This is a genomic window from Gemmobacter sp. LW-1 (genome assembly GCF_001303875.1).
GTDB classification, from domain to species: domain Bacteria; phylum Pseudomonadota; class Alphaproteobacteria; order Rhodobacterales; family Rhodobacteraceae; genus Gemmobacter; species Gemmobacter caeni.
Genome location: NZ_LJSC01000045.1, coordinates 1 through 54,846, shown reverse-complemented (window position 1 = coordinate 54,846; position 54,846 = coordinate 1). Strand labels below are relative to the sequence as shown.

Annotated in this window: 59 protein-coding genes, 1 tRNA gene and 1 pseudogene (1 of these 61 only partly in view); 41 read left to right on the top strand and 20 right to left on the bottom strand. The window is 63.7% G+C overall.

The features are described from left to right. The 6 genes from AO684_RS12725 to AO684_RS12700 form a co-directional block, all read left to right on the top strand. Window positions 1-236: the 3' portion of a rod-binding protein gene (locus AO684_RS12725; protein WP_229825564.1), read on the top strand. Its footprint begins 79 nt before the window's first position; only the last 236 of its 315 coding nucleotides appear in the window; its start codon lies off the left edge, out of view; the stop codon is at window positions 234-236. Then, window positions 226-564 (top strand): hypothetical protein, encoded by a 339-nt coding sequence (locus tag AO684_RS12720; protein ID WP_054303119.1) that lies wholly within the window; start codon window positions 226-228, stop codon window positions 562-564. The genes AO684_RS12725 and AO684_RS12720 overlap by 11 nt, the downstream gene beginning before the upstream one ends. A gap of 202 nt (window positions 565-766) precedes the next feature. Next, window positions 767-1,972, top strand: coding sequence for a flagellin (locus tag AO684_RS12715; RefSeq protein WP_054303118.1), 1,206 nt, complete (start codon window positions 767-769; stop codon window positions 1,970-1,972). 70 nt (window positions 1,973-2,042) lie between these two features. Beyond that, window positions 2,043-2,420, top strand: coding sequence for a flagellar biosynthesis regulator FlaF (flaF, locus tag AO684_RS12710; RefSeq protein WP_054303117.1), 378 nt, complete (start codon window positions 2,043-2,045; stop codon window positions 2,418-2,420). After that, window positions 2,417-2,821, top strand: coding sequence for a flagellar biosynthesis repressor FlbT (gene flbT, locus AO684_RS12705; protein ID WP_054303116.1), 405 nt, complete (start codon window positions 2,417-2,419; stop codon window positions 2,819-2,821). The genes flaF and flbT overlap by 4 nt, the downstream gene beginning before the upstream one ends. After that, the gene (locus AO684_RS12700) at window positions 2,818-3,558 is read left to right on the top strand and encodes a DUF1217 domain-containing protein (protein WP_054303115.1); all 741 of its coding nucleotides are present in this window, start codon (window positions 2,818-2,820) and stop codon (window positions 3,556-3,558) included. Before flbT ends, AO684_RS12700 begins: the two co-directional genes overlap by 4 nt. An 87-nt stretch (window positions 3,559-3,645) precedes the next feature. On the opposite strand, the pseudogene AO684_RS21320 reads toward AO684_RS12700, so the two are convergent. After that, window positions 3,646-3,813: pseudogene (locus tag AO684_RS21320) on the bottom strand (IS5/IS1182 family transposase); the annotation flags it as partial. A 312-nt stretch (window positions 3,814-4,125) separates the two neighbouring features. Here AO684_RS21320 and AO684_RS12695 point away from each other — a divergent pair. Then, window positions 4,126-4,335 carry a DUF1153 domain-containing protein gene (locus tag AO684_RS12695; RefSeq protein WP_235451283.1) on the top strand — a complete coding sequence of 70 codons (210 nt, stop codon included), beginning with the start codon at window positions 4,126-4,128 and terminating at the stop codon, window positions 4,333-4,335. Window positions 4,336-5,391: 1,056 nt separating this feature from the next. Beyond that, window positions 5,392-5,481: transfer RNA gene (locus AO684_RS12685), tRNA-Ser, on the top strand. A 297-nt stretch (window positions 5,482-5,778) separates the two neighbouring features. Here AO684_RS12685 and AO684_RS12680 read toward each other — a convergent pair. Beyond that, window positions 5,779-6,312 (bottom strand): hypothetical protein, encoded by a 534-nt coding sequence (locus tag AO684_RS12680; protein WP_152968417.1) that lies wholly within the window; start codon window positions 6,310-6,312, stop codon window positions 5,779-5,781. A gap of 31 nt (window positions 6,313-6,343) precedes the next feature. Further along, window positions 6,344-6,658 (bottom strand): hypothetical protein, encoded by a 315-nt coding sequence (locus AO684_RS12675; RefSeq protein ID WP_054303112.1) that lies wholly within the window; start codon window positions 6,656-6,658, stop codon window positions 6,344-6,346. 79 nt (window positions 6,659-6,737) lie between these two features. Between AO684_RS12675 and AO684_RS12670 the strand changes: the two genes are divergently transcribed. Next, the gene (locus AO684_RS12670) at window positions 6,738-6,980 is read left to right on the top strand and encodes a helix-turn-helix transcriptional regulator (protein ID WP_199750757.1); all 243 of its coding nucleotides are present in this window, start codon (window positions 6,738-6,740) and stop codon (window positions 6,978-6,980) included. 495 nt (window positions 6,981-7,475) lie between these two features. Here AO684_RS12670 and AO684_RS12665 read toward each other — a convergent pair whose 3' ends face one another. Both AO684_RS12665 and AO684_RS12660 read right to left on the bottom strand, forming a co-directional pair. Beyond that, on the bottom strand, window positions 7,476-7,763 hold the full coding sequence (locus AO684_RS12665; RefSeq protein ID WP_152968416.1) for a hypothetical protein: 288 nt from the start codon (window positions 7,761-7,763) through the stop codon (window positions 7,476-7,478). 240 nt (window positions 7,764-8,003) lie between these two features. Beyond that, a complete protein-coding gene (locus tag AO684_RS12660; protein ID WP_054303109.1) occupies window positions 8,004-8,291 on the bottom strand; it encodes a hypothetical protein in 288 nt (95 codons plus the stop codon). 29 nt (window positions 8,292-8,320) lie between these two features. On the opposite strand from AO684_RS12660, the gene AO684_RS12655 reads away from it, so the two are divergent. After that, complete coding sequence (locus AO684_RS12655) at window positions 8,321-8,500, top strand: hypothetical protein (RefSeq protein ID WP_054303108.1); 180 nt, start codon at window positions 8,321-8,323, stop codon at window positions 8,498-8,500. Here the strand turns inward: AO684_RS12655 and AO684_RS22030 are convergent. Together AO684_RS22030 and AO684_RS12645 are read right to left on the bottom strand one after the other, a co-directional pair. Then, complete coding sequence (locus AO684_RS22030; RefSeq protein WP_152968415.1) at window positions 8,490-8,993, bottom strand: hypothetical protein; 504 nt, start codon at window positions 8,991-8,993, stop codon at window positions 8,490-8,492. The genes AO684_RS12655 and AO684_RS22030 overlap by 11 nt on opposite strands. 11 nt (window positions 8,994-9,004) lie before the next feature. Continuing rightward, window positions 9,005-9,715 (bottom strand): phage major capsid protein, encoded by a 711-nt coding sequence (locus AO684_RS12645; protein WP_235451282.1) that lies wholly within the window; start codon window positions 9,713-9,715, stop codon window positions 9,005-9,007. Window positions 9,716-10,576: 861 nt separating this feature from the next. Between AO684_RS12645 and AO684_RS12640 the strand changes: the two genes are divergently transcribed. The 6 genes from AO684_RS12640 (at window position 10,577) to ccoS (ending at window position 16,903) form a co-directional block, all read left to right on the top strand. Then, a complete protein-coding gene (locus tag AO684_RS12640; RefSeq protein ID WP_229825801.1) occupies window positions 10,577-11,038 on the top strand; it encodes a carboxymuconolactone decarboxylase family protein in 462 nt (153 codons plus the stop codon). Beyond that, window positions 11,028-11,885, top strand: coding sequence for a sigma-70 family RNA polymerase sigma factor (locus tag AO684_RS12635; RefSeq protein ID WP_054303159.1), 858 nt, complete (start codon window positions 11,028-11,030; stop codon window positions 11,883-11,885). The genes AO684_RS12640 and AO684_RS12635 overlap by 11 nt, the downstream gene beginning before the upstream one ends. A 750-nt stretch (window positions 11,886-12,635) precedes the next feature. Further along, window positions 12,636-14,057 (top strand): cytochrome c oxidase accessory protein CcoG, encoded by a 1,422-nt coding sequence (ccoG, locus tag AO684_RS12630; protein WP_054303105.1) that lies wholly within the window; start codon window positions 12,636-12,638, stop codon window positions 14,055-14,057. A gap of 1 nt (window position 14,058) precedes the next feature. Beyond that, window positions 14,059-14,514 carry a FixH family protein gene (locus AO684_RS12625; RefSeq protein ID WP_054303104.1) on the top strand — a complete coding sequence of 152 codons (456 nt, stop codon included), beginning with the start codon at window positions 14,059-14,061 and terminating at the stop codon, window positions 14,512-14,514. Window positions 14,515-14,517: 3 nt separating this feature from the next. Then, the gene (locus AO684_RS12620) at window positions 14,518-16,737 is read left to right on the top strand and encodes a heavy metal translocating P-type ATPase (protein ID WP_054303103.1); all 2,220 of its coding nucleotides are present in this window, start codon (window positions 14,518-14,520) and stop codon (window positions 16,735-16,737) included. Between the two features lie 7 nt (window positions 16,738-16,744). Then, window positions 16,745-16,903, top strand: coding sequence for a cbb3-type cytochrome oxidase assembly protein CcoS (gene ccoS, locus AO684_RS12615; RefSeq protein WP_054303102.1), 159 nt, complete (start codon window positions 16,745-16,747; stop codon window positions 16,901-16,903). A 71-nt stretch (window positions 16,904-16,974) separates the two neighbouring features. Here ccoS and hemC read toward each other — a convergent pair whose 3' ends face one another. Both hemC and AO684_RS12605 read right to left on the bottom strand, forming a co-directional pair. After that, window positions 16,975-17,931, bottom strand: coding sequence for a hydroxymethylbilane synthase (hemC, locus tag AO684_RS12610; RefSeq protein ID WP_054303158.1), 957 nt, complete (start codon window positions 17,929-17,931; stop codon window positions 16,975-16,977). Between the two features lie 39 nt (window positions 17,932-17,970). Beyond that, a complete protein-coding gene (locus tag AO684_RS12605; RefSeq protein ID WP_054303157.1) occupies window positions 17,971-19,266 on the bottom strand; it encodes an acetylornithine deacetylase/succinyl-diaminopimelate desuccinylase family protein in 1,296 nt (431 codons plus the stop codon). A gap of 36 nt (window positions 19,267-19,302) precedes the next feature. Here AO684_RS12605 and AO684_RS12600 point away from each other — a divergent pair, with 36 nt between their 5' ends. The 7 genes from AO684_RS12600 (at window position 19,303) to AO684_RS12570 (ending at window position 26,528) form a co-directional block, all read left to right on the top strand. Then, complete coding sequence (locus AO684_RS12600; RefSeq protein ID WP_054303101.1) at window positions 19,303-19,881, top strand: cyclase family protein; 579 nt, start codon at window positions 19,303-19,305, stop codon at window positions 19,879-19,881. A 130-nt stretch (window positions 19,882-20,011) separates the two neighbouring features. Continuing rightward, a complete protein-coding gene (locus tag AO684_RS12595; RefSeq protein ID WP_054303100.1) occupies window positions 20,012-21,085 on the top strand; it encodes a hypothetical protein in 1,074 nt (357 codons plus the stop codon). Next, window positions 21,086-22,216: a hypothetical protein gene (locus AO684_RS12590; RefSeq protein ID WP_369814593.1), complete on the top strand. Its 1,131-nt coding sequence runs from the start codon at window positions 21,086-21,088 to the stop codon at window positions 22,214-22,216. Between the two features lie 2 nt (window positions 22,217-22,218). Beyond that, window positions 22,219-24,150, top strand: coding sequence for an ATP-binding protein (locus AO684_RS12585; protein ID WP_054303099.1), 1,932 nt, complete (start codon window positions 22,219-22,221; stop codon window positions 24,148-24,150). 75 nt (window positions 24,151-24,225) lie between these two features. Beyond that, window positions 24,226-25,596, top strand: a complete 1,371-nt coding sequence (locus tag AO684_RS12580) for a DUF6638 family protein (protein WP_054303098.1) — start codon at window positions 24,226-24,228, stop codon at window positions 25,594-25,596. Then, complete coding sequence (locus AO684_RS12575; protein WP_054303097.1) at window positions 25,593-25,859, top strand: hypothetical protein; 267 nt, start codon at window positions 25,593-25,595, stop codon at window positions 25,857-25,859. Before AO684_RS12580 ends, AO684_RS12575 begins: the two co-directional genes overlap by 4 nt. A gap of 15 nt (window positions 25,860-25,874) precedes the next feature. Then, entirely contained in the window at window positions 25,875-26,528 is a 654-nt protein-coding gene (locus AO684_RS12570) for a DUF1523 family protein (RefSeq protein ID WP_152968413.1), read from the top strand. 36 nt (window positions 26,529-26,564) lie between these two features. Here AO684_RS12570 and AO684_RS12565 read toward each other — a convergent pair whose 3' ends face one another. Next, a complete protein-coding gene (locus AO684_RS12565; protein ID WP_054303096.1) occupies window positions 26,565-27,383 on the bottom strand; it encodes a sulfotransferase family protein in 819 nt (272 codons plus the stop codon). Between the two features lie 147 nt (window positions 27,384-27,530). Here AO684_RS12565 and AO684_RS12560 point away from each other — a divergent pair, with 147 nt between their 5' ends. The 3 genes from AO684_RS12560 (at window position 27,531) to AO684_RS12550 (ending at window position 30,032) form a co-directional block, all read left to right on the top strand. After that, window positions 27,531-29,108 carry a DUF5928 domain-containing protein gene (locus tag AO684_RS12560; protein ID WP_054303095.1) on the top strand — a complete coding sequence of 526 codons (1,578 nt, stop codon included), beginning with the start codon at window positions 27,531-27,533 and terminating at the stop codon, window positions 29,106-29,108. A gap of 5 nt (window positions 29,109-29,113) precedes the next feature. Continuing rightward, complete coding sequence (locus tag AO684_RS12555) at window positions 29,114-29,500, top strand: HIT domain-containing protein (protein ID WP_054303094.1); 387 nt, start codon at window positions 29,114-29,116, stop codon at window positions 29,498-29,500. A gap of 67 nt (window positions 29,501-29,567) precedes the next feature. Then, window positions 29,568-30,032: a DUF1203 domain-containing protein gene (locus AO684_RS12550; protein WP_054303093.1), complete on the top strand. Its 465-nt coding sequence runs from the start codon at window positions 29,568-29,570 to the stop codon at window positions 30,030-30,032. An 18-nt stretch (window positions 30,033-30,050) separates the two neighbouring features. Here AO684_RS12550 and AO684_RS12545 read toward each other — a convergent pair whose 3' ends face one another. From AO684_RS12545 to AO684_RS12535, 3 genes are all read right to left on the bottom strand, one after another. After that, window positions 30,051-31,694: a CTP synthase gene (locus AO684_RS12545; protein WP_054303092.1), complete on the bottom strand. Its 1,644-nt coding sequence runs from the start codon at window positions 31,692-31,694 to the stop codon at window positions 30,051-30,053. 159 nt (window positions 31,695-31,853) lie between these two features. Continuing rightward, window positions 31,854-32,252 carry a preprotein translocase subunit SecG gene (gene secG, locus AO684_RS12540; RefSeq protein ID WP_054303091.1) on the bottom strand — a complete coding sequence of 133 codons (399 nt, stop codon included), beginning with the start codon at window positions 32,250-32,252 and terminating at the stop codon, window positions 31,854-31,856. Window positions 32,253-32,460: 208 nt separating this feature from the next. Next, a complete protein-coding gene (locus tag AO684_RS12535) occupies window positions 32,461-33,171 on the bottom strand; it encodes a pyridoxamine 5'-phosphate oxidase family protein (RefSeq protein WP_054303090.1) in 711 nt (236 codons plus the stop codon). An 81-nt stretch (window positions 33,172-33,252) separates the two neighbouring features. Between AO684_RS12535 and AO684_RS12530 the strand changes: the two genes are divergently transcribed. From AO684_RS12530 to AO684_RS12520, 3 genes are all read left to right on the top strand, one after another. Continuing rightward, window positions 33,253-34,644, top strand: coding sequence for a PLP-dependent aminotransferase family protein (locus AO684_RS12530; RefSeq protein WP_054303089.1), 1,392 nt, complete (start codon window positions 33,253-33,255; stop codon window positions 34,642-34,644). Between the two features lie 84 nt (window positions 34,645-34,728). Further along, window positions 34,729-36,021 carry an adenylosuccinate synthase gene (locus AO684_RS12525; RefSeq protein WP_054303088.1) on the top strand — a complete coding sequence of 431 codons (1,293 nt, stop codon included), beginning with the start codon at window positions 34,729-34,731 and terminating at the stop codon, window positions 36,019-36,021. 10 nt (window positions 36,022-36,031) lie between these two features. Beyond that, window positions 36,032-36,259 carry a DUF2842 domain-containing protein gene (locus AO684_RS12520; protein ID WP_353936518.1) on the top strand — a complete coding sequence of 76 codons (228 nt, stop codon included), beginning with the start codon at window positions 36,032-36,034 and terminating at the stop codon, window positions 36,257-36,259. Window positions 36,260-36,351: 92 nt separating this feature from the next. On the opposite strand, the gene AO684_RS12515 is transcribed toward AO684_RS12520, so the two are convergent. Beyond that, window positions 36,352-38,487, bottom strand: coding sequence for a hypothetical protein (locus tag AO684_RS12515; RefSeq protein ID WP_054303086.1), 2,136 nt, complete (start codon window positions 38,485-38,487; stop codon window positions 36,352-36,354). A gap of 137 nt (window positions 38,488-38,624) precedes the next feature. Between AO684_RS12515 and AO684_RS12510 the strand changes: the two genes are divergently transcribed. From AO684_RS12510 to AO684_RS12490, 5 genes are all read left to right on the top strand, one after another. After that, entirely contained in the window at window positions 38,625-39,305 is a 681-nt protein-coding gene (locus AO684_RS12510) for a thiamine diphosphokinase (protein WP_054303085.1), read from the top strand. Next, entirely contained in the window at window positions 39,302-40,036 is a 735-nt protein-coding gene (locus AO684_RS12505) for a methylated-DNA--[protein]-cysteine S-methyltransferase (RefSeq protein WP_054303084.1), read from the top strand. The genes AO684_RS12510 and AO684_RS12505 overlap by 4 nt, the downstream gene beginning before the upstream one ends. Window positions 40,037-40,185: 149 nt before the next feature. Next, the gene (rpmB, locus tag AO684_RS12500; RefSeq protein WP_054303083.1) at window positions 40,186-40,473 is read left to right on the top strand and encodes a 50S ribosomal protein L28; all 288 of its coding nucleotides are present in this window, start codon (window positions 40,186-40,188) and stop codon (window positions 40,471-40,473) included. Between the two features lie 121 nt (window positions 40,474-40,594). Next, on the top strand, window positions 40,595-40,945 hold the full coding sequence (locus AO684_RS12495) for a hypothetical protein (protein ID WP_054303082.1): 351 nt from the start codon (window positions 40,595-40,597) through the stop codon (window positions 40,943-40,945). Between the two features lie 39 nt (window positions 40,946-40,984). Then, on the top strand, window positions 40,985-41,497 hold the full coding sequence (locus tag AO684_RS12490; protein ID WP_082400953.1) for a copper chaperone PCu(A)C: 513 nt from the start codon (window positions 40,985-40,987) through the stop codon (window positions 41,495-41,497). Between the two features lie 4 nt (window positions 41,498-41,501). Here the strand turns inward: AO684_RS12490 and AO684_RS12485 are convergent, their stop codons facing one another. From AO684_RS12485 to AO684_RS21310, 4 genes are all read right to left on the bottom strand, one after another. After that, window positions 41,502-42,200, bottom strand: coding sequence for an NAD-dependent deacylase (locus AO684_RS12485; protein WP_054303081.1), 699 nt, complete (start codon window positions 42,198-42,200; stop codon window positions 41,502-41,504). 38 nt (window positions 42,201-42,238) lie between these two features. Then, window positions 42,239-43,264 (bottom strand): DUF2332 domain-containing protein, encoded by a 1,026-nt coding sequence (locus tag AO684_RS12480; protein WP_082400952.1) that lies wholly within the window; start codon window positions 43,262-43,264, stop codon window positions 42,239-42,241. Window positions 43,265-43,270: 6 nt separating this feature from the next. Then, a complete protein-coding gene (locus AO684_RS12475; protein WP_054303080.1) occupies window positions 43,271-43,585 on the bottom strand; it encodes a hypothetical protein in 315 nt (104 codons plus the stop codon). Window positions 43,586-43,770: 185 nt separating this feature from the next. After that, window positions 43,771-44,919 (bottom strand): Hint domain-containing protein, encoded by a 1,149-nt coding sequence (locus tag AO684_RS21310; protein ID WP_082400950.1) that lies wholly within the window; start codon window positions 44,917-44,919, stop codon window positions 43,771-43,773. Between the two features lie 321 nt (window positions 44,920-45,240). Here AO684_RS21310 and lepA point away from each other — a divergent pair, with 321 nt between their 5' ends. The 3 genes from lepA to AO684_RS12455 all read left to right on the top strand — a co-directional run bounded on the left by lepA (window position 45,241) and on the right by AO684_RS12455 (window position 47,901). Continuing rightward, window positions 45,241-47,040 carry a translation elongation factor 4 gene (gene lepA, locus AO684_RS12465; protein WP_054303079.1) on the top strand — a complete coding sequence of 600 codons (1,800 nt, stop codon included), beginning with the start codon at window positions 45,241-45,243 and terminating at the stop codon, window positions 47,038-47,040. Window positions 47,041-47,229: 189 nt separating this feature from the next. Beyond that, window positions 47,230-47,604: a hypothetical protein gene (locus tag AO684_RS12460; RefSeq protein WP_054303078.1), complete on the top strand. Its 375-nt coding sequence runs from the start codon at window positions 47,230-47,232 to the stop codon at window positions 47,602-47,604. Between the two features lie 36 nt (window positions 47,605-47,640). Continuing rightward, entirely contained in the window at window positions 47,641-47,901 is a 261-nt protein-coding gene (locus AO684_RS12455; protein WP_054303077.1) for a hypothetical protein, read from the top strand. Window positions 47,902-47,977: 76 nt separating this feature from the next. Here AO684_RS12455 and AO684_RS12450 read toward each other — a convergent pair whose 3' ends face one another. After that, window positions 47,978-49,621: an electron transfer flavoprotein-ubiquinone oxidoreductase gene (locus AO684_RS12450; protein WP_054303076.1), complete on the bottom strand. Its 1,644-nt coding sequence runs from the start codon at window positions 49,619-49,621 to the stop codon at window positions 47,978-47,980. 286 nt (window positions 49,622-49,907) lie between these two features. On the opposite strand from AO684_RS12450, the gene greA reads away from it, so the two are divergent. After that, the gene (gene greA, locus AO684_RS12445; protein ID WP_054303075.1) at window positions 49,908-50,378 is read left to right on the top strand and encodes a transcription elongation factor GreA; all 471 of its coding nucleotides are present in this window, start codon (window positions 49,908-49,910) and stop codon (window positions 50,376-50,378) included. Window positions 50,379-50,393: 15 nt separating this feature from the next. Then, the gene (locus tag AO684_RS12440) at window positions 50,394-51,383 is read left to right on the top strand and encodes a hypothetical protein (protein ID WP_054303074.1); all 990 of its coding nucleotides are present in this window, start codon (window positions 50,394-50,396) and stop codon (window positions 51,381-51,383) included. Between the two features lie 120 nt (window positions 51,384-51,503). On the opposite strand, the gene AO684_RS12435 is transcribed toward AO684_RS12440, so the two are convergent. Next, window positions 51,504-52,856, bottom strand: coding sequence for a cytochrome P450 (locus tag AO684_RS12435; protein WP_054303073.1), 1,353 nt, complete (start codon window positions 52,854-52,856; stop codon window positions 51,504-51,506). Window positions 52,857-52,968: 112 nt separating this feature from the next. On the opposite strand from AO684_RS12435, the gene AO684_RS12430 reads away from it, so the two are divergent. Then, the gene (locus AO684_RS12430; RefSeq protein ID WP_054303072.1) at window positions 52,969-53,574 is read left to right on the top strand and encodes a hypothetical protein; all 606 of its coding nucleotides are present in this window, start codon (window positions 52,969-52,971) and stop codon (window positions 53,572-53,574) included. A 90-nt stretch (window positions 53,575-53,664) separates the two neighbouring features. Continuing rightward, complete coding sequence (gene tuf / locus AO684_RS12425) at window positions 53,665-54,840, top strand: elongation factor Tu (RefSeq protein ID WP_054301627.1); 1,176 nt, start codon at window positions 53,665-53,667, stop codon at window positions 54,838-54,840. The last annotated feature ends 6 nt before the right edge of the window (window positions 54,841-54,846 follow it).

Sequence of the window (54,846 nt, the reverse complement as noted above, 5' to 3'; positions counted from 1 at the left end):
CTGAAGCACGATTGCAGGCACGCGCGGCTGATCTCGAATCGGCTTTTCTTTCAGAAATGTTGGGCTTTTCGGGCCTTCTTGCCACCGAATCGGCATTTGGTGGCGGGGCGGGTGAGGCGCAGTTTGCCTCGTTCCTGCGAGACGAATACGCGCGCAAACTTGTTGCCCGCGGCGGGCTCGGGCTCGGGCAGGCTTTTGTAGATGCCATGCGGCGGGGGGTGGACAATGGCGAATGATGTGGCTTCCGATGTGCGACTGCGGCTGGAGGCGATCCGCCAGGCCCTGATTTCGGGAGACATCCTGTCGCTTGTCGAAGAGGAGGGGCAACTGCGGCAGGCATTGCAGGCTGCTGTGGGGCAGATCGCCCCTGCGGAGCGTGCAGAATTGCGCCGCCTCGCACACGAGAACGAAGCCCTGCTGCGGGCAACCCGACAGGGCATCCGCAGCGCCCTGCGGCGCATGGCCGAGATTCGTGACGCCAGGGTGGCCTTTGGCACCTATGACAGTGGCGGGCGCCGGAAGGTAATCCCGCATCGGCCCCCGGAGACGGACCGATCCTTCTGAACTGCATCAAATGCCGGATATTGCAGCCCTCATGGACGGCCGGATTTAGCAAAGTGTTAGAGATTGGCGGGCATCAATCCAAGGGCATCCCGAAAGCGGATGGCACGGCAAGGCGCAAGCGGCCGTAGGGCGCAGAAGGCCGATCCCGCCGCCAGACGGCACTATGCCCGGCGCAAAGCGCCGGCTCAGGAAAGGAAAAGACATGTCGTCCATTCTGACCAATACCAGCGCAATGGTTGCTCTTCAGACCCTGAAGGGCATCAACAGCAACCTCAATCAGGTGCAATCGGAAATCTCGACCGGGAAATCGGTTTCCACCGCCCGCGACAATGCGGCCGTCTGGGCGATTTCGAAGGTGATGGAATCCGATGTCGAGGGCTTCAAGGGCATCAGCGACAGCCTGGCGCTTGGCTCTTCCACCGTGGCTGTGGCGCGGGAAGCCGCTGAAACCGTGACGGATCTGCTGACCCAGATGAAAGGCAAGATCGTCGCGGCCCAGGAAGACAATGTTGACCGCACGAAAATCCAGACCGATATCGTTGCGTTGCGCGATCAGATCGCCTCGGTCGTCGGGGCGGCCCAGTTCAACGGCCTGAATCTTGTTGACGGGTCGCAGTCGACGGTCGATGTTCTGGCCTCGCTGGATCGTTCGGGCAGCGGCGTCAGCGCCTCCAGCATCACCGTCACTGCGCAAAATCTGTCTGCGGGCAACTATACGGCGAAGAACGTCTTTGGTACTTCAGACGGCGTTTCCGCGAATGGTGATACCGCCGGGTTCCAGCTCGACAACGGCACCGGCACCGGCATGATCGAAATCGACGATTCCGGCGCGGCTTTCGCCGCAGGCGACAGTGTTTCTGTCACCATCGGCGGGAAGACCGCCACCTATACGGTGACGGCTGACGATGTCGGCGCGACGACGCCGTCTGATATGGTTGCGGTCGGTCTGAAGAATGCCATCGATAGTCTGGGGGTCAGCGGTCTGACGGTGGATTATGACAGCGGCTCTCCCGGTCAGCTTGCGTTCACCAATGCCGGAACCAATGATCTGACGGTCAGCGCACAGTTCAAGAATGCTGGCTCGGGCGGGCTGTCGGCGCTGTCGTCGATTGACGTGTCGACCGCAGGCGGCGCGGCTGCGGCGCTGGGCAATATCGAAGGGATGATCCAGACATCGATCAATGCGGCGGCTGATTTCGGTTCTGTGCAGAAACGGATCGACATTCAGGCGGGCTTCGTCGGCAGCCTGACGGATTCTCTGAAGACCGGGATCGGCAGCATGGTGGATGCGGATATGGAGGAGGCGTCGGCACGGCTTCAGGCCCTGCAGGTGCAGCAGCAGCTGGGCGTGCAGGCGCTGTCCATCGCCAATCAGTCGCCGCAGAGCATCCTGTCGCTGTTCCGCTGACGACAGGGGCGGCGCGGAAAACCGCGCCGCCGCTTCCTGACATTACCCCGCACCGCCGAAAGGACACCCCGTGACCGTCAGCCAGCTTGCACGGGTTGCTTATGGCAGCCCACATACGCCCGTTCGTTCGGATCGCCAGAACGAATACGACCTCTTCGCACGCATTACGCGCGCGCTTTCAGATGCGGTGACGCGCCGCGAAACTGATTTTCCGGCCTTTGCGGCGGCATTGCATGACAATCTGGTGCTGTGGCGCACCTTGGCCGCCGATGTGTCGGAGGAAGGGAATGCCTTGCCGCCGGCGTTGCGGGCGCGCCTGTTCTATCTTTACGAATTCACGGCGTCCCATAGCCGCAAAGTATTGGCCGGGGAAGCAAGCGTTACCGTGCTGCTGGATATCAATACATCGGTCATGCGCGGGCTGCGTGGAGAAAGGGCCGCCACATGACGGGTCTTGTGCTGAAGCTGGGCCCGCATGAACGGGTTCTCATCAACGGGGCGGTGATTGAGAACGGGGATCGTCGGTCCCGCCTTTCGATCATGACGCCCAACGCAAACATTTTGCGGCTGCGGGATGCGATTCATCCTGAAGAGGTGACGACGCCGGTGCGCCGGGTCTGCTACATCGCGCAACTGGTGCTTTCCGGAGATGCCGATGCGGCAGAAGCCCGTCTGCAATTGCTTCGGGGTATCGAGCAATTGAGCCAGGTGCTGACAGACCCCGACAGTCGGCTGCACCTTGCCGCTGCGACGGATGCGGTTGTGGATGGTCAATATTATCATGTGCTCCGGGCGCTGCGGCATCTTCTGCCACGGGAAGAGCGGCTGTTTGCCGCGCGGACGACATGACCTTCGCCCCGATCATACCGCTTTCTGGCTATGCGGGGTGGAGCTTTCTGCAAAGAACGCTGGACAAGCAGAAGGCCGCCTTCAATGCAGATGCAGCTTTGCAGCGGGACCAAGCCTACTTTCGCAGCCGGATCGGCGACATTCATACCGCAGAGCAGCTTGTCGCGGACCATCGCCTACTGAAAGTGGCTCTGGGTGCTTTCGGTCTCGAGGCTGATATCGGCAGCAAATTCTTTATCCAGAAGGTCTTGACCGACGGGACGCTTAACTCCGGCGCCTTGTCCAACAAATTGGCGAATAAACAATACAAGGCCATGTCCAAGGCCTTTGGTTTCGGCGATTTCAACACGCCCCGCACACAGCTTTCAAATTTTGCCGATGAAATTCTGGCAGGGTATCGGGACAATCGCTTTGAGGCCGCAGTCGGTGAGGTTGACGCGGATATGAGGGTCGCGCTATACGCACAGCACGCCCTGCCGGAAATAGCACAAGGGTCATTGAGCGAAGATGCGAAATGGTTCAGCATCATGGGATCGGCGCCGCTCCGGAGGATTTTTGAAACTGCGTTCGGCTTGCCCTCGAGTTTCGGGGCGCTTGATATTGACCAGCAGCTTGGTATCCTGAAATCAAGATCAAGACGAATGTTCGGGGCCGGTGGAGTGGCCCAGTTCGCGACCGCCGAAAGTCAGGACAAACTCCTCCGACAATATCTCCTCAGGGCAGCTTTGTTGCGCTAGGATCCAGACCCATTGATTTCAGGCCTTTTGCGGGCTCTGTTGCACAAATCTGGTGAGGGACGGAGTTCCCTTATTCTTGGATAGACCTCCTGCGACCTCTGTGATGGGCGTGCCGAGAGCCGGGAAACCGTTCAGGACAGCGCCAAGGACCAGGAACTCTGCAACCCGACGGTCGAAGTCCTGAGCGGAGAGGCGCTACCCCAGCAACTTGCTTCAGTGCATCTTGGTCTCCGCCCGGCCTCGTCGATCATATCCGCGGTGGCTATTGTCGAAACAGGATTGTTGTATCGACCCATGTGTGGATGCCCGTTTGAGGCCAAGGCTGCTTTGGCGGCCGGGATTAGTGATCGGTGCGGTCATGTGTCAGGCCTGTCTCGCGGCGCTTTTATATGACAGCTGGCCGGTATGGTGATACGCGGATTGGCTGCTCATCAGTGAGTCGGGCGCATGGTAAGCTTCTTGGGTGGCTGGTGATCATTCACTCACCAGCATGACACAGCCGATGCCGCCGGAGGGCATCCACACCATCAGTGAAACCCTGTTCATGCTACAAGGGAGAAGGTAGCAATGAGTGTGACCATGGACGACAGCATCAAGCGCTGGACGGCGAAGCGTAAAACCACGCTGGTGATTGAGATCATGCAGAGCAAGATCACGGTGGCGGAGGCCAGCCGGTCCTTCGACCTGCCGCCCTCCGAGATTGAAGGTTGGGTTGATGACGCGAAGCGGGGGATGGAGAATTCCCTGCGGGCGAAACCGCTCGACCTCCGCGAGTAATACGGGAAGCAGCGGAAGGATCTTCAGGAGGCCTATGGCGAGGCCATGCTGGAGTAGCGCGCCCGAAAAAATTCTAGGCTCTGCTGGATGCGCAGGACGACAAATGATCCAGAGCATCCATCAAGGCCATGATCGAGCATCGCTGCGGATCAGAAAACAGTCCGGGGGACTGTTTTCCCGCCAAGACCGTCCTTCGGCTACGGGACGGTGGCCTAGCTTCTGGGGTTCAATAAAAACACAGTGCAGCGTGTCTTTCAGCTCAGGGGCTGGCCCCCTCTCGGCAGCATGCTGCGCATGCGCTTGCCGGGCAATGGGTCTGTAAGCGGATAATTGGCATAGGCACCCGCATCGAGGCCGTCTCGTCCGTGGCCCAGGCCCCGAACGAACGCTGGCCGACCGACATGTGCCGGGTCTGGGCGGGGCGAGATGGCAGGGCCACGCTGGCCCTGGCCATCGACTGCCACACCCGCGATCTGTTGGGCTGGCATTTGTCGCGATCCGGCAAGGTCACGACCGCAGCCAGCGCGTTGGAGCATGCCCTGATCACCTGGTTCGGCACCTTGGGCTGGGTCACGCAGGAGTTCCTGCTGAGGTCGGGCAACGGGGTCGTTTTACCAGTCGCAAGGTCACGGCACTGGTCCGCAGCTACGGGTTGAAGCAGGAGTTCATCACACCCCACTGCCTGCAACAGACGGATGTAATTGAATAGCCCCTTTCTGAGGTCGAGTGGTTCTTCAGCTTGGGGCGCCACCTCCTGCACGCAATACGCGCCATCGGTGACTGGATCTGTTTCTACAACAGCCGTCCTCATCAGGCGCTTGCCATGCGCACGCCGGCCGAAGCATTCAGATTAGCGGCTTAACCTGAGCAGATTCAGATGGGTCGATACAGATCTTCCGGGTTCATTGTAGGATTAAGTGTCAAACCTCCCACGCTCCGCCCAGCATGGCTGACCCAAAACAACCTCAACAGTGCCGTCCGGAAAATTACGCCCCAACTCTCAAAGGCACCAAAAATCACTTGTCTCTCAGGAGACTGGAAAATATACGTCCAGTCGGAGACGTGGCCGAGTGGTCGAAGGCACACCCCTGCTAAGGGTGCAGGCGGGAAACCGTCTCGAGGGTTCGAATCCCTTCGTCTCCGCCATTACCCATTGAAAACATTGGAAAAGTCAGGGATTTTTCTGGCTTACCCTCCAAAGAACCCGCCATCCCAAAAACGCTTGGAAGCTACGCCTTGCGACAGCTTGCGCGCGAAGCGGCCCCAAAAAACTGTCTCAGTTTCTTCCGAGTGAGAATTTGACGGATGGCGCCGGTTCCCTCCGCAGCCTGCCAGAGATTGAACCACCCCCTCCCCGGACAGGGCGCCGATGCCAGACCATGAAACGACAAAGCCCCGCGCTGGGCGGGGCATTGGGTTTCGGATCGGTGCGCGGATAGCCTTCTAGGGTGTAACGCCCAGCACCCGGCGCCCCTCCGCCCAGAGTTCGGGCAGGTTAGGCAGGTTCGCGTGGCCTTCATTGCAATAGGCCAGAACCTTGGCGGCGAAGTCGCGGGTGTCAACGGCGGGCGCGCGCAATATGGAATCTTCCAGATCCGTTTGCCGGTCTAGCATGACCTCCCACCCCTCGGCATCGGCCTGCGCTGCGGCGTCCAGCTTCGACGCCGCGTCAACCCATTGGCGAAAGAGTTGCATGACAGGGGTTTCGGCGACTTGCACGGCCCCGCCCTCATTCGCCTCGCGGATTGCCCGCCATTCGGCTTCATGCGCGTCCTGTGCTGCCTGTATTTCGTCCAACAACAGGTCAAGCAGCACCATAAGGCCATTCGCCTTCGGTTCCGGGTTGTTCAAGCCCGGAAAATCTTCGGCTTGGGCATAGAGAATATGGGCAAGACCAAGGGCGCGGCTGATACGCCGATCTGTGGCGTTCATCGCGGCGTGAACAGCAACCGGGCTTTGTTCCTTTTGGGTCGTCATGGGCAATATCTCCATTGGTCAGAGGGAAGTTTTAGGCCGCGCGCAGTTCGGCGGCGGCAAGTTCGGCTTTCAAGGCGGCAAGGGTCTGCCAGTCGGCGCCGCGAATGCTGTCCTTGCACTCGAAGGCCCAGATCTCGGCCCGGACAACTTCCACCGGGCGGGCATTGGCTGCGGGGGCAATCGCGGCGGCGCGGGCCGCAGCCCGGCGCTTCATCTCCCGCCATGCCTGTGCCAACGATACCTTGAAGAAGGCGCGCAGCCGGGAAGCCGGGGCGCGGACGCTCCACAGGTCTTGCTTGGCCCAGGTCCATGCGAGGCGGAACAGTGCGGCGCGGTCAATGGCCATGGCTAGCCCCTCGGGTTGATATAAATTATACTATCCATGGGCCGATCTATGATCAATATAAATTATATCAGGTTTGCACATGACAGGGGAACAGATCAGGGCTGCGCGCGCGCTCTTGAAATGGTCGGCGCGGGAATTGGCAGATGCCAGCGGGATCGGCTGGGCGACAATCCAGAGGCTTGAAAGCAAAAACGGCCCGCTTGCCGGTTACGGCCAGACGCATGAAGCCATCCGCAAGGCCCTCGAAGCCCAAGGCGTCCAGTTCCTCGAAGCCGGGCAGGTTGCCGCCGGGCCGGGGGCCGCGCTGGGCGGCAAGGAATGACGGGCAGCCCCCGGATTTTTTCGGGAGAGGGGAACAGCCCGCCCCCCGGTTCGCAGATCGGGGTGCCGCCGTTTTACCTCGGGCGTTTAGTTTAGGCTTCGTCGCAGGTTTAGCGGCTGCGGCGCCGGGCGCTTCGCTGCCCCGCATAGCGAAAGGCCGGGGGAGGAAACTACCCGCGCAGGGCCAGCCGCCCGTCCTGTTCTTCGTCTATCGGCGCCTATTTTATGTCACCAATCGCGCGCCTGCGCGCGCGTGAATTGCGCTTTTCACGTCCAAGGGTTCAGCCTGTTCCCGTGAAAGCGCGGCGCCGGGCCTCGCGTCACGACCACCGATAAATCGGTGCGACCTCGCGTTGTGGCTTCACCTGAATCGGTGTGGCTGCCTCGCGTGATGATGTCAGATAAATCGGTGCGGCGCGGCGTCCGGTCCAAAAAACTGTGTTAGCAAACGCCCTGCATGAAGCCCCCCGGTCCCCTTCCTTGCCGGTCCAGACTTTTACCCACCCCCACCCCCTCGGGCTTGCCGGGCGCGCTTGGCGCGTTTCTTGCAGCCCGGCGAACAGAACACCGCATCGGCGCGGCGCCAGAGCGGCACCGGGTCGCCGCAATGTGGGCAGATCCAGCCATTACGCTGCAAGCGCCGCAGCACCGCCACCGCGCGGGCTATCCGATGCCGCCGGTTGCCCGCGAAGGGGCCAGAGTTGGGCGACACATCCGAGTGCACCATCGGGGCGCCTTCCGGGGTTTCGTCATAGGACAGGGCGAAGGGATCGGGTTGCGGCATCACTTGATTTCCGAGGGGCCAAAGCGGGGTCAAATGCATGTAATGGCACGGGCGGCGAAAGCTGACTTGCGGGTCATGCGATGCCGAAACTGCGGCCTCGGACCTCGCCCATAGCGGCGGGTGCGGCCATGTCGTGCCGCCTTGGCAATGTGGGCAGCCGCCGGGGGCCACCCATGCGCGGCAGATGCCGCAGAACAGGCGCCCATCGGGGCCGTGGCGTTCCCATGCCGACAGGCGGCGCTATTCGTCCAGACTGACAATCCGGCCTGTCCAAGTGCGGGGGCTGCCCTCGAAGGAATGGCCATGGCGGAAGGTGTCGCCCTCATCCCGTGAAGGTGCCGGGGCGCGGGGCGGCGGGGTGAAGGGCAGCACCGTGGCGGGCACCGGGATTTCGGCGGGCTGCGACTGCGACAGCCGCGACACTTGCGACACTGGGGGCATTTCCGGGCTGTTTGTCGCGGGTGTCGCAGGTGTCGCAACGGAGGCCGCCAGAATTTCGGCCAGAGCGGCTTGCACGTCAAACAGCATGGGCGGGCCTCACGATGCGATAGGCTTCCTTGCGCTGGGCGCCCCTCACCTCGGCCCCTTCTGTCAACGACGTGCCCGAGATCCGCGAGATCTTCGACCGCTTCCAGCTGACCGGCGTGACCACCAGCTACACCATCAGCCGCACCGGCAACGACCAAGCGGGGGCGCGAGCCGAGCTGCTGGTGTCGAATTTCCCGGTCACGGTGTAGCGGGGCCGCAGCAATGAAGTGCTGCAAATCGCCCGAAAAGAGCAATGCGGCCAGTGGCAACAGGCTGGCCCGCAGGCTGGTGGTCGCCGCGCCGCCGGTCTTCACGGCAGTCTCGGTTTTGCTGGTCCGGCTTGTCGGCACGGCGGGCCACCTCGTCCGAGATATCCTGTGCGATATCCGCCAGACCATCGGCCAGCGTCTGTATGGCAGTGCCGCGCGCCTCGGCCTCGGCCGCAATGCCATCCGCCACCCCGGCAATCTGGTCTCCCAGCGCCTGCACCGCATTGCCCCGCGCCTGCGCTTCGTCGCCGTTCAGCGCGACCAGCTGTTCCACCTGCTGCAGCAGGATCTGCATCGCCGCCGTCTGGGCATCGATCCCCTCTGCCGTTTCGACGCCCCTGATCAGGTCAACCGCAGGCCCTTGTGCCGCCGCCGATTGCACCGCAGGGGCAAGGGCCAGCGTCGCGGCAATGTTGCTATAAAGGTCGCGCATGTTCATCCCCCTCAGGAAGCGGCGATTTTCAGCTTGCGGAACTTCGCAGGCTGGATAACGCGCCCGCCCGTGCGGCGGGTCGCATGAATGCGGGTGATGCCTTCGGTCGCCCGGATGTAGGGGTTGACCAGAACCGACAGCGACACGCGGTCAACGATCCGGTAGCCCGACCAGTCCCCGAAGATGATCGGGAAGGCTCCGCCCGCCACATCGGGCATGTCGGGAAGCTCGATCACCGGGCGCCCGAGGATGGTTTCCGGCTGGCCCGCCTGATAGGACGGTTGCCACAGGAACCGCCCGCCCCCATCCTTCAGCAGGCGCAGAAGGCCCAAGGTGGTGCCGTTCATCGCCCAGGTGCCCGCGTTGCGATACATGGCGGGAAGCGCATACATCAGCGTCACCAGCGCGTCGGCAGTGATCTGGGTTGCGTGGCCGCTGACGGTTTCGGCAATGCCCGCCTTGGTCATCACGCCCTCGGGCTGCCCGTCGCCCGAACCCTTCACGAAGGCCAGCCCTTCCTTGGCCCCGAAATCCTCGGTCAGGGCCAGCCGCACCTCAGCTTCGGCCTGCGAAGCATCGGCCAGCAGCGTGTTCGAAATGTCCACATAGGTGGTCAGTTCGTTCACCACGACTTCGGCCTGACCGAAGCCCGGCGCTGACTCTTCCTGCGCCTGCGTCTCGCCCTTCCACTTGGCATTCGTGATGCCGGTGCGGGTCGTCACGCTGGTGCCAGAGTCGGTGGGGTATGATCGGGGTATTCAAGACCCCTTAAACGCCACTTCAGCAGCAACCGGCATGCTGCAACGTTCTAAGTAAAACACTGCAAATTTGCGTGTCAGCTATGACCTACAATGAACCCGGAAGATCCCAACTGACCCCGGAAGACCTCGGGCAAGTCAAGAAAAACAGGGGGTTGCAGTGATCGCAGGCCGGTTTCAACGCTGCGGCGCGCTGTCATGCAGTAAGTCGTGAAAAGGCCCTTCAAGGGGCGTTGAAGGCCAATTGAAGGCGTGGCGGGCGTTATGTGCCAGAAGGCCGAAAGCCCAAGAAAACAAGGCGGAATCGGGGATATGCGCCGAGAGACCGCCATCGGGCGACAGTTCCGAACATGGAAATCAGGTGCCAAGTTTGCTTCTGCTGTTCCATGTTTGGGTATGATAATGAAATTTATACATATTTCCTTTGACAGCGCTGCTGTGAAAGGCCGCTGAACATGGAACAGATTTTGACTTCCTGCTCCCTTGCAGCGTGCGACAGAGGCTGTAGGTTCGGGGCCGATCAAAGTGAAGCGTTAACGCATATCGCTTGGCAGGAACGGCCCCAGAGCTGCCGGTCGACGTGTCAGAGTGTAGTATCAGTGCGTTCCCGAAAGCTCCCGTTCGACTGGCGTCGCAGCAAAGCTTAGGCCATAATGGCGGCTACGCAGGACTTTGCTGCCGTTAATCGCTACAGCAAGCCAGAGGTGGGCCGGCTGTCCGGCCTGAACCCTGTGCAATAATATTGCCTGTGCCATGTCACAAAAGCCTAGGCCGTCTCGTCTTCTCGGTGTCAGATCAACCTGGAGATAGACGATGACACCTCGCATGACCGACCATTTCAAACGCATTGGCAGCGCCTTCAACGGCCTTGTCACCTTCGAGACCGAGCTGCGCAAGGGCCCGCTGGACCATGTGCTTCTGCATCTGGTCAAACTGCGCGCCAGCCAGATCAACGGCTGCGCCTTCTGCATCCAGATGCATGTCTCCGACGCGCTGAAAGATGGCGAAAGCCATCTGCGGCTGCATATGGTGGCAGGCTGGCGCGACAGCACGCTGTTCACGCCGCGCGAACGGGCGGCGCTGGCCTGGACGGAAAAGCTGACCACAGTTGCCGCGGCGCATCCCACGGATGCAGATTGGGAGGCGGTCTCGGCGGTATTCAATGCGGATGAGCTGGCCTTCCTGACCTTTGCCATCAGCGGCATCAACCTGTGGAACCGGACCCAAATTGCCTTTAGCGTGGCGCATGGGCTGGATCTGCCCGCCGAACGCCCCCATGCGGCCTGATCCCGTTGATATCTTTCAGGCGCAGCGGCCTCGGCTGCTGCGTCTGGCCTACCGGATGCTGGGCAGCCATGCCGAGGCCGAGGACATGGTGCAGGAGGCCTGGCTGCGCTGGCAGAATGGCGATCATGGTCAGGTCGCAGAACCGGCGGCCTGGCTGACGCGGGTCGTGTCGCGCCTTTGCCTCGACCAGATGAAATCGGCCCGCGCGCGGCGCGAGACCTATCCCGGCACCTGGCTGCCCGAGCCGCTGATCGAAGAACCCGACGATGCGCTGCGCCCTGACAACCTGACACTGTCGCTGATGGTGGCGCTGGAGCGCTTGTCGCCGCTGGAGCGTGCGGCCTTCCTGTTGCACGATGTTTTCGGTCAACCGCTGGATGAGGTGGCCCGTACCATTGACCGTGCCCCCGCCGCCACGCGGCAGCTGGCGGCCCGGGCGCGGGCGCATGTGCAGATCGACCGCCCACGCTATACCGTGCCGCGCGACACCGGGACGGCCTTGGCCCGGGCCTTCTTTGACGCCTGCAAGACCGGCGATGCGGCAGCACTTGGCACCATGCTGGCCGAAGGCGCCACGCTGCATGCCGATGGTGGTGGCAAGGTGAATGCAGTTCTGAACGTGATCCGGGGCGAGGCCGCGATCACCCGCATGTTCGCGGCCCTGTCGCGCAAATTCGGTGCGGAAATGGAACTGCTGAGCACAACCACGATTGACGGATTGCCGGGCTTCATCTCCCGCATTGCCGGCTCTCTGCAAACCACGGCGCTGGACATCACGGACGGCCGTATCAACCGGATCTACATCACCCGTAACCCGGACAAGCTGACCGGGGTGCTGCCGCATTGATTGTGATCGACGCATATCGGATCACGGGCATGAAAATGCGGCTGTCAGCAACAATCGAATGACAGGAGACATCGGAAGAGCGAAACTAAAATGAGTCATGCTCTGACGGTCCGCAAAGGGCTCCGAGCAACATGCTGCGAGGCACCTACCTGCAGTTTCGCGGGCCACTGGCCACGAAGGGCGGGGCCCGGCCCTAGACGGTCATTCACTAAGCCTGATGCTGCCTCGCCGCGTTCCCGAAAGCGGACCTTAGTGCGCGGTACAGCAAATTTGGCAGGTCAGATGGACGACAAGGGGTAGTCGCGCTCGCGGCCTTGGGGACCGCCCCCGGGATATCTCCGAACACTCTTGCTGCAACTTTCGAGTAAAAGACTGCAAAATTGCGTGTCAGCTATCATCCGTTACACCCAACTCCGCTGGCCGTGACCGGACGGACATCCGGTTGTCGTGGGGCGATGCTGCCGGTCCCGTGACGTTCAGGCCGTGCGGCGACGGGCCGGCCCTCTGGCGACCTGCGACGGCGATGCCATGGTCGAGAGAGGTAAAACCGAGGCGCTGGAAGGCGGCGCTCCGCGCCAGCCGGAAGCGCGGGAGCACTGCAAACCCTTGAGCGACCTCGGGCAGGTTGCCCCATAGCGCGATATGACGCATGGTTTAGCTGCATTGCGGATGCGAGTTTGATGCAGGTCAAGGCGGCAACGGGTCTGTCGTCCGATACCAGCCGCAACACAGCCAACCGGAGTTCCGTCCGTGACCAGCCCCGATACCGAGCCGCACAGCCTTTACGCAGCCCGCGAGCCCATCTTTCCAAAGCGGATCAAGGGCAATTTCCGCACGCTGAAGTGGTGGCTCATGGCCCTGATGCTGGGGGCCTATTACCTCGCGCCTTGGATTCGCTGGGATCGCGGACCGGAACTGCCGGATCAGGCGATCCTGCTGGATATGGCTGGCCGACGCTTCTTCTTCTTCATGATCGAGATCTGGCCGCATGAATTCTATTTCGTCGCGGGCCTGCTGATCATGGCGGGGCTGGGCTTGTTCCTGTTCACCTCGGCCGCAGGGCGGGTCTGGTGCGGCTATGCCTGCCCGCAGACGGTCTGGACCGATCTGATGATCCTTGTCGAACGCTGGGTCGAGGGGGACCGCAACGCCCGGCTGCGGCTGTTTCGTCAGAAATGGGATGCCGAGAAAATCCGCAAGCGCCTGGTGAAATGGACGCTGTGGCTGCTGATCGGTCTGGCGACGGGCGGGGCATGGATCTTCTATTTCACCGATGCGCCGACGCTGGCCCGCGACCTGGTGACTGGCAACGCGCATCCGATCGCCTATACGACGCTGTTCATCCTGACGGCGACGACCTTTGCCTTCGGCGGTTTCTTCCGCGAACAGGTCTGCATCTATGCCTGCCCCTGGCCGCGCATCCAGGCCGCGATGATGGACGAGGACACGCTTACCATCGGGTATCGCGAATGGCGGGGTGAGCCGCGCGGCAAGCCGGGGGTGGCGGGCAACGGCGACTGCATTGACTGCAAGGCCTGCGTCAACGTCTGCCCGATGGGAATCGACATTCGCAACGGACAGCAACTGGCCTGCATCACCTGTGGTCTCTGCATTGATGCCTGCAACGAGATCATGGACAAGATCGGCAAGCCGCGCGATCTGATCGGGTATCTGGCGCTGACCGACGAGACCCGCGAGCGGGCGGGTCAGCCGCCGAAATCGGTGTGGAAACACGTCTTCCGCCCGCGCACGATCCTTTACACGACGCTTTGGGCGGGTGTGGGTGTGGCCCTGCTGGTCGCGCTGTTCATGCGCTCGGATATCGATGTGAACGTCTCGCCGATCCGCAATCCGCTGTATGTCACGCTCTCGGATGGTACGATTCGCAATGCCTATGACCTGCGGCTGCGCAACAAGCTGGGGGCGGCGCACGACTATGCGATCAGCGTGACGTCGGAGGCCGATCTGCGCGTTCGGATCGAGGGAACGGATGGCGATACGGTGAGCGTCCCTGCCAATGACACCCTCTCTGTCCGCATGTATCTTGAGGCCCGGCCGGGCAGCGAGGCGGCGCAGCAGGAACGCACCGAAGTACGGCTCTGGATCAACGACGCCGATGGCGGCGATACGCGGGTTCACCATGACACCGTGTTCCACGGGAAGGATAACTGAGATGGCAGAAATCACAGGGCGTCAGGTGATGGTGGTGACCGTCGGGGCCTTCGCCATCATCATCGCGGTCAATGTTCTGATGGCCTACAAGGCGATCAGCACCTTTCCGGGGCTGGAGGTGCAGAACTCTTATGTCGCCTCGCAAAGCTTCGACAGCGACCGCAAGGCGCAGGAGGCGCTGGGCTGGATGCTGGTGCCCGAATATCGCAACGGCGAGGGTCTGCATCTGACCTTTACCGATGCCTCGGGACAGTTGGTGCCGGTGCGCGACCTGAACGTTCTGATCGGCCGCACCACGACCGCGGCTGACGACCAGACCCCGACATTCGTGCGCGAGGCCGGGGTATACAAGGCGGCCGTCGATCTGGCGCCGGGCAAGTGGATGCTGCACGTCGAGGCGCATGCCGAGGATGGCACGCTGTTCCGGCAACGGCTTGATCTGTTCGTCCGGGGGTAGGCCATGACGCTGGCGCAACGGATTGATCGGGGGCCGGAAGACACCGGCCTTGGGGCGCCTTCTGCCTGTCCGGCCTGCGTGGCTGCACCTTCGGCGGAACGTCTGGCGCAGATGGCGGGTCCGCAGGATGCGCGGCTGATGCTCTCGGTGCCGATGGCTCATTGCGCGGCCTGTATCTCGACCGTGGAACAGGCGCTGGCGGATGTGCCCGGCGTCCGCTCGGCCCGGATGAACCTGACGCTGAAGCGGGTGTCCGTCGATGCCGATCCCGCACTTGAGGCCGCCCCCCTGATCGCCGCGCTGAAAGGCGCAGGCTACGAGGCACATGAACTGGACGCGGGCCTGCTGAGCGCGACCGAGACCGACAAGCAGGGCCGCGATCTGCTGATGCGGCTGGGTGTTGCCGGCTTTTCCATGATGAACGTCATGCTTCTGTCGGTTGCCGTGTGGTCAGGCGCCGAAGATGCGACGCGCGACATGTTCCACTGGATTTCCGGGGCTATTGCCCTGCCGACAGTGGTCTTTGCCGGTCAGCCGTTTTTCAAATCCGCCTGGGCCTCACTGCGTGTCGGGCGACTGGGAATGGATGTTCCGATCAGCCTCGCGCTGATCCTCGCTTCGGCGATTTCGGTCTTCGAGACGATGAAGTCCGGGCATCACGCTTATTTCGATGCGGCGGTGATGCTGGCGTTCTTCCTGCTCGCCGGGCGCTATCTTGATCACCGCACCCGCGCAGTGGCGCGGTCGGCGGCAGAGGAGCTTGCGGCGCTGGAAGTGCCCCGTGCCACCGTAGTGCGCGAGGGCGAGGAAGTGGCGGTCGCCATTTCCGAGATTGCGGTGGGTGAACTGGTGCGGGTGCGCCCCGGTGGCCGGATGCCGGTGGACGGGGTGATCGTCGAGGGCACGTCGGAGCTGGACCGCTCGCTGCTGACCGGGGAAAGTCTGCCGGTCTGGGCCGGGCCTGATACCGTGGTCAGTGCGGGCGAGGTCAACCTGACAGGTCCGCTGACCCTGCGCGTCACGGCGGCGGGCAAGGATTCCAGCCTGCATCGCATGGCCGATCTGGTCGCGGTGGCCGAGGCGGCCAAGACCCGCTACACCAGCCTTGCCGAACGCGCGGCGCGCGCCTATTCGCCGCTGGTCCATCTGCTCAGCTTTTCCGCCTTCGGGTTCTGGATGTGGAAAACCGGCGGCGACCTGCGCTATGCGGTTAATATCTCTGCTGCCGTGCTGATCATCACTTGCCCCTGTGCGCTGGGGCTGGCGGTGCCTGCGGTGGTGACGGCGGCTTCGGGCAAGCTGTTCCGCAAGGGCCTGCTGATCAAAGACGGCACCGCGCTGGAGCGTCTGGCCGAGGTGGATACTGTTGTCTTCGACAAGACCGGGACGCTGACGCTGGGCGTGCCGGAGTTGACCAATCTGGGCGATCATCCGCGTCAGGCGGCCGAGGTGGCGATGGCGCTGGCCGGGGCTTCGGCGCATCCGCTGGCGCAATCGCTGGCGCAGGCGGGGCGCGCGGCAGGGCTGCATCCGGCGCAGGTATCCGATTTGCGCGAGGTGCCGGGCTATGGCGTCGAGGGGCAATGGCGTGGCCGCCGGGTGCGGTTGGGCCGCGCCGGCTGGTGCGCGGCCGAGGCCCTGCCGGTGACCGCGACTTATCTTTGCACCGGCGAAGGCAGCCCGCGCGCCTTCACCTTTGCCGACCGGCTGCGGCCGGGTGCCGCCGAGGCGGTGGCCGCCTTGCAGGCGCAGGGCAAGGACATCCGGCTGATCTCCGGTGATGCCGAAGGGGCGGTGGCCGATCTTGCCGGGCGTCTGGGCATCCGTCACTGGACGGCAGGCGCGCTGCCTGCCGAAAAGGCGGCAGAGGTCGCGGCGCTGACTGCTGCGGGGCACAAGGTGCTGATGGTCGGGGACGGGCTGAACGATACTGCCGCGCTGACGGCGGCAGATGTGTCGATCTCGCCCGCGACTGCGCTGGATGCGGCGCGTACTGCCTCGGACATCGTGCTGCTGGGGCAGGATATGGCACCGATTGCCGATGCGACCCGGATCGCGCGGCAATCGACCCGGCGCATCCGCGAGAATTTCAGTATTTCCGCGCTTTACAACGTGGTGGCTGTGCCGCTGGCACTGGTGGGGCTGGCCACGCCGCTGGCGGCGGCGCTGGCGATGTCGCTGTCATCCATATCCGTGACGCTGAACGCGCTGCGGCTGAAATGAGGCTGGAATGGGTATCCTGACGTTTCTGATTCCGATCTCGCTGTTCATGGGCGGGGTCGGGCTGGTGGCCTTCTTCTGGGCGCTGAAGAAGGGGCAGTTTGACGATCCGCAGGGCGATGCGAACCGCATTCTGACCAAGGAATACGACGACCGCCCCAAGCAGTGATGTCGAAGGGGGGTTGTCTGCCCCCTTGCCCCTGCGGGGCACCCCCCGAGGATATTTTGCCAAGGTAAGGCTCAGCGCCAGGCAAAGAAGTCTTTCGGGGCTTGCGCCAGCAGGTCGGCAGCCAGTTGGCGGCCAAGCGCAGTGCCATCGCTGGCGGGGCCGCGAATGTCGCCGGTGATGGTTTCGGAACCGTCGGGGCGCAGAATCTCGCCGCGCAACCAGAGGTCGCTGCCGTCCAGCAGCGCAAGCCCGGCGATGGGGGTTTCGCAAGACCCATCCAGCGCCGCCAGATAGGCACGCTCGGCAGCAAGGCGCAGGCCAGTGGGCGCGTGGTGCAGCGCGGCGAGCATCGCCTCGGTGCGCGGATCGTTCAGGCGTCGCTCCACACCGATGGCGCCCTGCGCGACGGCGGGCAGCATGTCTTCGGGCTCGATGGCGGAGCGGGCGACATGCGCCATGCCCAGCCGGTTCAGCCCGGCCATGGCAAGGAACGTGGCCGAGGCCACGCCATCGGCCAGCTTCTTCATCCGGGTCTGGACGTTGCCGCGAAACTCCACCACCTCCAGATCCGGGCGGCGCGCTTTCAACTGTGCGCGGCGGCGCAGGCTGGAGGAGCCGACTCGGGCACCCTGCGGCAGGTCGGCGATGCCGGTGGCGGTGGCGGAGACGAAGGCATCGCGCACATCCTCCCGCGGGAGGTAGCAATCAAGGATCAGCCCCCCGGGCTGCGCCACCGGCATGTCCTTCATCGAATGGACCGCGATGTCGATGCCCCCGGACAAGAGTGCCTCTTCGATTTCCTTGGTGAAGAGGCCCTTGTTGCCGATCTCCTTCAGCGGGCGGTCAGCGGCGATCAGCACCGAGTCGTCGCCTGTGGTCTTAATGACCACGATGCGGAAGGCGTCTTCGGGCAGACCGAAGGCGGCCATCAGTCGGTCGCGCGTCTCATGGGCCTGAGCCAGCGCCAGCGGCGAGCCGCGGGTGCCGATCTTCAGCGGTTCGGCGGGGGTGGGGAGTGCGAGCGTCATGCCCATCGGCATAGCCTTGCGGCGCCTGCCTTGCAACGGTCAGCGCGCCGCAGGGGCCAGCAGATCGGCCAGAACCAGCGCCATGACAAGGGCGCTGTCCTGCATGTCCTGCACGCCGACCCATTCGTCAGGCTGATGCGCCAGATGCAGCAGGCCCGGCCCGTAGGCGATGCAGTTCTTCAGCCTTCCGATGCGGTCAATATGCTTCTGGTCATAGGTGCCCGGCGAGACGACGAAATCGGCGCCTTGGCCCAGCACTTTTTCGATGGCGGCGGCTGTAGACCGCACCACCGGGGCGGCGCGTTCGGTCATGGTGGGCTGCACCTCGAACAGGTCGCGGATGGTGTAATCGAAACCGGGGCGACTGGATTTCAACCCGTCGAGCAGGCTCGTCATCTCAGCCTTCACCTCGGGCAGGGCTTCCTCGATCAGGAAACGGCGGTCGAGCACGATGCGGCAGCGGTCGGCGACGCAGGGCGCGGGCAGGCCGGTGAAGCCGGGTTCGGCCTCGGCCTCGCCGCCGTGGATCGAATTGATGTTCAGTGTCGATTGCCGGGCGCCCTCGGGCACCACCGGCATGGCGGTGCGCTTGGTGGAGAGGTGGGGATAGAGGCGATGCTCGATCTCCTCCAGCACCGCGCCCATGTGGCGGATGGCGCTGTCGCCGAGGAAGGGCATGGAGCCATGGGCGATGCGGCCCTTGGTTTCCACCTCGGCCCACCAGACGCCGCGATGGCCCAGACAGATGCGGTCCTTGTGCAGGGGTTCGGGGATGATGACGTGTTGCACGCGGTCGGGATCGAACCAGCCCTGTCCGGCAAGGTAGGCGACACCGCCATAGCCGCCGGATTCCTCGTCTGCCGTGGCGCTGATTTCGATGGCGCCGGTGAAATCGGGGCAGGTGGCGATGAAGGCTTCGGCCGCGATGATGCTGGCGGCAAGGCCGCCCTTCATGTCGCAGGCGCCCCGGCCATAGATGCGGTCCCCGTCGAGCTCCCCGCCAAAGGGCTCGCGGGTCCAGCCATGGCCGACCTCCACCACATCGTGATGGCTGTTGAAATGCACGCAGTCGCCGGGTGCGCTGCCTTCCCGCCGCGCCACCATGTTCCAGCGCGGCCATGTCTCGCTGTCGCCCGGCGCGCCCTCGGCCCGCACCAGCGCGGTGACGAAGCCGCGCGCCGACAGCCGGTCGGACAGGTAATCGCAGATCTCGCGGTAATGCCGACCCGGCGGGTTCAGCGTGGGAATGCGGATCAGATCCTGCGTCAGCGCGATCAGGTCATCGCGACGGGCGGCGATTTCGGCGGCGAGGCGGGGGTGCAGATCAGGTTCCATGTTGCGGATCATAGGGACGGGGCCTAGCGTTCGGCAATGGACTGGATCGACCTTACCCGCCCGATGGATGAAACGCTGACGGTTTATGCGGAACCGGGCTATTCCGACCCACCGTTCAGCGTTGAATCATGGTGCGACATCGCCGGGCAGGGCTATGCGGTGCAGCGGCTCGCGCTCGGCACGCAATGCGGCACCCATATCGACGCCCCTGCCCATATGGCTGAAGGCGGCGCCACGCTGGAGGCGCTGCCGGTTTCCGCGCTGGTCGGGCGATATGTCACGCTGCGACCGGGGCAGGAGCCGGAGCGGGGCGACGCGACGCTGCTGTTCGTTGACGGGACGGCGGGGCCGATTGCGCGGGCCGGGTTCGACGCGGCACTGGCGCTGGGCTTTCCGGTCTGGGTCATGGCGGGCGGGTTGCAGGTGGCGGGGGAGGAACCCTTGTTCCTGCATCGGTCGCTGGCCCGAGCCGGGGCCTATCTGGTCGAGGATCTGGATGAGGTGGCCGCGGCGCAGTTGCCTGACCGGGGCGAGATCATCGCGCTTCCCCTGCGTCTGGTCGGCACCGGCGGATCGCCCTGTCGCGTTCTGGCGCGTGGTGATGAGCTGCGTTGATTTTCTCGTGCGGCTGGCGCAGGCTTGGGCGGTAAGCGTGTCAGGCCGCGACGCAATTTTTCCGCGCGTGGTTCTGGTAAGGTGCCTGTGACCCGCACATATGTAAACGAGATTCACTTGGAGGAGCCCGATGGCCACGTTTGATGCCCAGATCGCCGAAAGCCAGAAGCAGATCGCAGAGGCTCAGGAAAAGATTGCCGCCATCACAACCCGGATCGAAACCGCGCGTCAGAACCTGTCGCAGGGCGACGCTTCCATCGACATCGAGAATGCGACGCTGGAGGATGTGCACAAACACACCGACCTGATGAACGCCAATATCGCCGAGCTGATCATGGGGCTGGACGATGTGACGGCGGGTTTCACCGAGGATTTCAACGAACTGCGGTCGAAAACCACCATGGAAAGCGTGGTGGGCTTCTTCTCGGGCTCCAAATCCGAAGCGATGCGGCAGGAACGCCTGCGCACCGCCTCGATCGACAGCAAGTTGCAGGATCTGATCTCGAAATCCGATGTGATCGTGAAGCTGCTGCAAGGGCAGCTTGACCTGCTGAACGGCCAGAAAATCAAGGTGGAGGCGAACCTCGTCAGCACGCTGGACGAGCGTGAAACCACCGTGGCCGAGCTGGAGGCCGTTCGCACCCGCGTTGCCGCCATGGACCCGCAGATCATCGAACTGGAAAACAAGATCGCGGTTGAACAGGACGCCGCCGCGCGCACCAAGCTGGAAACCGATCTTGCGACGCTGAACGCCGAATACAATGCGCTGGTGCAGGATGAACAGGTGAAGCTGGCGAAAAGCCAGACGCTTGAGCGCTATATCGAGAAGGGCAAGACCTGGGTCGACAGTTTGCAGAACCAGGCGGCGACGCAGATGGTGCTGATCAACAAGCTGCAAACCGACACCCGTCAGCGGGTGGTGCTGTATGACGCGCTGACGTCCTCGCTGAAAACAGCGCAGCAGCAGGATGTTGCGCACCGGATCAACGAGATCGGCGTCAAGACCGACCAGGAGGCGCAGGCCGCCATGGCCGCCATCGGCACCGCCACAAATCAGCGCATGGCCGACATGCTGGAGGCGCACGAGGGCCATATGGTCTTTGCGCGGCAAGTGCTGGAGGCGAAGGCCAAGGCTGACGAACGCTTTGCGCGGCGCTTTGCCAAGATCGTCGAGAAACACGACAAGAACCAGTATGGCGAATAAGTGTCGGATACGGTGAAAGAGGCGCTGACCGACGATCACGCCACGCTGTCTGACAGCCTGCTGGCGCGGCGGTATTTCGCCAAGTTCGACGCGATCACCGGCCATCTGGGGCGGGTCGCCGCGGAACTGGAGGCCGAGGGGCGACTGGGGCGGCTCGAGGCGCGGGTGATCGGCGGCTATGTGCAGCGGCTCGCGGCGACCTTCCGCGCGCTCAGCCACAAATATCTGATGACCGGGCGGCTGGAAGGCGCGCTGCCCGGTGCGCCGACTTTCGACCGGCATGAAAGCGGCTTTCCAATCGCGCAGGAACTGATGCTGATGGCGGTGGATGCTCAGCACGCCGCACAGCACCTTGCGGGCATGGCGGCAGAGGCGGAGCTGAAAGACCGGATGGTGCGCCAGATCGTCGGCGATCTGACGGTGCCGACGCAGTTGCAATTCGCGTTGTCGCAGCGGCTTTATTACGAGGCGCTGAAGGCGGGCGGGTTGTTTCAGGCGCGCAACGACCCCGATGCGCAATGGGTGGCCGATGTGGGCGACCGGCGGCGCTTTCTGGTGCATTGGGCGGTTTACGACACACAGACCAACCTGCCCGCCGTCTATCTGCTGGAGGTGGAGGATACCGGACGCCGCCCCTTTCCGACCGATGACCGCCGCTGGCCGCAGGCGCAGGCGCATCTGATGGCGCAATCTCTGGCGGGGCTGAAGCTCGTGACCATTGCCATGGGATTCGACCGCGACTTCGCCGATCTTTACCCCCGGCGGCTGCGGCGGATCACGCTGGGGCCGATGTATTCGCACAGCTTCACCCTGCAATCCGGCCCCATCGCCGAGGTGCTCGCCAATGCCATGGCCCCGACGGGCGAGGATTGGGCGTTGGTCTGGACCATCGAAGATCTGCTCTCGGACCGTGAGGAAGAGGTGAAGGACGGCTGGTTTTCCACCGCGCTACGGCAGGTCTGGCGGCTGGATCCGGTGAACGGCGGTGAGACCGGCGCCACGCGGCTGGAACGCATGATGATCCTGCCGGAACGCCCATATCAGGCGCTGGCCGAGCTGAACCCGCCCGGTTTCGCCAATATCCGTAAATTCGTTGTGGGTGCCGGCGGGCGCCTCATTCCCGCGAGGTAGAAATGAGCACACGCGACACGATGGAGCTGAAGGAAGAAACCATCCGTGCCCATTACGACGGGGCGCTGGGCCTGCTGACCGGATTCGACCACGCACCGCGCATCGCCACTGCAACGGCGGCCCCGGCGGCGGAACCCGAACGCTCCCCTGGCATCGGGGCGCGGCCGCGTTTCCGGTCGACCGTGCCGGGGATGGCGGCGCGGCCCGTGGCCCGGCCCGGCGGCGTGCGGCTGGTCGAACGGATCGAGGCTTTGGGCGAGGGTCTGGTGACGCCGCCCGAGGCGCAGGCGCTTGCGGCGCTGCGGCGGGGTCTCGCCATTGCGCTGGCCATGGGGGAAACCTTTGCGCAAGGCTCCGCGCTGGCCGAGTTGAAACGTGCCAACCTTGAGGCCCGCCTGCCCGAACCGCGCCGGGCCGAGTTTACCGCGCTGCTGGCTGCCGAGGCGCTGGTGGTGCTGCATGCCTTCGCCAATGCCACGGCCTATCTGCTGGCGCCTGCGCTGGGCGAGGTGACGGTGGAACTGGGCACGGTCGAGGAGATCCTGACCGACAACGCACCGCTCGCGCTGCAAGGTGCGCTGTGGGAGCTGGATCAGGACATCGCCACCCATGGCACGGATGACCCACGCCTGATCGCCACCATCGCTGCCTTCTGCGAGGCGCTGATGACCCGCGTCGCCTCCCGCGTCGAGGGCGTGGCACCTGCCGCACTGTTTGCCGCTCAAAGCTGGCGGGTGGAGGCGGACGGGCTGACCCTTGCAGGCTTCAGCCCCGCCCGCGCCGCGAAGGGCACGGCACTGACCATGCAGTTCAGGAAACCGACCGAGGTGGTCGGCAACCATATCGCCAAATATCAGGCGATGCGGCTGGCCAAGATGCTGATGGCCTATGATTTCAGCCGGAAGCTCAACCCCTTCGCGGAACTGGGCGGCTTCATCTTCACCTTCATGGGCGACGGCAAACCGGGCACCGGCAAGACCACGCTTATTCAGATGATGGCGGGGCTGTTGAACGATTACTGCAAGGTCGCGGGCTACCCGTTCCGCTATCAGAACTTCTCGATAGACCAGATCGACAGCTATCAGGGCAAATCAGGGCAGAACGCCAAGGCCTTCATCACCAATGTCATCGACCCGGCGGTGATTGCCTTCGGCACCATCGACGACATCGACCAGATCGCGGGCAAGCGCGGCGACCGGCAGTCGAGCGCGGGCCAGCAGGAGGTGACGGCGGTGTTCATGGAGGCCTTCGCCGGCGCCAATACCGTGGTGCGCGGCAACTGCACCTTTGGCATGTTCTCGAACTACCCCGAAAACGTCGACGATGCGCTGCGCCAGCGCGCGGGTGCGCGGTTTCTGGTGGACGGCCCGCAAAGCCGCGAGGATTACATCGACATCCTCGCGCTGCTGCTGGGCAAGAACCATGCGATTCCGCTGGGGGAGCATGACCTGTTCGCCGCGCAGGAAATCAAGCGCGCCGTGGCGGCGAGTTTCGAAAAACACGCCCGCCCGCAGGAGGACGGCCTGATCCGGGTGTTCGACAAGGTCGCGGGTGACATCGGGCCGCTGGACACGATTGCCAAACTCGGCACCTACCTCAAGGCGATCCAGCAGGCCGACGACCGTTTCACCGGGCGGGCGATCAAGAACATCACCGATGCGGTGAAGGTGCGGGCAATGGATTTCGAACTGCCCGACGACTGGATGGAAACCCCCGACCTGTTCCTGTTTCAGCCTTATGAGCGGAAGATGGAGATGATCCGAAGCCTGATGACGCCAATCACGGTGGAAATGGTGGTGCAGGAGATCAACCGCTACGCGGATTCGGAATTCCGCTATGCGGACAAATCGGACGAGGCTGCGATCAGCGCCATGGTCCGTGATTTCGGCCGGCAGGAAGAGGCGAAGCGGCGCTATCTGGAGGGGCGGGGATGAGCGTTTGGGGGCCCTGCCCCCGCGCCTGCGGAGCGCCCCGGGATATTTGGGAACAGATGAAAGGAGCGGGTTGCGGTGCGGCGGCTGATTGAAAAGGGCCTGATGTTCGGCAATCTGGTCGAGGTCTCCTCGCCCGCGCTGGTGGAGCGTTACCGGCGCGCGTTGCGGCATCTGACGGGGAAGGACACGGCGCTGACCGATTTTCACATCGACATTTCCGGCTATGCGCCGGAGATCGGCGATGAGCTGGGAGATGATCTTTATCTCAACCCCAATGGCTGCAACCGGCAGTTCATCCTGCTGACCACGGCGCAGAAAACGGCGCCGCTGCTGCATATCAGGTTTTCAACATCGCGCGGCATCCTGCAACAGTTCATCGAGGCGAACGAGGCGCAGTTGTTCGCGCTGACCGCACGCGATGCGGTGGCCGGAGAGTTGGAGAACAGCGTTTACGAGGTGTCCACCCCGGCGCGGCTGTTCGACATGCGGCGGGTGACGGTGCAGGCCGACACCATCGGCGGCCATGTGCGCGATGCGGGCAAGCTTGCCGCGCTGGTGGATCGGTTCCGGCGCGAGCCGGAAGGCTGGCGCGACGATGTGCTGATCGCGCAGATGATCGAACTTGCCAAAAAGACTGGCGATGTGACGCGGGTTCCAATCTCGTTGCCCGCCATGAGCTTTGAACAGCCTGATTTCTGGACCGCGCATTTCGGCGGCCTGTATATCTTCCGCGACCTGGCCTTTCCGGGGGTAATCACACGCGCGCCGAAAGCGGGGCTCGGCGCCCTGCCAGTGGCGCCGGTGATGGATCTGGGGGACCGGAACGCGATTGCCGATTGGCTGGAGCGGAACAAGCTGGTCGAACCCATCGTGCAGGCGCGGGGCACCGATGTGGCGGCGATCCTGCGGCAGAAGATGGATTTCATTCTGGTCGATGCGGCAGACGCGCTGAACCTTGATCTGGGGCAGGCGACGCGGGCCGATCTGCGCAAGATCGCGCATCGGCTGGGTGCGGCGCTGCCGGCGGAGTTTCAGGGGTTGGGCGCGCTGCTGCGCTGGGTGGAAGGGGCGGGGGACTGGCCGCGGCTCACCTCGGAACATCCGGCCTATTTCTATACGTTGCGGGCAAGGCCGGGGCGGCTGCGCGATCTGGTGAACATGCTTCTGGCCGAGCTGGCGCCGTTGGACGTGCGGCAGCTTTACATCACCCACAAGGAACTGTTCTACGACAGCTACCGCGGCTGGAGCGACCGCAAGCGGCAATATGTGGCGGATTTTCTGGAGCGGGAGTATCTGGTGGACCGGCAGGGTGCCCGACGCGCGCTGTTCGGGCCGGAGCCGGGGATGGATGAGTTGCAGCGCCCGGAAATGCGTGAGGGGCCGAAACCGGCGCCCGATCTGTTGCAACGTGTCGGGCCCTGGGGGGCGGTGAGGGGGAGGGGATGATCGGTATTCTGCGGGCCTGGCTTCTTGGCCTTGTCGTCCTGACGGCCTTCTACTGGCTGCTGAAGATCTACTTCCGGTCCACCCGGCGCGAGAGGCTGGAAAAGCAGTTCGAGGCCGAGGCGATGACGGGCGACCGCGATGCCTGGGTCGAAGCGCAGATGAAGGACTACGGGCGCAGCCTGAAGCTGAAGCTCGTCTGGCTGGTTTATATCCTGCCGATGATCGGCATGGCACTGGCCATCTATTTCGTGAATTACGACTGAAGGAGTGCCCTTGGCATGTGGAAATATATCAAATGGGGCTTCCGCATCACGGTGCTGATCATCGTGGCGGCCTTCCTGCACTACACTTTGCCGCAGCGGGATATCGTGCGGATCACCGGCACCTACAACCGGCTGACCGAAGTGGGGGCGAACTCGATCTTCTACGCCTCGCCCGACAGCGGCACGACCACCAATACGGTGGACCGGCGTGACATCCGTTTCATCGAGGCGGTCTATCCCGATGGTGGGCCGATGGTCTATCGCAACGAGGATACCGGCTGGATCTGGCCGCCCTATTTCAAATACGACAGCTCCAACCTTCAGGCCGAGGCGACCAATGCCATCTCGCCCAAGGACAAGCCGGAATGGGTGGCGGTCACGCATTACGGCTGGCGGCTGCCGATCTTCTCGATCTATCCCAATGCGGTGAAGATCAAGGCCGTCGCGGGGCCGGATGTGCGGCTGATCCCCTGGGTGAACATCGTGGTTCTGGTGCTGCTGGGTCTGCTGGTCCTGATGCTGTGGCGCATGTGGGCCCAGTTCAAGGAGCGGATGATCGAACCGGCAATGGATGATCTGAACAACACGCTGGATGCGGTGGATGCGCGGGCCGATGCGGCGCGGGACCGGGCGCGGGGCTTCTGGGGGCGGTTGTTCGGCAGGAAATGACGGTAGGGCCGGGGGCCTTGGCCCCCGGCGTCCTGCTCAGTCGCCGAGCTTGGCGTGAACCTCGTCCAGGTCAATCTCGCCAATCGGCATCTTGTTGCCCGGATTGTCGAAATCGTATTTGAACAGCTGGAAATCGCGCTTGTAGATTTCCCAGACCAGATGGCGCGACAGGTCATCGAAGTAGTCTTCCACCGGGTGCAACCGCTTGGGGCCATGCCCCTCGCTTTCGTTGAACTTCGGGATCTTCTTCAGGTTGACCTTTTTCTTGCTCTTGATGTTGTCCAGCACGACCTGCATGCCTTCATCGAATTTTTCGGTGAAGAAGATGTGGTCATACTGGCCGCCGTTGACGATGAAGGTCGAGATATGGCCCGACATCGCCGACCAGTGGATGTCCGGCTCCATCGGTTTGCGCCAGCGGATCGTATCGCGCGCGAACAGCAGGAAGCGGCGGAAGCTCGCGATCTGGTCGAACTCCTGTTTGCCATCGTCGCCACCGACCTCGATGCCGTATTTCTGGATCAGAAGCGGTACAAGGTTGCCGCGATAGCGTTTGCCATTGCGCTGGATGCCGCAGATCTTGTCGAAGAAGCTCGACAGGATGCGGGTATAGGGGTTGCGCACGCAGGTGAAGGCATAGCTCTTGTGCCCCTTCACATTCGCCTCGATCAGGGGTTGGCTGGCCTCCTGGCTCCATTTGTGGAGGCCCTTGGTCGAATCGTGGATGTCGCCGTCGAAGAACTTGCCATGGTCGGAATAGAACATGATCTGCCCGATGGACGAGCAGGCACACTTGGGCACGACCCGATACACCACACTTTCGCTTTCCGTCATCCAGGTTCCCGGGAACCCCATCGGCCACGCCTCCAAACACCTTTCGCCCCGCGGCGGCGGGGCTTCTGTCTTACTCGTCACAAAAAGCAAACAAACACTGTCTTTTCAATGACCAGTAAAGCATTTTATGGAAACAGTGACGAATAGCATCGGGGTCAGGTTTCCTGCATGGCAAAGATTGCCTATATTTTGTTGTGCCACAAGGACCCTGAAGGGATCATCGCTCAGGCGCAGCGCCTGACGGCGGCTGGTGACTATATCTCGATCCATTTCGATGCCCGCGCGAAGCGGGAGGATTTTGACCAGATCCGTTCCGCGCTGGCGAACAACCCCTCGGTGACCTTCGCGCGGAAGCGGCTCAAATGCGGCTGGGGGGAGTGGAGCCTGGTCGATGCCTCGTTGCAGGCAGTGCGCGCGGCGGTCGAGGATTTTCCGCGCGCGACGCATTTCTACATGCTGTCGGGCGACTGCATGCCGATCAAGACCGCCGAATATGCCCATGATTTCCTGGATCGTGAAGAAGCCGACTACATCGAGAGCTTCGATTTCTTCTCTTCGGACTGGATCAAGACCGGCATCAAGGGCGAGCGGCTGATCTACCGCCACTGGTTCAACGAACGGACCCAGAAATGGCTGTTCTACACCTCGATGGGGCTACAGCAGAAATTCGGGCTGGAGCGGACGATCCCCGAGGATCTGACCATCCAGATCGGCAGCCAGTGGTGGTGCCTGCGCCGCCGCACGGTGGAATGGATTCTGGATTTCTGCCGCAAGCGGAAGGATGTGATGCGATTCTTCCGCACCACCTGGATTCCCGATGAAACCTTCTTTCAGACGCTGGTGCGCCATCTGGTCCCGCACGAGGAAATCCGCACCCGGACGCTTACCTTCCTGATGTTCACTGACTACGGAATGCCGGTGAACTTCTACAACGATCAGTATGATCTTCTGATCGCGCAGGATTATCTGTTCGCCCGCAAGATCTCGGTCGATGCGCAGGAGCTGAAAGAGCGGCTGGGCAACCTGTACACCTCCGAAGGGGTGCATTTCCCGGTGTCGAACGAGGGGCGCAGCCTCTACAAGTTTCTGACTGGCCGAGGCCGGATCGGCCGTCGTTTCGCTCCGCGCTTCTGGGAGACCGAGGCGAGCCTTGGACGCGAACGCACGTTGCTGATTGTCACCTGCAAGAAATGGCACGTTGCCAAGCGGCTGGTGCAGCGCATCCGCGATGTTACCGGGCTGGCGGCGGTGGATTATGTGTTCAGCGAGGCATCGACCCCGTTGCCCGATCTGGGCGGAATCCAGTCGACGCTGGAAAAGCGCACGCGCCATCGCCGGGCGCTGGTGCGGATGCTGTTCGATTACTGGGATACCGACAAGCTGGTGCTGTGCATCGACCCCGCGAATGTGGAGCTGATGCAGGATTTCTACAATGACCGCTCTAACGTGCGGCTGCTGGAAATCGAATGCGACTTTACCGACGACTATCTTCTGGGCCACGCCCGGCGGGTGGGGCTGGCAGGGGACAGGACGCCACAAGAGGTTCTGGACCGGCTGCTGCCGACCATCCGCTATGACGTGCGCTTTGAAAGCGACCGTATCCGCGACGCGGATTTCGAGAATTTCCATCGTATCCGGCAGGCTGCCACGGTAGAGGATAATGCCGGACCGCTGGCCGCCTTTCTGGGTGTGTCGCGCGGCAAGGCGCAAGAAATCGCAGAAACCCATTATCTGTTCGTGGACTGAAACCGATGCCCTACACCTATGACCCGCAGAACATCTTCGCCCGTATCCTGCGTGGCGAGATTCCCAACCGGACGGTGCTGGAAACCGCGCATACGCTGGCCTTCCACGACATCGCACCGCAGGCGCCGGTGCATGTGCTGGTGATCCCGAAAGGCGCCTATGTGACCTACGATCACTTTGCCCGCGACGCCTCGGATGCCGAGATCGCGGATTTCCACCGCACGGTGGCCAAGGTCTGTGCGCTGCTGGGCATTCAGCCGGGCGAGGGGGGCGAGGGGTTCCGCGCCATCACCAATGCCGGGGAGCATGGCGTGCAGGAAGTCCCGCATTTCCACCTGCATATCCTGGGGGGCCGCCCCATGGGGCGGATGGTGGCGCGCGCCGAGGGCTAATGCGCAGACTTCGGGTCGTTTCCGGGGCTGCCAGACGTCAGTCTGGCCAAAACCCCGGAGGAGACCCATGCCGATACACTTCACAGCCCTTGCCACCGAAACCGTGCGCCGCCTGCAAGCGGGCGGTGCAGATGCCAACCATATGGCGCCGGAGCGCCATATCGCGCAGGGCAGCGGCAACCCCTGCCGCCATTGCCTGAGCATGATCCCCGAAGGTGCGCCGATGCTGGTGCTGGCGCATCGGCCCTTCCCGGTCATGCAGCCCTATGCCGAATGCGGGCCGATCTTTCTGTGTGCGGAAGATTGCCATCAGGGCGGCGGGGCGGATCTGCCCGCAATGCTGGCCTCGCCGGATTACATCATCCGGGGCTACGGCCATGACGACCGTATCGTCTATGGCACGGGCGCGGTGGTCCCGACCGATCGCCTGATCGCCGAGGCGGAGGCACGGCTGGATGATCCGCGCATCGCCTATCTGCATGTCCGGTCGGCCCGGAACAATTGCTACCAGTGCCGGATCGACCGGGCCTGAGCGGCAGGCCGCACGAGGTCAGACCAGTCGGCTGACCTCGACCGCCGCGCGCACGAAATCGGCGAACAGCGGATGCGGGGCGAAGGGCTTCGATTTCAGTTCCGGGTGGAACTGCACGCCGATGAACCACGGGTGGTCCTTCACCTCAACGATTTCCGGCAGACGGCCATCGGGCGACATACCCGAGAAGATCAGCCCACAGCTTTCCAGCTTGTCCTTGTAGCGGATATCCACCTCGTAGCGGTGGCGGTGGCGTTCCTCGATCTCGGTTGCGCCATAGACGCGGGCGACATTGGAGCCATCCTTGAGGCTGGCGTTATAGGCGCCAAGCCGCATGGTGCCGCCCTTGTCGTCACCGACCTTGCGTTCGACCTTGTGATTGCCCTGCACCCATTCCTTCAGGTGATAGACCACCGGAGTGAACCGCTTTGCGCCGGCCTCGTGGTCAAACTCCTCGGAACCTGCATCGGTCATCCCGGCCAGATTGCGCGCGGCCTCGATCACCGCCATCTGCATGCCAAGGCAGATGCCCAGATAGGGGAGGCCCTTCTCACGGGCATATTGCGCGGCGCGAATCTTGCCTTCGGTGCCGCGTTCGCCAAAGCCGCCGGGCACGAGGATGGCCTGGAAACGTTCCAGATGCGGGGCGGGGTCTTCGCGTTCGAAGATCTCGCTGTCGATCCATTCGGCTTTCACGCGGGTCCGGTTGGCCATGCCGCCGTGGGTCAGCGCCTCGGCAATGGATTTGTAGGCATCTTCCAACTGGGTGTATTTGCCGACGATGGCGATGCGCACCTCACCCTCGGCATGGGTCAGACGGTCCATCACGTCTTCCCAGCGGGCAAGATTCGGGCGGGGCGCCGGGGCGATGCCGAAGGCATCCAGCACCGCCTGGTCCAGCCCCTCGCGATGATAGGCCAGCGGCGCCTCGTAGATGGTTTTCAGGTCATAGGCCGGGATCACCGATTCCGGGCGCACGTTGCAGAACAGCGCGATCTTGGCGCGTTCCTTTTCCGGGATCGGATGTTCCGACCGGCAGACCAGCACATCGGGGGCAAGGCCGATGGATTGCAACTCTTTCACGCTGTGCTGGGTCGGCTTGGTCTTCAGCTCGCCGCTGGCCGCAAGATAGGGCAGCAGCGTCAGGTGCATCAGGATGCACTGGCCGCGCGGGCGTTCGTGGATGAACTGGCGGATCGCCTCGAAGAAGGGCAGGCCCTCGATGTCGCCCACCGTGCCGCCGATTTCACACAGCATGAAATCGACCTCTTCCTCGCCAATGCGGAGGAAATCCTTGATCTCGTTGGTGACGTGGGGAATCACCTGGATCGTCTTGCCGAGGTAATCGCCCCGGCGTTCCTTCTCCAGCACATTGGAATAGATCCGGCCGGAAGAGATGGAATCGGTCTTGCGGGCCGAAACGCCGGTGAAGCGTTCGTAATGGCCAAGATCGAGGTCGGTTTCGGCGCCATCGTCGGTCACGAAGACCTCGCCATGTTCAAACGGCGACATGGTGCCCGGATCGACGTTCAGATAGGGATCGAGCTTGCGCAGCCGCACCGAATAGCCCCGCGCCTGCAACAGCGCCCCAAGCGCCGCAGAGGCAAGCCCCTTGCCGAGCGAGGACACCACACCGCCGGTGATGAAGATGTAACGTGCCATTGTGCGGGTCTCCCGTGAAACGCTCGAAAGGTAAGGCGATTCGCAACATCGGAATCGCAGCATCACGGGAGCCATGGCTTAGCCGGATTTTCGGCAAAGCGCAACAGGCCCGCTAGATGCTGTTTGCAGCCGCGGCGATATGCCTAGGATTAGTGACCGTCAGTTGTTCTGCGCGGGGGCTTCGACCGGCTGATCGGCGCGCGGCGGCGTAAGCGGCGCATCGGTGGTGCCGGGCGGCAGCAGATCGGTGCCAAGGGGCGAGGCAGGCTGTTGCTCAGCCGGGGCTTTTGCCGGGGCAGAGCCGCCGATCTGGTCGATAACCGAGCCACCGTCGGCCTGACGCGCTGCCATGATCGTCAGCGTGAGCGAGGTCACGATAAAAGCCGTCGCAAAGATCCAGGTCAGCTTCGTCAGGGCGTTGGCCGCGCCGCGGGCCGAAACGACCCCACCGCCGCCGCCACCCATGCCAAGGCCGCCACCCTCCGACCGCTGCAACAACACGACGCCGATGAGCAGGAGCGCGAGGATCAGATGGATGGTGAGGATGACGTTTTGCATGGTCCCGCCGTTTTCGGTGCTGACGCGCCTATCTAGGCGGAAGGGGCCAAGGGCGCAAGGGCACAGGTGTGCCGCAGGGGGCGGTGTTGTGCCCGTCAGGTGTGATTGTGCCGGGTTCGCCACCCCGAAGGCGTTCGGGATGGCGGTGTTGATTGAGTATTTGGACAAGAAGCAGGCAGCAGAGGCCGGGCAGGACGGCGAACGGCGCTCAGCTTTCTTCCTGCCAGCGGGTGAAGCTGTCTTGCAGGGCGGTATCAAGGGCGCGTCCCGCTGCGAAGGCGCTCAGATGTGCGGGCAGGGGTATGGTGTCGGGAAGGACGGGCGAGGGTTCGGGGTGGCCGATCACCGTCGTCACCGGGATCACCCCGGCCCAGACCGGCCAGATGCCATCCTCCTCGTCATCGCCGACATTGACGCCGCGCACTTTGGCGCTGGCTTCCTCTATCTCCATGCGGACGACGGAGGTGGCCTTGATTTCCTGTGTGGTCATCGGGCGCAATTCGGCATTGCGGCCGGGGAACAGGCGGTCTGTCACAGCGTAGAGGGCGCGTTCCTTTTCCGCCGCGTCGTCGACAAGGTGAGCTTTGCCAAAGACCATGGCGCAACGGAAGTTGGCAGAATGGTTGAAGGCCGAACGGGCCAGCACCAGCCCGTCCAGATGGGTGACGGTAACGCAGACCGGCAGTCCGGGGCCCTGGGCGCGCAGCATGCGGCTGGCGGAGGAGCCATGCCAGTAAAGCGTTTCCCCATCGCGCCAGTGGATCGTGGGCGTGCAATAGGGCAGGCCGTCGATCGTATAAGCGACATGAGCCAGCATAGCGCTGTCGAGGATCGCGTGGACGGTGGCCCGGTCATAGCTGCCGCGTTTGGGGTTGCGTTTGATGCGGCTGCGCGGGCCGGGGGTGTAGGGGGCGGTCATGGTCTACCTGTCGAAGCCGGTTGTTTGCAGCAGATGTAAGGGGCAGAATTGGTTTGGCAGAGATCCAATCAGAGGAAAATTATGCAGACCAATAGGCCGGACTGGTCGGCGCTGATGCCCATTCTGCCAGAGCAGGGACCGAGGGCACGGGCGATATATGCGGCTCTTCGGCAGCGGATCGAGGAGGGTGCCCTGCCGTCGGGCACCAAACTGCCGCCCACGCGCGATCTGGCGGCGCGGCTGGGGGTGGCGCGCGGGGCGGTGGTGGCGGCGTTCGAGATGCTGGCGGCCGAGGGCTTCACCGAGGCAAAGGTCGGGTCTGGCACATTCGTGGCCGAGGCGGTGCCGTGCCTGGTGCCGGCGGGTCCGGCGCCGGTGCCTCCGGTCTTTGTGGCGCGCGACCTGCCGGGCGATCTGGGTCTGGGATTTCCCGATCCGCAAAGTCTTGAACGCCTGCGGGCCATCCTTGCGCGGGTTCTGGCGCGGCCACCGGCAGCGCTGTTCCATTATGGCGATCCGCAGGGCGATGCGACATTGCGGGCCGAGGTCGCCGCCTATCTGCGTGCGGCGCGGGGGTTGCGGCTGGACCCGGCGCAAGTGGTGATCACCTCCGGGGCACAAGGGGCGCTGGATCTGGTGGCGCGGGCGGTGCTGGCGCCCGGTGATCCGGTCTGGATGGAAGATCCGGGTTATCCTTCGGCCAAGGCGGCGTTCGCGGCGCAACGGCTGGTGCCGGTGCCGGTGGATGACGAGGGGCTGGATGTCGCGGCGGGGCGGGTACTTTGTGCCGGGGCGCGGGCGGCCTATGTCACGCCCTCGCACCAGTTTCCGCTGGGGGTGGTTTTGACCATGCGGCGGCGTCTGGCGCTTCTGGACTGGGCGGCAGAGGCCGGTGCCTGGGTCGTCGAGGATGATTATGACAGCGAGTTCCGCTTTGCCGGGCCGCCCCTGGCCGCGATGCAGGGCATGGATGGGCGGGGCCGGGTGATCTATGTCGGCACCTTTTCGAAAGCGCTGATGCCGGGGCTGCGGCTGGGCTATATGGTTTTGCCCGAGCCACTGCTGGCGCCGGTGATTGCACTGCGCGGGCGGGCCGACCGGGCGCCTTCGGCACTGACGCAGGCGGCAATGGCCGAGTTTCTGGCTGCGGGCCATTTCGCGCAGCATCTGAAACGCGCGCGGCGACGGGTGCGGGCGGCGCGGGATGCGCTGGTATCCGAACTCGCGGCGGCAGGGCATCGTGTCCGCATCCCCGAGCAGGGCCTGCATCTGGTCGTGGCGCTGTCCGATACCACCGACGATCTGCGACTGGCGGGCCAGGCCCGGGCCGCAGGGCTTGGCGCGCGGTCGCTTTCTGCGATGTCGATACAGCCCGGCGGTCGCAAGGGGCTGGTCATCGGCTTTTCCGGCCACGAGCCCGAAACGCTGGCGGCGGCAGTGCGGCGCGGTCTGGCGGCGGCTGGTCTGACCTGAGGTGCAGCGGGCATTTTCTGCTGTCATCGCGCGCGCGGCCTCTATATACCGGCGCCGGTTTCACACCTCCGAAGGAGTCTGGACATGGCCAATGTCGTCGTCGTCGGTGCCCAATGGGGCGACGAGGGAAAAGGCAAGATCGTTGACTGGCTGAGCGAGCGCGCCGATGTGATCGCGCGGTTTCAGGGCGGCCACAACGCGGGCCATACGCTCGTCATCGACGGCAAGGTCTACAAGCTGAATGCGCTGCCCTCGGGTGTGGTGCGCGGCGGCAAGCTGTCGGTCATTGGCAATGGCGTGGTGCTGGACCCCTGGCATCTGGTGTCAGAGATCGCCAAGATCCGCGAGCAGGGCGTGACCATCACCCCCGAGACGCTGATGATCGCGGAAAACACCCCGCTCATCATGCCCTATCATGGCGAACTGGACCGCGCGCGAGAGGCGCAGGTCGCGGTGGGCAAAATCGGCACCACCGGGCGTGGGATCGGGCCGTGTTATGAGGACAAGGTGGGGCGGCGGGTGATCCGTGTCGCCGATCTGGCCGATCAGGCGACGCTGGAACTGCGCGTCGACCGGGCGCTGGTGCATCACAATGCGCTGCGCGCCGGTTTGGGGCTGGAGCCGGTGGACCGTGATGCGCTGATCGCCGCGCTGAACGCCATCGCGGGCGAGATCCTGCAATATGCCGCGCCGGTCTGGAAAGTGATGAACGAGCTGCGCCGCGCGGGCAAACGCATCCTGTTCGAAGGCGCGCAGGGTTCGTTGCTGGACATCGACTTTGGCACCTATCCCTATGTCACCTCGTCGAACGTGATCGCGGGGCAGGCGGCGACGGGCGTGGGTCTTGGGCCGAATGCCATCGACTTCGTTCTGGGGATCGTGAAAGCCTATACCACCCGCGTGGGCGAAGGCCCGTTCCCGACCGAGCTGCATGATGCCGATGGCGAGCGTCTGGGCACCCGTGGCCATGAATTCGGCACCGTGACCGGGCGCAAGCGCCGCTGCGGCTGGTTCGATGCGGCGCTGGTGCGGCAGACCTGCGCGATTTCCGGCATCAACGGCATCGCGCTGACCAAGCTCGACGTGCTGGACGGGTTCGAGACGATCAAGATCTGCACGGGCTATATGCTGGACGGGCAGGCGCTGGATTACCTGCCGACGGCCGCCGACCAGCAGGCCCGCTGCACCCCGGTCTACGAGGAAATCGAGGGCTGGAGCGAATCGACCGAAGGCGCGCGCAGCTGGGCCGATCTGCCGGGCGCCGCGATCAAATACGTTCGCCGTGTCGAAGAGCTGATCGGTTGCCCGGTGGCGATGCTGTCGACCAGCCCGGAACGGGACGACACCATCCTCGTCACCGATCCTTTCGAGGATTGATCCGGTGGCTATGGGCTATCGCGTCCGCAAGCGCCTTGCGCTGGTGATCCTTCTGGTCGGTCTGCCGTTTTATATTGGCGCGGTCTGGGGGATCATGGGGGCACTGGACCGGCCGCCGATCTGGGTGGAGTTTCTGGTCTATGTCGGGCTCGGCTTCCTGTGGATGCTGCCATTCAGGTTCATCTTCAGGGGGATCGGCCAGGCTGACCCGGATGCGCCCCCGGCACAGGACGACTGAAAAGGGAAAGGCGGAAGGGAAACCTTCCGCCTTTCGCCTGTCCGGGGAGGGTGGCAGCCCGTCGGACCCGGAAAAGGGGGTGAGCCTTAGGCTCAACCCACCAGTTTGCGGGCCTCGGCCAGATAGTGCGAATCTTCTGCCAGTGCATACTGGCCCCGGCGGACCTTCACGATACGGCCGGTGCGCAGCAGCGTCCCGAAGCTGCGCAGGCTGTCCTCGCGCAGGCTCGATTCGGAGTCCGAGAGGCTGGCGACCTGCCGCATGATCTGTGGCCGGGTGAATTGCGGGCGGCCCTCGACACAGGCGGCATAGGCGGCGGCGGCCTCCAGAAGCGCCCCCAGATCCTGCGCACCAAGGCGTTCTGCAAATTCCGCGAAGCCACGGGTGTCGGCGAAGAGGTTGTCCTCGTTCTCCAGCTCGTCATCTTCTTCTTCGGCCAGGGCGGCGGAACCCGCGATGCGGCGCGGACGGATCGGGCCAACCTCGGCCGGGCGCGGCGCAGGTTCGGCCACCGGCGCGCGGTCTATGCGCTGTTCCGAAACCAGAACCAGCGGGCTGGGCCGGGTCGCGTTCGGGGCGGACGGACGTACGATGCGGGACAAATCCTCGCGATAGGGATCTTGCCGTTCGGTATCGTTCACCGGCTTGGCAGCCCCGGCGCGGCGCTCGGCCACGGTGGCGGCCACGGCGGCCTTGAGATGGGCGATGGCCGACAGGCGACGGCGATTCTCCGCCCCCTGCATCTGGTTGTTCGTCTCGGCAATCAGCCGTGACATAGCAGCCTCGCCTTCGGGTTCGACGTCTGCCAGCGCGTTGCGGCGCGGGGCAATCGCCGGACGTACCGGCCGGACGGGGCGAATGGCGGTAGGTTCATGCGGCACGGGGGCGCTCGGCGGCGGCAGATCGGGCGTTTCTGCGCCGAGTTCCGCTTCGACTTCGCCAAGTTCGCGCAGCAGATCGGCTTCGGCCTCGGGCGACAGCGGGGCGTCCTCCTCGGCGGGCCGGGCGGTGGCTTCCGTCACCTCTTCGGCATCGTCGGCGGGTTGCGGCGTCGTGCGGCGGATGCGGATGACACGGGCACGAGCGCGCTGGATACGTTCCGAAGCGGTGCCGCCGGTTTCATCTTCTTGCAGTTCGGCCGCTTCAGGGGCGGTCGCAGCCTCGGCAGGTTCTGTCTGGGCTTCCGGCTCCGGCGCGGCGTCCGGCGTGATCTCCTCCTCGTCCTCCGACAGGAAATCATCGTCATCCAGGCTGTCAGCCAGATTCGCTGCCGGGGCGGTGGCAGGTGCGTTCAGCTTTGCCAGCAGATCATCAAGATCATCGCCGTCATCCGCTTCGTCATCGCTGTCACGGGCCATCTCGGGCTCTGCCGGAATCTCGGCTTCTGCCTCGACTTGCAGGGCGGCGAGGATGTCTTCGGGCTGTTCGTCAGAAACTTCGGAGGCTTGCGCAGCAGCGGCGTCTTCGTCGACATGCGTATCGAGACCCGCCAGATTGGCCAGCAGTGCATCTTCGGCGCCGAAATCGGCTTCGGGTTCGGGCGAGGTGAAATCTTCGCTGTCATCCACGACCGGCTCAGCCACCGATTCGGCCACATCTTCGATTTCGGCGGGCTCGGGCAGGGCGAGATCGGCCATGTCGGGGTCAGACAGGGCCAGAGCATCTTCCACCACCACGTCGTCGACAGGCAATTCCGCAACCGGGGTCGCCGGCACATCCTCTGCGGCCTCATTCTCGAAATATTCGGCAGCAGCGGGCGCGGCCGTTACCACGGCAGCGGCAGGCACCTTGGCTTCGGCCACGGCGCGGCGGATGCGCGAAAGCTTGGCGGCAACGCTTTCCGATTGCGGCGCGGGCTCAGGTTCTGCCGCTCTCGGGGCAGGAGGCGTCTCCTCGGCGGCAACCTGAGGCGCCGGCGCGGCAGGTGCGGAGGCAACGGGTGCGCTGATCGCGGCCTTGGCCGGGATATCGGAATCGCCTGCCCGCAGGATCACGCCGTTCTCCTGGATCTTTGCCTCGACCCGGCGCTGGATCTCGCGTTCGGCAATCCGGTGCAGCATCGCCGCATCGGGGGTTGGCGGTTCGGCGCCGAAATAGCGGTCTTCGGCGGCGAGATCACGGAAATACTCGGCAATCGCCTTCATCGTGTTGAAGGGGTCGTCGAATCCCTCCAGCGTGCAGGAAAACGTGCCATAGGACACCGTAAGAATTTTACTTGCTCCGACCATCGGATGCTCGCCTTCTACTAACCTATGACCCCAATTTACCTTCCGGCCGCTCAATTCCGTGGACAGACCGGGGTAATTTGAAGGATTGATTATGGCCCGTGGCGCCGGTGCCTGCCTTATTTCGGAACAGTATCCCCATGAATGCGGTCATTGTCGAATCCTCCGATCCGGTCACGCTTGTCGCGGGCGGTCCGGTACGGCTGGCCGAGTTGCGGATGGCGCTGCGGCGGGCGCCTGTGATTGTGGCTGCCGATGGTGGGGCTGACCGGGCGCTGGGTCTGGGAGTGGTGCCGCAGGCCGTGATCGGTGACCTCGATTCCGTTTCCGCGCGCGCGCGCGAGTCGCTGGTGGATGTCTTGCACCCGATCACCGAGCAGATGACCACCGATTTCGACAAGGCGCTGCGATCCATTCGCGCGCCGTTCGTGCTGGCCCTGGGCGCGACGGGGGGGCGGATGGACCATGAGCTTGCGGTGCTGTCGGTGCTGGTGGCCCATGCTGCCCGCCCCAACCCAATGCCTTGTCTGCTTCTGACGCCCGAGGATGTAATCTTTGCGGTTCCGCCACAAATTCGTCTGAATCTGCGGGCGGGGGACAGGCTGTCGCTGTTTCCGATGATGCCGGTTTCCGGATGCAGCACGGGGTTGCGCTGGCCTATCGACGGAATTGCCTTTGCGCCGGACGGGATGATCGGCACCTCCAACGAAGTGGCCGAAGGGCCGGTGCAATTGCGGCTGGATAGGCCGGGAATGCTGGCGATTCTGCCGCGCGGTCGTCTGGATGCCGCTTTGACGGGCCTGCTGGGGGCGGTGGCATGAAAGGCGAATCGACGGGGTGGTTGGCAGCAGGCGCTGCCGGGGTTTTCTGCCGGACCGGCTGTCGTCTGGCCCCGCGTCAGGGGGCAGAGGTCTTTGACAACCCCGCTACCTGCCTTGCGGCCGGATTGCGGCCGTGCCCGGATTGCGACCCGCTGGATCAGCGGGCCAACGGGTTTGACGCGGGGCTGGCCGGGGCGCTGGTGCGGCTGGGCGGCGGTGACGACGGGCCTGTCGTGCTGGATGCCGCTTTGTTGCCGACACCTCTGGGCGAAATGCTGGCGATCTGCGACGCGCAGGCCGTCCGCCTGCTGGAGTTCACCTCGCGCCCGGTGCTGGCCCGGGAGGTAAGGGCGCTTGCCCGCGCGGCAAAGGGACGAATCGCTCCGGGGCAATCCACGATGACCGAGAGGCTGGCGCATGGTTTGCAGCGTTATTTCGCCGGAGATTTCGGTGCGGCTGACTTGCCGCTGGCGCCGCTCGGCACGCCCTTCCAGATCAGGGTCTGGCACGAGTTGCGCCGTATTCCGCCCGGCGTCACGATCCGATATGCCGATCTTGCGGCCCGGATCGGCAGGCCCGACGCCGTTCGGGCGGCTGCTGCGGCCAACGGGGCCAATCCGGTGGCGCTTCTCATCCCCTGCCACCGAATCCTGGGCTCGGACGGCAGCCTGACCGGCTATGGCGGTGGGTTGTGGCGCAAACAGTACCTGCTCGGGCTGGAAAGCGCGTAGGCTCCGGGCGGTGAATCGCTTGACGCTGACCGGATTTCCGCCTAAAGGGCTGCGATGGAATTCGGTACCCGCAGCTTTGCGGGCGCTTTGGGTGTTACTCCGGGCCGCCGCTCAACGGGGCACAGGTCCGAAAGACAAGGAACAAGACGATGTCGCGCGTCTGCGAACTGAGCGGTAAAGGCCCGATGGTTGGTAACAACATCAGCCACGCCAACAACAAGACCAAACGGCGCTTCCTGCCGAACCTGAATGACGTCACCCTGATCTCGGACGTTCTGGGCCAGTCGTTCAAGCTGCGCGTGTCCTCGGCCGCGCTGCGGACCGTCGATCACCGTGGCGGCCTGGATGCTTTCCTCGCGAAAGCCAAGGATGACGAGCTTTCGGCCAAGGCGCTGAAGATCAAGAAAGAGATCGAGAAGGCTCAGGCTGCCGCCTGATCCTGACTTCGGTCGGATGTTGAAGCCCCGCCTTTGGCGGGGTTTTGCTTTTGGTGCGGGCAGGATGCCGCAGGGGCATTGCCGCGCTGGTCAAACCCGGGGCGCTGCGCTAGGCAAGGTCATGCGCCGTTTTATCCGACATCTGACCGGAATGCTCGTGCTGCTGGCCTTTGTGGCCGGTGCGCTTGGGCTTGGCGTGGCGCGGGCGCTGCCGGTGGCTGTGTCCGAAATGGAAATCTGCTCTGAGGGCCAGACCCGGCTTCTGAGTGTGGACGCTGCCGGCCGGCCTGTCGGGCCGGTGCATCTTTGCCCCGATTGCGTCATCGGCGCCTCTGCTGCCCCGCCGGGGTCACTGCCGCCCCCGGAACGGCCCGCAGGCCGGATCACCCGGGCGGAATGGCCGGCTCCGCATGCGGAAATGGCGCAAGCCCGGCCCCGGCCTTCGGCGCGGGGTCCACCTGTCCTGTCGTGATCTCTTTCCGACACAGACCTCAATCAAAGGACAGAACAAATGACCCTTTTCAAATCGCTTCTGAGCGTTGCCGCCCTCTGCGTTGCCCTTCCGGCTTTTGCCGGGGATATCGAGGTGAAGGATGCCTATGCGCGCACCTCTTCCATGATGTCCAAGTCCGGAGCAGCTTTCATGGTGATCGAGAACCATGGCGATGCGGATGACCGTCTGGTCTCGGCCGCGTCGGATGTGGCGCAGAAGGTTGAGCTCCATACCCACAAGGACATGGGCGATGGCGTTATGAAGATGATGAAAGTGGAGGAAGGCTTTGCCGTTCCCGCCCACAGCGAACATGCGCTGGCGCGTGGTGGCGATCACGTTATGCTGCTGGGCCTGACGCGCGAGTTGAAGCAAGGCGATATGGTCAGCGTGACCCTGACTTTCGAGAAGGCAGGTGAAATGACCGTCGAAATTCCGGTGGATCTTGAGCGTCAGGATGGCATGCAGATGGGCGGCGGCATGGGCCACGACCACAGCAAGATGAACCACGGCCAGACGGGCGCCTCGAACTGAGCCTTCAGCCCCGCCGGTCCAGCACCTCGTCCACCCAGAGCGGGACAAGCTGCGTGGCGGGGCCAAGCCTGATCTCGTGAAAATCCGGGGCGACGGCGCTCGCCTCGGTATTCAGTTCAAGACAATGCGCGCCCGCGCGGGCTGCATCCTGTGCAAAGGCCGCTGCGGGGTAGACCGTGCCTGAACTGCCGATCGCGACGAACAGATCAGCGCGGCGCAGCAAGTCCCACACTGTTTCCATGTGATGCGGATATTCGCCGAACCAGACGATGTCGGGGCGGGCCTGTCGCGCGTGGCAGGCGGGGCAGGGCGTTGCGGGATGCATCGCGGCGGGGGCTGGCCAGCGATGGTCACAAGCGGCGCAGAGCGCGCCCTCCAGTGCGCCATGCATGTGAAGGACATCGGACGACCCAGCGCGTTCATGCAGGTCATCCACATTCTGCGTCACGATCCGCACCTTGCCGGGCCAGTGGCGTTGCAGACGCGCCAGCGCCTCATGCGCGGCATTCGGATGCGCTGCACGCGCATTGGCCCGGCGGGCATTATAGAAATCGTGCACCAACGCGGGATTCCGGGCGAAGCCTTCGGGCGTGGCAACCTCGTTCAGGTCATAGCGGGTCCAGAGGCCATTCTTGTCGCGGAAGGTGCCCAACCCGCTTTCCGCGCTGATCCCGGCGCCGGTCAGGATGACGATGGTTTCCATTGCGGTGTGCTCCTGCGGGGCTGCTGATGGTGTCGCGGTCAGCCGGACCAGTTGACCCACTGTCCATGAAAACCCGCCCGGCCCATCGCAAGGTCCAGATCGCCGGGCCAGAGACGCAGGCGCAGTCCGGCGCCCTCTGCCCCCGCATCCGCTTCCATCCCGAACCAGGCCAAAGGGGTGTCGGTCGTCGCACGCGCGCCTGCTGCTTCAAGTAACCCTGTGCCCCGCCGCTGCGCCTCGGGCGGAAAATATTGCCAGGCAACCGTATGACAGACCAGATGCAGATGGCCGGGGCTGGTTGATGTCAGCCGCTGTTCCAGCCATTCCACCGCATCCGCCTGATCGACGGTCGCGTGCTGCCCCTGCAAGGCAGCGCGCGTGCGCGACAGCCGGTCGGCCTGATCGGGCCAAAGGCAGGACAGCAGGCGCAGTTCATCCTCCGGCCGGTCAGCACGCAGCGGGGCCAGATCGACGCCGCGCCGCCGGGCGATGACGGGTGGTGTGGCAGGGGGCAGTGGCCCGTGCCAGTCGGGTTTCAATCGCAAAACGGCATCCGCCGGGCCGAAGCGCCGCCCGGCAATATCCAGGGCGTAGCGGTCGAACATCAGGTTCAGCCCGGCGCTCGCGCCCAGTTCCGACAATACGATGGGCAGGCCGAACCGCGCGGTCAGCCAGTGCGCCACGGCGATCAGCACGGCAGAGCGGCGGATTTCATTGGTCTGCGGCGCGCGGTTGCACCACTGGCTCAGGAAGGCATCATGCCGGTGGAGGGCGGCATCCAGTGCCAGCCCAAGATCGCCGCCAGCGCCGCCGGGATAAGCCGCCGCCAGCGCGTCATCCTGCCCGGTCAGCACTAGCGCATGCAGGCCGCTGGCCAGCCGAAGGGGCAAGGAGGCACCGCGCGGCCCGATCTCCCCCGGCCAGTCCACGAAACGACGCACCAGATCGGTGTCATCAGGCCAATGCGCCGCCAGATGGCGCATAAGCCGCTCCATGAAGGGTGAGCCAAGCGCGGCGCAACTCGCTGCCTGCTCGGCAAAGGCCGCAGGCAGACGGTCAGCCACGGAGGGTCAGCCGGCGCAATAGGCCTCGGCGGTCTGGCCGAAAGATTTGTAACGCTCCCAGAACGCGTCATCGGCTTCGCGTTTCGAAATCCAGACCTCATGTGCCAGATCCGGGTCTGCCATCATCTTGGCGGCCTTCCGCTGGTCGCGGCCCGTCAGCGTCATGTCGGCGACCTGCTGGATGCAGCCGCAGATGGCCGGGTTGGCCGAGCCGCGATCAGAGCGCAGGCAAGCCCGTTCGATCGAGCCTGCAAATACGGAAGTCGCCATGACGGGAAGCACCAATGCGCCAAAGGCGCCTGCCAGAACCAGTTTCTTCATGTCTCTGCCTCATGCCGCCGGGACGAGGGTCCGCCCCGGTCATTTTCTGGCAACAATTATGACGATTCGGGGCAAATTTATCAATGATCTGGCGCAAACCGGCGAAAATTGGCCGAAACGGCGGGGGCAGCGCCGGATGATGCGGGGCGCAGGGCACCCCGCCGCAAGATGATGTGGCCTGAAGCTCAGGCAGCCAGCAGGGCCGTGTGATTGCGCAGGTGCCTTTCGGCCATCTGACGCCCTCGCCGACCGGGCACCAGCACCCGCGCCGGGCGCAGCCAGCCGCTGTCGAGAATCGCCAGTTCCGGGAACAGCGCAAGGATCTCCTGCGCTGCCTCATTGCCCAGAGCGCGCATCGCCATCGGGCCCGGATACAGGCTTTCGCTGGGGGCGCCGTCGGCAAAGAGGATTTCATGCCGGTCGAACATCAGATGCACATAGGTGACGGGTCGCAGGCTGTCATCGCGCGTAATGCCCGGCAGACCGATCAGATGGCAGGCGGCAACCAATACCTCTTCGGTCTCGAACATCCGCTGCGCGATCCGCGAGCGGACCAGCATCCGGTGCTGGGGTGACACATGCATCTCGCGCTCCGGCTGACCGGGGCCGAGCGCCCCGGCGGCGATGCGCACCGGCCGCAAATGCGCCGACGCGGCCAGTTCGGCGGAAGACAGGCTTCGCGTGCCGATCCAGCGCAGCGCCTGTGCCCCGTGATCGGCGGTTTCCACCAGATCACCGACGGCAAGACTTTCGATGGTGCGCAGGCCATCGCGGGTGCGGATCAGCGTGCCTGCCGTGAAACAGGGGATTTCGATATCGAAGATATCAGGATCGAACGAGATAACCGCGTTCAGAACCGTGTTGTTCGGGAACGGTGTCGCCTGATTGATGGTGATGGACCGCAGCGCGTTGATGCCATCCCAGTCGGGCAGGTAATTGGCGTTGGGCCGCAGAAACAGGTCGCCGTTTGTCATCTGCACGATGGTCGCCACCTGGCCGGAGGTGCTGCCGTCGGGCAGAGTGATGGTAATGTCGCCCCGGAAGGTGGTCTGGATCGTCTGACCGCTGATCGTGCCCGGCGTTGTCGGGCTGTCGAAGCTGAACTGGCTGAGGAAATTGTTGGTCTGGTTGAACGGTGCGGTGAAAACCTGCGCCCCGCCGCTGCTGGTGGTGGTGCCCGTAACCGCCACCGGCGCGATATGCCCCGGTCCGGTGACGGAATAGCCGTTCATCCCTGCGGCATTGAGCTGGCTTTGAGTGACATTGCTGGAAGCTGTGCTGTCGATGGCGGGCAGGTTCCCGATCCATAGCCAATTGACCGTACTGGTCGGCATCGCAAATTCCCCCGAACTGGTAACGCCCTTGCCGGGCGGCGGAGCATGGCAGCGGCCCGCAGCTACAGGGGATGGGAAGGGCCGCGGCGAATGTCAAATCGTGCAAAATTCGTGGCGAAGGCGTGTTTACTTTAAGAAATTCATGCAATTGCAGGATATCATGGCAAGATCTGGCTGTTTCCGGAATGGAAATGGGTCGGGCGTGCTGTGAGGGGCCAAAAATTCCCCCCTGACGGGAGCCGATCCTGCCCGATCCCTCGCTGATCCCCGGCACGCAAATCCCCCTTCCCGGCCCTTGCATGACAGGATATATGCGCGCCCATGACCCAGCTTGACCGTATCCGCAATTTCTCGATCGTGGCCCATATCGACCACGGCAAATCCACCCTCGCCGACCGTCTGATCCAGATGACGGGCACGGTGGCTGCGCGCGACATGAAGGCGCAGATGCTGGACAGCATGGATATCGAGCGCGAGCGCGGCATCACCATCAAGGCCAACACCGTGCGGATCGAATATCCGGCGAAGGATGGCAATACCTACATCCTGAACCTGATCGACACGCCCGGACACGTTGACTTTGCCTATGAGGTCAGCCGGTCGATGCGCGCGGTCGAAGGCTCGCTTCTGGTGGTGGATGCGTCGCAAGGGGTCGAGGCGCAGACGCTGGCCAACGTCTATCAGGCGATTGACGCAGGCCATGATATCGTGCCGGTGCTGAACAAGGTCGACCTGCCTGCCGCCGACCCCGAGCGGGTCAAGGAAAACATCGAGGATGTGATCGGCATCGACGCCTCGGATGCGATCCCGATTTCCGCCAAGACCGGCCTCGGCATTCCCGATGTGCTGGAGGCTATCGTGAAGCGCCTGCCCGCACCCAAGGGCGACCGCGATGCGCCGCTGAAGGCCATGCTGGTCGACAGCTGGTATGACGCCTATCTGGGTGTCGTCGTCATGATCCGCGTCATCGACGGCGTGATCAGGAAGGGCGACCGGGTCAAGATGATGCAGACCGGCGCGGTTTACGGCATCGACAAGCTGGCGGTGCTGAAACCGCAGATGGTGGATATTCCCGAACTGGGGCCGGGCGAGATCGGCGTGCTGACCGCTTCGATCAAGCAGGTGCGCGACACCCGCGTGGGCGATACGATCACGCATGAGCGCAAGCCCTGCGACGCGCCGCTGCCGGGGTTCAAACCCGCGCAGCCGGTGGTGTTCTGCGGTCTTTTCCCGGTCGATGCCAATGACTTCGAGGCGTTGCGTGACGCCATCGAAAAGCTGGCGCTGAACGACGCGAGCTTCAGTTATGAAATGGAAACCTCGGCCGCGCTTGGCTTTGGGTTCCGCATGGGCTTCCTCGGGCTTCTGCATCTGGAGGTCGTGCGCGACCGGCTGGAGCGGGAATATGACCTCGACCTGATCACCACCGCGCCTTCTGTGGTCTTCAAGCTGCACATGAAGGATGGCGAGGTGCGCGAGTTGCACAACCCCGCCGACATGCCCGACCTGACCTATATCGACCATATCGAAGAGCCGCGCATCAAGGCCACGATCATGGTGCCCGACGAATATCTGGGCGACATCCTGAAGCTTTGCCAGGATCGCCGGGGTATCCAGCTGAACCTTACCTATGCGGGCAGCCGCGCGATGGTCGAATATGACCTGCCTCTGGCCGAGGTGGTGTTCGATTTCTATGACCGGCTGAAGTCGGTGACCAAGGGCTATGCTTCGTTTGACTATCAACTGTCGGAATACCGGGAGGACAATCTGGTGAAGATGTCCATTCTGGTGAACGACGAGCCGGTGGATGCGCTGGCGATCATGGTTCACCGCGACCGGGCCGAGGCGCGGGGGCGCGTGATGGTGGAGAAGCTGAAAGAGCTGATCCCCCGTCACATGTTCAAGATCCCGATCCAGGCGGCGATTGGCGGCCGTGTCATCGCGCGCGAAACGATCAGCGCCATGCGCAAGGACGTGACCGCGAAATGCTATGGCGGCGACGCGACCCGGAAGAAGAAGCTGCTGGAGAAGCAGAAAGAGGGCAAGAAGAAGATGCGCCAGTTCGGGAAAGTGGAAATCCCGCAAAGCGCCTTCATCAATGCGCTCAAGATGGATAGCTGAGGCATAGCGTATTTAGAGCGCATGCCCCTGACCATATCGGGGGTATGTCGGTCTCCATAAAGGGCGCTTGATACGCGTGGCGCTCTCTGGCCTGTTTCCGCAACGCAAGCCGCCATGTCTGCAATCTCTGGTTGACGTCTGGGCTGCCTGCCGGGCAGCTTGGGCCGAAACTCCTCAGGGGCGGGTGGGATGTCGGGATTTGCGGTAATCTTGAGGCTCATCACGGGGATGCTGCTGCTTGTGCCTGCCGGGCGCGCGGTGGCGGAAGAGGACTGGCAACCCCGCATCGAGTGTGGCTCAGCCACGCCGCAGGGAACGCGGGTCTATAATGGCCGTCGGCACCAAGAGATTGTCAGCCAGGTTTCGGGGGAACGCATCAGTTCGCTGACCGGCGGGAGCTCTCGTGTCGCAAAGCGCCACGCGCTTATCAAACGCAGCGACTGCTGGGTTACGTTCTGGTCCTTTGAGGAGGACGGCCAAAAGACGCGCATGAAACGTCAGACAGGTTCTTTCCGTGAGGTCGAGGACTATCCGCCGGAGAATCGTTTTAGGCCGGTGCCATAAGGGGCGACCGTAGGCCAACAAACCGGCCGGGATTTTATGGCGCAGATCGACAGCGAGGCGGCGGCCTGTCGCGCGGCCTATGACCTGGTGATCAGATCGTTCCGAAATGGCATCAATACAGAAGAAGACCGGAACAGGCATGTCGTCATTGTCGAGGAGATGAACGCTTGCATGTGGCGACGTGCCGAGGCGCTCGACAAGACAGGTTTTCTTGGGAAGTGGTATTCGGCTGAGGATGATCGCGACCATCTGTTCGCGGTGGTTGAGGGCAAGCTGCATATCAGAATGCTGAGGTGACAGCCGGATTGCGGTGAGCGCTGCGGGGGCATGTCCTGCAATGAAAAGCGGCAGGGTTTCCCCTGCCGCTATTGCCTTACATGTTCGGGTAGTTCGGGCCGTCACCGCCCTGTGGCGTGGTCCAGTTGATGTTCTGCGACGGGTCCTTGATATCGCAGGTCTTGCAGTGGACGCAGTTCTGGAAGTTGATCTGGAACCGCGCCTCGGCGCCTTCGCCGATCACCTCGTAGACGCCAGCGGGGCAGTAGCGTTGCGCCGGTTCGTCATATTCGGGCAGGTTGACGCGGATCGGCAGCGACGGGTCTTTCAGCTTCAGATGCGCGGGCTGGCTTTCATCGTGGTTGGTGAAGCTGAAGGCCACGTTGGTCAGCCGGTCGAAGGACAGTTTGCCGTCGGGCTTCGGATAGTCGATCTTCTTGAAATCCTTCGCCTTGCCGGTTGCTGCCGCATCGGTCTTGCCGTGTTTCAGCGTGCCGAACAGCGTCAGGCCGATGGTGTTGAGCCACATATCGGCGCCGCCGCCCATCAGCGAGGCGACGAGGCCGAATTTCGACCACAGCGGCTTGACGTTGCGGACCTTCTTCAGATCCTTGCCGATCGGGCCGGTGCGGACTTCGGTTTCATAGGCAGCAAGTTCGTCGCCCTCGCGGCCTGCCTTGATCGCGTCAAAGGCGGCTTCGGCGGCGGCTTTGCCCGACAGCATGGCGTTATGGTTGCCCTTGATGCGGGGCACGTTCACCATGCCGACCGAACAGCCCAGCAGCGCCACGCCCGGCGCCACCATCTTGGGCATGGACTGCCAACCGCCCTCGCTGATCGCACGAGCGCCATAGGCCACGCGTTTCCCGCCTGCCAGCAGATCAGCCACCATCGGGTGATGCTTGAAGCGCTGGAATTCCATATAGGGATAGAGATGCGGGTTGGCGTAGTTCAGGTGAACCACAAAGCCGACATAGACCTGATTGTTTTCAAGGTGGTAGATGAACGAACCACCCCCGGCATTCGACCCGAGCGGCCAGCCCATCGTGTGAGTGACCGTGCCCTCGCGGTGCTTGGCGGGGTCGATCTCCCAGATCTCTTTCATGCCGATGCCGAATTTCTGCGGGCAATGGCCCTTCGACAGGTCATATTTCGCGATGACCTCCTTCGAGAGCGAACCGCGAACGCCTTCCGCGAGGAAGACGTATTTGCCACGCAGCTCCATCCCCGGCTCGTAGTTCGGGCCGGGCTGGCCGTCTTCACCCAGGCCGAACTCGCCGGCGACGACGCCGACCACCCGGTCACCTTCGTAAACCAGTTGCGAGCAGGACATGCCGGGGAAAATCTCGACCCCCAGCCCCTCGGCCACGCCCGCCATCCAGCGGCAGACATTTGCCATCGAGACGATGTACTTGCCGTGGTTGTTCATGAAGGGCGGCATCGGCCAGTTCGGGATGCGCGCCTGCCCGGCCGGGCCGAGGATGTAGAAATTGTCTTCTTTCACCTCGGTCTTGATCGGGGCGTCCATCGACTGCCAGTCGGGCAGCAGGGCATCCAGCCCGCAGGTATCCAGCACGGCACCCGACAGGATATGCGCGCCGACCTCGGACCCTTTCTCCAACAGCACGACATTCAGATCGGGGTCGAGCTGTTTCAGCCGGATCGCCGCTGACAGACCAGCAGGCCCGCCCCCTACGATCACGACATCGTATTCCATGCTCTCGCGTTCGATCTCTGCCATCCGCGTCTCCCCTGTGGCTACGGGCGCCACGCGCCGCTTGCTGGATTTGTCCGGGGTTTTGTCTGCCCCAAGGGAAAGCGCCCGTCAATCGTGACGCAACATCAAAGCGCTGCATCGCGGCATAGGAGAAATATTCTTGCGGTGCCTGTGACGCAACCATCCGCCGATCTGTCGTTTCCCTGCTGCGGCCCCTTGCATTTGCGGCGCCGGTGCGGTCTGGTGAGGCCAAGACGACGGAGAGTCATGGCCTGGCCGGGCCGTGGCTTTGTTTTTTGGTGAGAGACCGATGGAAAAGATTCCGATGACCCGCGCAGGGTTCGACACGCTGGATGGCGAACTGAAGCACCTGAAATCGGTGGAGCGTCCCGCCATCATCCAGGCCATTGCCGAGGCGCGCGAGCTGGGTGACCTGTCGGAAAACGCCGAATACCATTCCGCGCGCGAAAAGCAGAGCTTCATCGAAGGCCGCATCAAGGAGCTTGAGGGCACGCTGTCGCTGGCCGAGGTGATCGACACCGCGAAACTGTCGGGGCCGATCAAGTTTGGCGCCACGGTAACGCTGGTGGACGAGGACACGGATCAGGAAAAGACCTATCAGATCGTCGGTGAGGTCGAGGCGGATCTGGAGCGCGGGCTGCTGAATATCCGCTCGCCGCTGGCGCGGGCACTGATCGGCAAGGACGAAGGCGACAGTGTCGAGGTCAAGACGCCGGGCGGCGACCGCAGTTACGAAGTGCTGAGCGTCCGTTATATCTGAGGCGAGGGAGGCACCATGCCCGAACCGCATGACAGCCCGATGGGTGGCGCGGCAGAGACCGGCGCCCGGTTTTCGCGTGTGGAGGCCGTGGCCGCTGCGCTGAGCGTGATCTGGGTGGTGGCTGTCGCCGCCTATCTTCTGGCCGGGCCGGGGGAAGGCGGGACGCTTGATCTGGTGATGACGCTGGTCATGGTTTTCCTGCCCATCGCGCTGATCTGGATCGGGGTTACGACGCTCCGGTCGGTGCAGGATCTGCGGGCCGAAGCCGCGCGGTTGCAGGCTTCGGTTGAAACCATGCGGGCAACCTGGGTGCAGAGCCAGGTGCAGCCTTCCGTCGAGCAGAAGTTGCAGGAGATCGAGCGTGCGGCCAAAACGGCCGAGACGGTGCTGGCCACCTTCACCTCGCGCCGCGATGCCTCGCTTGTACAGGCCTCGGCGGACCGCAAGGCGGCGCTGGTCGCCCCGTCAAGGGGCGCTGCGGCCGAGGATCAGCCGGCGCTGGCGCTGGGAACTCCGGCGGAGGATCTTCGTGCGCCGCTGTCGGTGGCTGAATTCATCCGCGCGCTGCAATTCCCCGAGAACCCCGATGACCGTGACGGGTTTCGGGCGCTTCGTCTGGCACTGGAGGATCGCACGGTCGCCAAGCTGATCCGCGCCGCGCAGGATGTGCTGACGCTGCTGGCGCAGGAAGGCATCTATATGGATGACCTGAAGCCGGATCGGGCGCGGCCCGAACTGTGGCGCAGTTTCGCCCAAGGCGAACGCGGGCGGGCAATTTCAGGGCTGGGCGGGATTCGCGACCGTTCGTCGCTGGCGCTGACGGCAGGGCGGATGCGGGAAGACCCGATCTTCCGCGATGCGGCGCATCACTTCCTGCGGACGTTCGACCGGACTTTTACTGAATTCGAGAAGAACGCCACTGATGCCGAACTGGTTGATCTGGCGGATACCCGCACCGCGCGCGCCTTCATGCTGTTCGGCCGGGTGGCGGGGGTTTTCGAGTAGCCCGCGCTTTTCAGGCGGAACGGGCCCTTGTGGGCCCGCGCGTCTTTTATCTCGTCGTCCGCCTTTGGCGGATCGCCTCGGCAGTGCCTCCGGCGGGAGTATTTTTGCAGGAAGCAAATATCAGACCGGGGTGGCGGAGAGCCATACGCCGCCTTCGGGACGCAGGGTAAGGATCATCACGGGATTTGGGCGCTTGCCAGGCACCGGAGCGAAGGCGAAGCGTGCAAGCAGGGTGGCAAGGATGATCACGGCCTCCTGCATGGCGAAGCTGGCGCCGATGCAGATGCGGGGACCGTCGCCGAACGGCAGGAAGGCGAAGCGTTCGGGGCGGCTGTCGAGGAAGCGTTCGGGGTGGAAGCTGTCGGGGTCATGCCAGAGCCTGTGATGGCGATGCAGCGCGTAGATCGGCAGGATCACCGTATCGCCCGGCCGGATCTCGCGCCCGCAGAGCCGGTCCATTTCTTGTGCGGTGCGCGAGAGGAAAGCGGCGGGCGGGTAAAGGCGCAGGGTTTCCTCGACCATGGCGCGGATGAAGGGCAAGTGGGGCAGATCGTCCGCCGTCGCGGCGCGGGTGCCGAGGCGGGCCTGCGCTTCTTCCCGCGCACGCGCCTGCCGGGCGGGGTCGAAAGCAGCGAGGTAGAGCGCCCAGGACAAGGTGAGGGCGGTGGTTTCATGGCCTGCGACGATGAAGGTCAGCAGGTTGTCGCGCAACTCTGCCGTGGTCATCCGGCGGCCGGTTTCCGGGTCTTGCCCGGCGAGCAGCAGGTCCAGCAGGTCGGGCGGGATGGAGGGGCCGCGGGTCCGGCGGTTCGCTATGGTGGAATCGGCCATCTGTTTCATGGCCCCCATGCGGTTGCGGGCTTGCAGGCGCGAGGGACGAGGCACCCAGCCGGGCAGACCGAGGATGTCGAGCAGCGAGACCCTGGCGGTGCCTGCGATGTAATCCTCGATGGCGAGATGGACGGCGGCGGGGTTCAGCCCGTCGCCGCCGGCGAAGGTCACATCGGAGATGACGTCGAAGGTGGTGCGCACCATTTCGTCGAACAGATCGACCGCGCGCGGCCCGGCGGCGGCGATGCGGGCACTTGCCGCTTCGGCGGCGGCGGTCATCACCGGGGCGAGAGCTGCGACGTTGCGATGCGAGAAGACCGGCGCGGCGGTGCGGCGCTGCCAGAGCCAGCTTTGCCCTTCGGCCACGAAGAGGCTGTCGCCGATGGCGGGTTCCAGCAGCAGTTTGGTGACCACGGATTTCGGGTAATCCTGCACCCGGTCGCGCAGGATCTGCCGCAGCGCGCCGGGGTCCATCACCATATGCCAGCGCTTGCCGGTGCGGCCCGACAGGATCGGGGCATGGGTGGCGATTTCGGGGATCAGTTCCAGCACGTTGCGGCGCCCGGCACGCAGCGAGCCGAGAATGCCCAGAGGCCTGGTCGCGAGCGGCACGCGGACGGGCAGGGCGGTGGTTGAATCCATCTGGACCTCCTGTTCCCAGGATATAGGCACGGGATCGCCCGAGGCAATTCCGCGTCGTTGCATGGTCGGTGGCAAGCGGGTAATCGGAGGGCACCCAGACCGGAGAATGCCGATGTCGCGACCTGCCCGCCGCCTTGCCTTGCCTCTGATCCTGCTGCTGACGGCGGCCTGTGCGAAGAACGATCTGTCCGATCCGCCTGCGGACCTGGGGGATTTCGTGCTGGGGCACAACATTGTCGTGGCCGACAAGATGCAGAAGGTGCCGATTTCCCGCGAGGCGACGGTGGAGGAATGGGAAGCCGCCATGAAGAAGGCGGTGGATGATCGTTTCGGGCGCTACGAGGGCAAGCGGATCTACAATATCGGCATCTCGGTCGATGCCTATGCCCTTGCTCCTCCCGGGGTTCCGGTGGTGCTGTCGCCCAAGTCGGTGCTGGCGATCACGGCGAATGTCTGGGATGACGCGAAACAGAAGAAGCTGAATGCCGAGGGCAAGAAAATGACCATTTTCGAGAACCTCGATGGCGACAGCGTCGTGGGTTCCGGGCTGACCAAGACGCGTGAGCAGCAGATGGCGGCGCTGTCCTTCAACGCGGCCAGGGCGGTGGAGAAGTGGTTCCTCGACAACCCTGAATGGTTTGACCTGCCTGCAAAGGGCAAAAAGCCGAAGACCGGGGATGCCGCAGCCGCCGAAGATACAGGCGCCGAAGGCAAGTGATACTTGATTTTCCCGGCTTTCATGGCTAAGTCGCGCCCGGTGTAGATTACGGGCCTTGTCCTCAGGGCCCCACAGACCGCGAGGGCCCCCATGGCAAAGGCAAAGTTTGAACGGAACAAACCGCACGTCAACATTGGCACGATTGGCCACGTTGACCACGGGAAGACGACGCTGACCGCTGCGATCACCAAGTATTTTGGTGAATTCCGCGCCTATGACCAGATTGACGGTGCGCCGGAAGAGCGTGCTCGCGGGATCACGATCTCGACGGCGCACGTTGAGTACGAATCGGATGCGCGTCACTATGCGCACGTCGATTGCCCCGGCCACGCGGACTATGTGAAGAACATGATCACGGGCGCGGCGCAGATGGACGGCGCGATCCTGGTTGTTTCGTCGGCTGACGGCCCGATGCCGCAGACGCGCGAGCACATTCTGCTCGGCCGTCAGGTGGGCATTCCCTACATGGTCGTGTTCATGAACAAGGTGGACCAGGTCGATGACCCGGAGCTGCTGGAACTCGTGGAAATGGAAATCCGCGAACTGCTGTCGTCGTATGACTACCCCGGCGATGACATTCCGATCATCAAGGGCTCGGCTCTGGCGGCGATGAACGGCACCGACAAGGAAATCGGCGAAGACGCGATCCGCGCGCTGATCGCGGCGGTGGACGAATACATCCCGACCCCGGCGCGCGCTGTGGACCAGCCGTTCCTGATGCCGGTCGAAGACGTGTTCTCGATCTCGGGTCGTGGCACGGTGGCCACCGGCCGGATCGAGCGTGGCGTTGTGAAGGTTGGCGAAGAGCTTGAAATCGTGGGGATCCGCGCTTCCAAGAAGACCGTCTGCACCGGCGTCGAGATGTTCCGCAAGCTGCTGGACCAGGGCGAAGCGGGCGACAACGTCGGCCTGCTGCTGCGTGGCGTGGACCGCGACGGGATCGAGCGTGGTCAGGTGCTGTGCAAGCCGGGTTCGGTTAAGCCGCACACCAAGTTCGAAGCGGAAGCCTACATCCTCACCAAAGAGGAAGGTGGCCGTCACACGCCGTTCTTCGCGAACTACCGTCCGCAGTTCTACTTCCGCACGACCGACGTGACCGGGACCGTTGAGCTGCCGGAAGGCACCGAGATGGTGATGCCGGGCGACAACCTGAAGTTCAACGTGTCGCTGATCGCGCCGATCGCGATGGAAGAGAAGCTGCGCTTCGCCATCCGCGAAGGCGGCCGCACCGTCGGCGCCGGCGTGGTGTCGAAGATCATCGAATGATGATCC

Excerpts from the sequence above, each read along its gene's own strand:
- AO684_RS12510 (WP_054303085.1), top strand. The coding sequence starts at position 38,625 with ATGAATGCGGTCATTGTCGAATCCTCCGATCCGGTCACGCTTGTCGCG.
- AO684_RS12660 (WP_054303109.1), bottom strand. The coding sequence starts at position 8,291 with ATGCTGTTTGACGTGCAAGCCGCTCTGGCCGAAATTCTGGCGGCCTCC.
- rpmB (WP_054303083.1), top strand. The coding sequence starts at position 40,186 with ATGTCGCGCGTCTGCGAACTGAGCGGTAAAGGCCCGATGGTTGGTAAC.
- AO684_RS12440 (WP_054303074.1), top strand. The coding sequence starts at position 50,394 with ATGCCCGAACCGCATGACAGCCCGATGGGTGGCGCGGCAGAGACCGGC.
- AO684_RS12560 (WP_054303095.1), top strand. The coding sequence starts at position 27,531 with ATGGCAAAGATTGCCTATATTTTGTTGTGCCACAAGGACCCTGAAGGG.
- ccoS (WP_054303102.1), top strand. The coding sequence starts at position 16,745 with ATGGGTATCCTGACGTTTCTGATTCCGATCTCGCTGTTCATGGGCGGG.
- AO684_RS12450 (WP_054303076.1), bottom strand. The coding sequence starts at position 49,621 with ATGGCAGAGATCGAACGCGAGAGCATGGAATACGATGTCGTGATCGTA.
- AO684_RS12625 (WP_054303104.1), top strand. The coding sequence starts at position 14,059 with ATGGCAGAAATCACAGGGCGTCAGGTGATGGTGGTGACCGTCGGGGCC.
- AO684_RS12640 (WP_229825801.1), top strand. The coding sequence starts at position 10,577 with ATGACCGACCATTTCAAACGCATTGGCAGCGCCTTCAACGGCCTTGTC.
- AO684_RS12490 (WP_082400953.1), top strand. The coding sequence starts at position 40,985 with ATGACCCTTTTCAAATCGCTTCTGAGCGTTGCCGCCCTCTGCGTTGCC.
- flbT (WP_054303116.1), top strand. The coding sequence starts at position 2,417 with ATGACGGGTCTTGTGCTGAAGCTGGGCCCGCATGAACGGGTTCTCATC.
- AO684_RS12715 (WP_054303118.1), top strand. The coding sequence starts at position 767 with ATGTCGTCCATTCTGACCAATACCAGCGCAATGGTTGCTCTTCAGACC.
- AO684_RS21310 (WP_082400950.1), bottom strand. The coding sequence starts at position 44,919 with ATGCCGACCAGTACGGTCAATTGGCTATGGATCGGGAACCTGCCCGCC.
- lepA (WP_054303079.1), top strand. The coding sequence starts at position 45,241 with ATGACCCAGCTTGACCGTATCCGCAATTTCTCGATCGTGGCCCATATC.
- AO684_RS12435 (WP_054303073.1), bottom strand. The coding sequence starts at position 52,856 with ATGGATTCAACCACCGCCCTGCCCGTCCGCGTGCCGCTCGCGACCAGG.
- AO684_RS12485 (WP_054303081.1), bottom strand. The coding sequence starts at position 42,200 with ATGGAAACCATCGTCATCCTGACCGGCGCCGGGATCAGCGCGGAAAGC.
- AO684_RS12575 (WP_054303097.1), top strand. The coding sequence starts at position 25,593 with ATGATCGGTATTCTGCGGGCCTGGCTTCTTGGCCTTGTCGTCCTGACG.
- AO684_RS12665 (WP_152968416.1), bottom strand. The coding sequence starts at position 7,763 with ATGCCGCAACCCGATCCCTTCGCCCTGTCCTATGACGAAACCCCGGAA.
- AO684_RS12605 (WP_054303157.1), bottom strand. The coding sequence starts at position 19,266 with ATGGAACCTGATCTGCACCCCCGCCTCGCCGCCGAAATCGCCGCCCGT.
- greA (WP_054303075.1), top strand. The coding sequence starts at position 49,908 with ATGGAAAAGATTCCGATGACCCGCGCAGGGTTCGACACGCTGGATGGC.
- AO684_RS12515 (WP_054303086.1), bottom strand. The coding sequence starts at position 38,487 with ATGGTCGGAGCAAGTAAAATTCTTACGGTGTCCTATGGCACGTTTTCC.
- AO684_RS12475 (WP_054303080.1), bottom strand. The coding sequence starts at position 43,585 with ATGAAGAAACTGGTTCTGGCAGGCGCCTTTGGCGCATTGGTGCTTCCC.
- AO684_RS12530 (WP_054303089.1), top strand. The coding sequence starts at position 33,253 with ATGCAGACCAATAGGCCGGACTGGTCGGCGCTGATGCCCATTCTGCCA.
- AO684_RS12455 (WP_054303077.1), top strand. The coding sequence starts at position 47,641 with ATGGCGCAGATCGACAGCGAGGCGGCGGCCTGTCGCGCGGCCTATGAC.
- AO684_RS12535 (WP_054303090.1), bottom strand. The coding sequence starts at position 33,171 with ATGACCGCCCCCTACACCCCCGGCCCGCGCAGCCGCATCAAACGCAAC.
- secG (WP_054303091.1), bottom strand. The coding sequence starts at position 32,252 with ATGCAAAACGTCATCCTCACCATCCATCTGATCCTCGCGCTCCTGCTC.
- AO684_RS12545 (WP_054303092.1), bottom strand. The coding sequence starts at position 31,694 with ATGGCACGTTACATCTTCATCACCGGCGGTGTGGTGTCCTCGCTCGGC.
- AO684_RS22030 (WP_152968415.1), bottom strand. The coding sequence starts at position 8,993 with ATGCGCGACCTTTATAGCAACATTGCCGCGACGCTGGCCCTTGCCCCT.
- AO684_RS12675 (WP_054303112.1), bottom strand. The coding sequence starts at position 6,658 with ATGGCCATTGACCGCGCCGCACTGTTCCGCCTCGCATGGACCTGGGCC.
- AO684_RS12520 (WP_353936518.1), top strand. The coding sequence starts at position 36,032 with ATGGGCTATCGCGTCCGCAAGCGCCTTGCGCTGGTGATCCTTCTGGTC.
- AO684_RS12525 (WP_054303088.1), top strand. The coding sequence starts at position 34,729 with ATGGCCAATGTCGTCGTCGTCGGTGCCCAATGGGGCGACGAGGGAAAA.
- AO684_RS12670 (WP_199750757.1), top strand. The coding sequence starts at position 6,738 with ATGACAGGGGAACAGATCAGGGCTGCGCGCGCGCTCTTGAAATGGTCG.
- AO684_RS12620 (WP_054303103.1), top strand. The coding sequence starts at position 14,518 with ATGACGCTGGCGCAACGGATTGATCGGGGGCCGGAAGACACCGGCCTT.
- AO684_RS12600 (WP_054303101.1), top strand. The coding sequence starts at position 19,303 with ATGGACTGGATCGACCTTACCCGCCCGATGGATGAAACGCTGACGGTT.
- AO684_RS12430 (WP_054303072.1), top strand. The coding sequence starts at position 52,969 with ATGTCGCGACCTGCCCGCCGCCTTGCCTTGCCTCTGATCCTGCTGCTG.
- AO684_RS12695 (WP_235451283.1), top strand. The coding sequence starts at position 4,126 with ATGAGTGTGACCATGGACGACAGCATCAAGCGCTGGACGGCGAAGCGT.
- tuf (WP_054301627.1), top strand. The coding sequence starts at position 53,665 with ATGGCAAAGGCAAAGTTTGAACGGAACAAACCGCACGTCAACATTGGC.
- AO684_RS12635 (WP_054303159.1), top strand. The coding sequence starts at position 11,028 with ATGCGGCCTGATCCCGTTGATATCTTTCAGGCGCAGCGGCCTCGGCTG.
- AO684_RS12495 (WP_054303082.1), top strand. The coding sequence starts at position 40,595 with ATGCGCCGTTTTATCCGACATCTGACCGGAATGCTCGTGCTGCTGGCC.
- AO684_RS12550 (WP_054303093.1), top strand. The coding sequence starts at position 29,568 with ATGCCGATACACTTCACAGCCCTTGCCACCGAAACCGTGCGCCGCCTG.
- AO684_RS12720 (WP_054303119.1), top strand. The coding sequence starts at position 226 with ATGGCGAATGATGTGGCTTCCGATGTGCGACTGCGGCTGGAGGCGATC.
- AO684_RS12585 (WP_054303099.1), top strand. The coding sequence starts at position 22,219 with ATGAGCACACGCGACACGATGGAGCTGAAGGAAGAAACCATCCGTGCC.
- AO684_RS12460 (WP_054303078.1), top strand. The coding sequence starts at position 47,230 with ATGTCGGGATTTGCGGTAATCTTGAGGCTCATCACGGGGATGCTGCTG.
- AO684_RS12680 (WP_152968417.1), bottom strand. The coding sequence starts at position 6,312 with ATGACGACCCAAAAGGAACAAAGCCCGGTTGCTGTTCACGCCGCGATG.
- hemC (WP_054303158.1), bottom strand. The coding sequence starts at position 17,931 with ATGACGCTCGCACTCCCCACCCCCGCCGAACCGCTGAAGATCGGCACC.
- AO684_RS12555 (WP_054303094.1), top strand. The coding sequence starts at position 29,114 with ATGCCCTACACCTATGACCCGCAGAACATCTTCGCCCGTATCCTGCGT.
- AO684_RS12570 (WP_152968413.1), top strand. The coding sequence starts at position 25,875 with ATGTGGAAATATATCAAATGGGGCTTCCGCATCACGGTGCTGATCATC.
- AO684_RS12505 (WP_054303084.1), top strand. The coding sequence starts at position 39,302 with ATGAAAGGCGAATCGACGGGGTGGTTGGCAGCAGGCGCTGCCGGGGTT.
- AO684_RS12595 (WP_054303100.1), top strand. The coding sequence starts at position 20,012 with ATGGCCACGTTTGATGCCCAGATCGCCGAAAGCCAGAAGCAGATCGCA.
- AO684_RS12700 (WP_054303115.1), top strand. The coding sequence starts at position 2,818 with ATGACCTTCGCCCCGATCATACCGCTTTCTGGCTATGCGGGGTGGAGC.
- AO684_RS12565 (WP_054303096.1), bottom strand. The coding sequence starts at position 27,383 with ATGGGGTTCCCGGGAACCTGGATGACGGAAAGCGAAAGTGTGGTGTAT.